Annotated in this window: 52 protein-coding genes, 1 tRNA gene and 1 pseudogene (2 of these 54 cut by a window edge); 28 read left to right on the top strand and 26 right to left on the bottom strand. The window is 57.4% G+C overall.

The window, feature by feature from the left end; translation table 11 throughout:
• Together GQR96_RS08800 and GQR96_RS08795 are read right to left on the bottom strand one after the other, a co-directional pair.
• Positions 1–1088 carry the 5' portion of an APC family permease gene (locus tag GQR96_RS08800; protein ID WP_004201476.1) on the bottom strand. It extends 304 nt beyond the left edge of the window, so only the first 1088 of its 1392 coding nucleotides appear in the window; it begins with the start codon at positions 1086–1088; its stop codon lies off the left edge, out of view.
• Positions 1089–1441: 353 nt separating this feature from the next.
• Positions 1442–2863, bottom strand: coding sequence for a glutamine synthetase family protein (locus GQR96_RS08795; protein WP_002898595.1), 1422 nt, complete (start codon positions 2861–2863; stop codon positions 1442–1444).
• 225 nt (positions 2864–3088) lie between these two features.
• Here GQR96_RS08795 and puuD point away from each other — a divergent pair, with 225 nt between their 5' ends.
• From puuD to GQR96_RS08775, 4 genes are all read left to right on the top strand, one after another.
• Positions 3089–3841, top strand: coding sequence for a gamma-glutamyl-gamma-aminobutyrate hydrolase (gene puuD, locus GQR96_RS08790; RefSeq protein WP_025999163.1), 753 nt, complete (start codon positions 3089–3091; stop codon positions 3839–3841).
• A gap of 25 nt (positions 3842–3866) precedes the next feature.
• Entirely contained in the window at positions 3867–4424 is a 558-nt protein-coding gene (gene puuR, locus GQR96_RS08785; RefSeq protein ID WP_002898590.1) for an HTH-type transcriptional regulator PuuR, read from the top strand.
• A gap of 321 nt (positions 4425–4745) precedes the next feature.
• Positions 4746–6233 carry an aldehyde dehydrogenase PuuC gene (puuC, locus tag GQR96_RS08780; protein ID WP_017899483.1) on the top strand — a complete coding sequence of 496 codons (1488 nt, stop codon included), beginning with the start codon at positions 4746–4748 and terminating at the stop codon, positions 6231–6233.
• A gap of 2 nt (positions 6234–6235) precedes the next feature.
• Positions 6236–7516, top strand: a complete 1281-nt coding sequence (locus tag GQR96_RS08775; RefSeq protein WP_004201473.1) for an NAD(P)/FAD-dependent oxidoreductase — start codon at positions 6236–6238, stop codon at positions 7514–7516.
• Here the strand turns inward: GQR96_RS08775 and GQR96_RS08770 are convergent.
• Entirely contained in the window at positions 7513–8475 is a 963-nt protein-coding gene (locus GQR96_RS08770; RefSeq protein ID WP_008805923.1) for a LysR substrate-binding domain-containing protein, read from the bottom strand. The two genes, GQR96_RS08775 and GQR96_RS08770, sit on opposite strands and share 4 nt — an antisense overlap.
• An 82-nt stretch (positions 8476–8557) precedes the next feature.
• Between GQR96_RS08770 and GQR96_RS08765 the strand changes: the two genes are divergently transcribed.
• From GQR96_RS08765 to GQR96_RS08745, 5 genes are all read left to right on the top strand, one after another.
• Positions 8558–9643: a tartrate dehydrogenase gene (locus tag GQR96_RS08765; RefSeq protein WP_017899481.1), complete on the top strand. Its 1086-nt coding sequence runs from the start codon at positions 8558–8560 to the stop codon at positions 9641–9643.
• Positions 9644–10165: 522 nt separating this feature from the next.
• Positions 10166–11773: a BCCT family transporter gene (locus GQR96_RS08760; protein WP_064794432.1), complete on the top strand. Its 1608-nt coding sequence runs from the start codon at positions 10166–10168 to the stop codon at positions 11771–11773.
• A 36-nt stretch (positions 11774–11809) separates the two neighbouring features.
• Positions 11810–12934, top strand: a complete 1125-nt coding sequence (gene yeaW, locus GQR96_RS08755; protein ID WP_004201468.1) for a carnitine monooxygenase, oxygenase subunit YeaW — start codon at positions 11810–11812, stop codon at positions 12932–12934.
• An 18-nt stretch (positions 12935–12952) separates the two neighbouring features.
• Positions 12953–14401 (top strand): NAD-dependent succinate-semialdehyde dehydrogenase, encoded by a 1449-nt coding sequence (locus GQR96_RS08750; protein WP_004201467.1) that lies wholly within the window; start codon positions 12953–12955, stop codon positions 14399–14401.
• A 56-nt stretch (positions 14402–14457) separates the two neighbouring features.
• Complete coding sequence (locus GQR96_RS08745; protein WP_049116023.1) at positions 14458–15423, top strand: PDR/VanB family oxidoreductase; 966 nt, start codon at positions 14458–14460, stop codon at positions 15421–15423.
• A gap of 37 nt (positions 15424–15460) precedes the next feature.
• Here GQR96_RS08745 and ptsP read toward each other — a convergent pair whose 3' ends face one another.
• Positions 15461–17962: a phosphoenolpyruvate--protein phosphotransferase gene (ptsP, locus tag GQR96_RS08740; RefSeq protein WP_004201465.1), complete on the bottom strand. Its 2502-nt coding sequence runs from the start codon at positions 17960–17962 to the stop codon at positions 15461–15463.
• A 309-nt stretch (positions 17963–18271) separates the two neighbouring features.
• Here ptsP and GQR96_RS08735 point away from each other — a divergent pair, with 309 nt between their 5' ends.
• The 5 genes from GQR96_RS08735 to GQR96_RS08715 are packed head-to-tail and all read left to right on the top strand — an operon-like array spanning position 18272 to position 23235.
• Positions 18272–19348 (top strand): PTS fructose transporter subunit EIIC, encoded by a 1077-nt coding sequence (locus GQR96_RS08735; RefSeq protein WP_004201464.1) that lies wholly within the window; start codon positions 18272–18274, stop codon positions 19346–19348.
• A gap of 20 nt (positions 19349–19368) precedes the next feature.
• On the top strand, positions 19369–19689 hold the full coding sequence (locus GQR96_RS08730) for a PTS fructose-like transporter subunit IIB (RefSeq protein ID WP_004201463.1): 321 nt from the start codon (positions 19369–19371) through the stop codon (positions 19687–19689).
• 50 nt (positions 19690–19739) lie between these two features.
• The gene (locus GQR96_RS08725; protein ID WP_048323621.1) at positions 19740–22037 is read left to right on the top strand and encodes a formate C-acetyltransferase; all 2298 of its coding nucleotides are present in this window, start codon (positions 19740–19742) and stop codon (positions 22035–22037) included.
• On the top strand, positions 22003–22878 hold the full coding sequence (locus GQR96_RS08720) for a [formate-C-acetyltransferase]-activating enzyme (RefSeq protein ID WP_004201461.1): 876 nt from the start codon (positions 22003–22005) through the stop codon (positions 22876–22878). The genes GQR96_RS08725 and GQR96_RS08720 overlap by 35 nt, the downstream gene beginning before the upstream one ends.
• A 15-nt stretch (positions 22879–22893) precedes the next feature.
• On the top strand, positions 22894–23235 hold the full coding sequence (locus GQR96_RS08715) for a PTS fructose-like transporter subunit IIB (protein WP_004201460.1): 342 nt from the start codon (positions 22894–22896) through the stop codon (positions 23233–23235).
• A gap of 13 nt (positions 23236–23248) precedes the next feature.
• Here the strand turns inward: GQR96_RS08715 and GQR96_RS08710 are convergent, their stop codons facing one another.
• Positions 23249–24016, bottom strand: coding sequence for a phytanoyl-CoA dioxygenase family protein (locus GQR96_RS08710; protein WP_064150356.1), 768 nt, complete (start codon positions 24014–24016; stop codon positions 23249–23251).
• A 261-nt stretch (positions 24017–24277) separates the two neighbouring features.
• Between GQR96_RS08710 and GQR96_RS08705 the strand changes: the two genes are divergently transcribed.
• Positions 24278–25111: a helix-turn-helix transcriptional regulator gene (locus GQR96_RS08705; RefSeq protein WP_023317878.1), complete on the top strand. Its 834-nt coding sequence runs from the start codon at positions 24278–24280 to the stop codon at positions 25109–25111.
• A gap of 17 nt (positions 25112–25128) precedes the next feature.
• On the opposite strand, the gene GQR96_RS08700 is transcribed toward GQR96_RS08705, so the two are convergent.
• From GQR96_RS08700 to GQR96_RS08685, 4 genes are all read right to left on the bottom strand, one after another.
• Positions 25129–26028, bottom strand: a complete 900-nt coding sequence (locus GQR96_RS08700; RefSeq protein ID WP_049092229.1) for a GGDEF domain-containing protein — start codon at positions 26026–26028, stop codon at positions 25129–25131.
• 244 nt (positions 26029–26272) lie between these two features.
• The gene (locus GQR96_RS08695; RefSeq protein WP_064150358.1) at positions 26273–27301 is read right to left on the bottom strand and encodes an ABC transporter ATP-binding protein; all 1029 of its coding nucleotides are present in this window, start codon (positions 27299–27301) and stop codon (positions 26273–26275) included.
• A 1-nt stretch (position 27302) separates the two neighbouring features.
• The gene (locus tag GQR96_RS08690) at positions 27303–28877 is read right to left on the bottom strand and encodes an ABC transporter permease (RefSeq protein ID WP_065904888.1); all 1575 of its coding nucleotides are present in this window, start codon (positions 28875–28877) and stop codon (positions 27303–27305) included.
• 21 nt (positions 28878–28898) lie between these two features.
• Positions 28899–29915 carry an iron ABC transporter substrate-binding protein gene (locus tag GQR96_RS08685; RefSeq protein ID WP_023317875.1) on the bottom strand — a complete coding sequence of 339 codons (1017 nt, stop codon included), beginning with the start codon at positions 29913–29915 and terminating at the stop codon, positions 28899–28901.
• Between the two features lie 400 nt (positions 29916–30315).
• Here GQR96_RS08685 and GQR96_RS08680 point away from each other — a divergent pair.
• Positions 30316–30930, top strand: a pseudogene (locus tag GQR96_RS08680) (CSS-motif domain-containing protein); the annotation flags it as partial.
• Positions 30931–31023: 93 nt separating this feature from the next.
• Entirely contained in the window at positions 31024–31851 is an 828-nt protein-coding gene (locus GQR96_RS08675) for an EAL domain-containing protein (RefSeq protein WP_170923573.1), read from the top strand.
• A gap of 43 nt (positions 31852–31894) precedes the next feature.
• Here the strand turns inward: GQR96_RS08675 and GQR96_RS08670 are convergent, their stop codons facing one another.
• From GQR96_RS08670 to GQR96_RS08655, 4 genes are all read right to left on the bottom strand, one after another.
• A complete protein-coding gene (locus GQR96_RS08670; RefSeq protein WP_048295782.1) occupies positions 31895–32236 on the bottom strand; it encodes an STAS domain-containing protein in 342 nt (113 codons plus the stop codon).
• Between the two features lie 64 nt (positions 32237–32300).
• Entirely contained in the window at positions 32301–34727 is a 2427-nt protein-coding gene (locus GQR96_RS08665) for a glycogen/starch/alpha-glucan phosphorylase (RefSeq protein WP_065904892.1), read from the bottom strand.
• Positions 34728–35028: 301 nt separating this feature from the next.
• Positions 35029–35116 (bottom strand) — tRNA-Ser (locus GQR96_RS08660).
• A 119-nt stretch (positions 35117–35235) separates the two neighbouring features.
• Positions 35236–36888 carry an ABC transporter substrate-binding protein gene (locus GQR96_RS08655; protein ID WP_048294450.1) on the bottom strand — a complete coding sequence of 551 codons (1653 nt, stop codon included), beginning with the start codon at positions 36886–36888 and terminating at the stop codon, positions 35236–35238.
• Between the two features lie 268 nt (positions 36889–37156).
• Here GQR96_RS08655 and yccA point away from each other — a divergent pair, with 268 nt between their 5' ends.
• Both yccA and tusE read left to right on the top strand, forming a co-directional pair.
• Positions 37157–37816 (top strand): FtsH protease modulator YccA, encoded by a 660-nt coding sequence (gene yccA, locus GQR96_RS08650; protein ID WP_002898458.1) that lies wholly within the window; start codon positions 37157–37159, stop codon positions 37814–37816.
• An 87-nt stretch (positions 37817–37903) separates the two neighbouring features.
• On the top strand, positions 37904–38233 hold the full coding sequence (gene tusE / locus GQR96_RS08645) for a sulfurtransferase TusE (protein ID WP_004201447.1): 330 nt from the start codon (positions 37904–37906) through the stop codon (positions 38231–38233).
• Here tusE and yccX read toward each other — a convergent pair.
• Genes yccX through GQR96_RS08630 form a run of 3 tightly spaced genes read right to left on the bottom strand, consistent with a single transcriptional unit; the run spans position 38230 to position 39920 of the window.
• Positions 38230–38511, bottom strand: a complete 282-nt coding sequence (gene yccX, locus GQR96_RS08640; protein WP_004201446.1) for an acylphosphatase — start codon at positions 38509–38511, stop codon at positions 38230–38232. The two genes, tusE and yccX, sit on opposite strands and share 4 nt — an antisense overlap.
• 48 nt (positions 38512–38559) lie before the next feature.
• Positions 38560–39348, bottom strand: a complete 789-nt coding sequence (locus GQR96_RS08635) for an AraC family transcriptional regulator (protein WP_004201445.1) — start codon at positions 39346–39348, stop codon at positions 38560–38562.
• Between the two features lie 17 nt (positions 39349–39365).
• Positions 39366–39920 (bottom strand): YbhB/YbcL family Raf kinase inhibitor-like protein, encoded by a 555-nt coding sequence (locus tag GQR96_RS08630; RefSeq protein ID WP_017899466.1) that lies wholly within the window; start codon positions 39918–39920, stop codon positions 39366–39368.
• 190 nt (positions 39921–40110) lie between these two features.
• Here GQR96_RS08630 and rlmI point away from each other — a divergent pair, with 190 nt between their 5' ends.
• Both rlmI and hspQ read left to right on the top strand, forming a co-directional pair.
• Complete coding sequence (gene rlmI / locus GQR96_RS08625; RefSeq protein ID WP_004201443.1) at positions 40111–41313, top strand: 23S rRNA (cytosine(1962)-C(5))-methyltransferase RlmI; 1203 nt, start codon at positions 40111–40113, stop codon at positions 41311–41313.
• A gap of 59 nt (positions 41314–41372) precedes the next feature.
• Positions 41373–41690: a heat shock protein HspQ gene (hspQ, locus tag GQR96_RS08620; RefSeq protein ID WP_002898441.1), complete on the top strand. Its 318-nt coding sequence runs from the start codon at positions 41373–41375 to the stop codon at positions 41688–41690.
• A 28-nt stretch (positions 41691–41718) separates the two neighbouring features.
• Here hspQ and GQR96_RS08615 read toward each other — a convergent pair whose 3' ends face one another.
• Positions 41719–42132: a CoA-binding protein gene (locus tag GQR96_RS08615; protein ID WP_004201441.1), complete on the bottom strand. Its 414-nt coding sequence runs from the start codon at positions 42130–42132 to the stop codon at positions 41719–41721.
• 154 nt (positions 42133–42286) lie between these two features.
• Between GQR96_RS08615 and mgsA the strand changes: the two genes are divergently transcribed.
• The gene (mgsA, locus tag GQR96_RS08610) at positions 42287–42745 is read left to right on the top strand and encodes a methylglyoxal synthase (RefSeq protein ID WP_064150366.1); all 459 of its coding nucleotides are present in this window, start codon (positions 42287–42289) and stop codon (positions 42743–42745) included.
• Positions 42746–42756: 11 nt separating this feature from the next.
• Here the strand turns inward: mgsA and helD are convergent, their stop codons facing one another.
• Entirely contained in the window at positions 42757–44811 is a 2055-nt protein-coding gene (gene helD / locus GQR96_RS08605; RefSeq protein WP_065904894.1) for a DNA helicase IV, read from the bottom strand.
• Positions 44812–44935: 124 nt separating this feature from the next.
• Between helD and GQR96_RS08600 the strand changes: the two genes are divergently transcribed.
• Both GQR96_RS08600 and yccS read left to right on the top strand, forming a co-directional pair.
• The gene (locus tag GQR96_RS08600; protein ID WP_004201437.1) at positions 44936–45382 is read left to right on the top strand and encodes a YccF domain-containing protein; all 447 of its coding nucleotides are present in this window, start codon (positions 44936–44938) and stop codon (positions 45380–45382) included.
• Positions 45383–45399: 17 nt separating this feature from the next.
• The gene (yccS, locus tag GQR96_RS08595; protein ID WP_065904896.1) at positions 45400–47535 is read left to right on the top strand and encodes a YccS family putative transporter; all 2136 of its coding nucleotides are present in this window, start codon (positions 45400–45402) and stop codon (positions 47533–47535) included.
• A 10-nt stretch (positions 47536–47545) separates the two neighbouring features.
• Here yccS and GQR96_RS08590 read toward each other — a convergent pair whose 3' ends face one another.
• Both GQR96_RS08590 and GQR96_RS08585 read right to left on the bottom strand, forming a co-directional pair.
• Positions 47546–48142, bottom strand: a complete 597-nt coding sequence (locus GQR96_RS08590) for a TfoX/Sxy family DNA transformation protein (protein ID WP_048323585.1) — start codon at positions 48140–48142, stop codon at positions 47546–47548.
• Positions 48143–48159: 17 nt separating this feature from the next.
• Entirely contained in the window at positions 48160–48465 is a 306-nt protein-coding gene (locus GQR96_RS08585; protein WP_158238036.1) for a hypothetical protein, read from the bottom strand.
• A gap of 25 nt (positions 48466–48490) precedes the next feature.
• On the opposite strand from GQR96_RS08585, the gene sulA reads away from it, so the two are divergent.
• Together sulA and ompA are read left to right on the top strand one after the other, a co-directional pair.
• The gene (sulA, locus tag GQR96_RS08580; RefSeq protein WP_017899460.1) at positions 48491–49000 is read left to right on the top strand and encodes an SOS-induced cell division inhibitor SulA; all 510 of its coding nucleotides are present in this window, start codon (positions 48491–48493) and stop codon (positions 48998–49000) included.
• 352 nt (positions 49001–49352) lie between these two features.
• Complete coding sequence (gene ompA, locus GQR96_RS08575; protein ID WP_044521956.1) at positions 49353–50423, top strand: porin OmpA; 1071 nt, start codon at positions 49353–49355, stop codon at positions 50421–50423.
• Positions 50424–50630: 207 nt separating this feature from the next.
• On the opposite strand, the gene matP is transcribed toward ompA, so the two are convergent.
• Entirely contained in the window at positions 50631–51083 is a 453-nt protein-coding gene (matP, locus tag GQR96_RS08570; protein ID WP_002898404.1) for a macrodomain Ter protein MatP, read from the bottom strand.
• Positions 51084–51268: 185 nt separating this feature from the next.
• Here matP and GQR96_RS08565 point away from each other — a divergent pair, with 185 nt between their 5' ends.
• On the top strand, positions 51269–53026 hold the full coding sequence (locus tag GQR96_RS08565; RefSeq protein ID WP_065904898.1) for an AAA family ATPase: 1758 nt from the start codon (positions 51269–51271) through the stop codon (positions 53024–53026).
• A 69-nt stretch (positions 53027–53095) separates the two neighbouring features.
• A complete protein-coding gene (fabA, locus tag GQR96_RS08560; protein WP_004201428.1) occupies positions 53096–53614 on the top strand; it encodes a bifunctional 3-hydroxydecanoyl-ACP dehydratase/trans-2-decenoyl-ACP isomerase in 519 nt (172 codons plus the stop codon).
• A 68-nt stretch (positions 53615–53682) separates the two neighbouring features.
• Here the strand turns inward: fabA and rmf are convergent, their stop codons facing one another.
• From rmf to GQR96_RS08535, 5 genes are all read right to left on the bottom strand, one after another.
• A complete protein-coding gene (gene rmf, locus GQR96_RS08555; RefSeq protein ID WP_002898396.1) occupies positions 53683–53850 on the bottom strand; it encodes a ribosome modulation factor in 168 nt (55 codons plus the stop codon).
• A 252-nt stretch (positions 53851–54102) separates the two neighbouring features.
• Positions 54103–54666, bottom strand: coding sequence for a membrane integrity-associated transporter subunit PqiC (gene pqiC / locus GQR96_RS08550; protein WP_004201425.1), 564 nt, complete (start codon positions 54664–54666; stop codon positions 54103–54105).
• The gene (gene pqiB / locus GQR96_RS08545) at positions 54666–56303 is read right to left on the bottom strand and encodes an intermembrane transport protein PqiB (RefSeq protein WP_023320078.1); all 1638 of its coding nucleotides are present in this window, start codon (positions 56301–56303) and stop codon (positions 54666–54668) included. The genes pqiC and pqiB overlap by 1 nt, the downstream gene beginning before the upstream one ends.
• The gene (gene pqiA / locus GQR96_RS08540) at positions 56293–57561 is read right to left on the bottom strand and encodes a membrane integrity-associated transporter subunit PqiA (RefSeq protein WP_004201422.1); all 1269 of its coding nucleotides are present in this window, start codon (positions 57559–57561) and stop codon (positions 56293–56295) included. Before pqiA ends, pqiB begins: the two co-directional genes overlap by 11 nt.
• A gap of 14 nt (positions 57562–57575) precedes the next feature.
• Positions 57576–57671, bottom strand: partial view of an ABC transporter ATP-binding protein gene (locus GQR96_RS08535; protein WP_004201421.1) — the end only. Its footprint extends 1812 nt past the window's final position; 96 of the gene's 1908 nt are visible here — the last part of the coding sequence; its start codon lies off the right edge, out of view; its stop codon occupies positions 57576–57578.

The following is a 57671-nucleotide window of genomic DNA, read 5'->3' as shown; positions in this document are numbered from 1 at the left end:
GTGGCGGTCACCAGGTCGAAGAACAGCGCCGACAGCGCGACGATACCCACCATAATCACGTTCAACGCCGGGGTGCGCCATTTCGGATGCACATAGCCGAAAATGCGCTCCGGGAAGACGTTATCGCGACCCATCACGTACAGCAGACGGGAGACGCTGGCATGGGACGCCAGGCCGGACGCCAGGGTGTTAACAAAGGTGGTGCAGAGGAATATTGACTGGAACAGCTTGCCGCCCACGTACAGCGCAATCTCCGGCAGCGCGGCGTCCGGGTCTTTAAAGCGATGAATATCCGGGAAAAACAGCTGCATAAAGAACGACGCGACGATGAAAATAATGCCGCCGTACATCGCGGTGAGAAAAATAGCCTTCGGGATCACCCGCGCGGCGTCAGGCGTCTCTTCCGACAGCGTGGTCACGGCGTCGAAGCCAAGAAACGAGAAGCAGACGATGGTCGCCCCGGTAATAATCGGGATCAGATGCGCATTCTGACTGATAAACGGCTGCAGCGACCAGACGGTCCCTACCCCCTCGCCTTTGTGCAGCCCCTGAACCACCAGAATGACGAATACCACCATAATCGAGATCTGCACCAGCACGAACAGGGTGTTGAAGTTCGCCACCAGATTAACGCTTTTCAGGTTTGCGGCGGTCAGAATGGCGACAAAGGTCACCACCCACACCCATGGCGGCACCTCAGGGAACAGCGCCGAGAGATAGATCTTCGCCAACAGGACGTTGATCATCGGCAGGAACAGATAATCCAGTAGCGAGGACCAGCCGACCATAAAGCCGACGTGCGGACTGATGGATTTTTGCGCGTAGGTGTAGGCGGAGCCGGCTTCCGGGAACTGGCGCACCAGTTTGCCGTAGCTGATGGCGGTGAACAGCACGCCAGCCAGCGCCAGCAAATAAGACGCCGGGACGTGGCCGTTGCTGATACCGGAGACGATGCCGAAGGTATCAAACACCGTCATCGGCGTCAGATAGGCCAGCCCCATCATCACCACTTGCCAGAGTTTGAGGGATTTACGCAGACGCGGTCTGCCCGCCTGAGCGGCGTTATGCGCAGGAAGATTAATAGCCATCGCCCATTCCCCCCTTGCGGATAACAGTTTGCGGACACAACGTTCGCGTGACAAACCTGCTTAGCAAGGGGATAAGGCATAAATAAAAGGGTAAGACGGACCGGTGAGCGGTTGCTGGCTGGCATCCAATGCGGCCTGAGCGGCCTCCCTCTCCCTGCGGATATTTGAACATCTGCATCATCTCATTTCCTCGTCACACACTGTGTCGTTAACTGAAGCCCCGTTGCCGCCTGCGCTCCTTAACGCGACATCCGGGAAATGGCTGGGCTCCCAGCAAAAAGGACGACCAGGCTCCGCTCAGGCCGTATGATGCTACTCATGACTCAACTCATGCGCCCCTTGCGGGGCGCCCATCAGGCGTTTTTCAACATCCACTCAATTTCAGTTTCTGTGATAAGACGCTCAAACTGCAGTAATTCATCATGCTTGCAGGCATGGAAAACGTGGCAGAAACGCTCGCCGAGACGCTCACGCAGGTGATCGTTCTGCATAAACTCCCACAGCGCATCGCTCTGGCGGATCGGGAACGGCAGACCCTCTTGTTCCAGGCCGTTACCTTCCACCTCTTCCTGCAAAGGCAGCTGAGGGTTATCCAGCCCGTGCAGAATGCCGGCGAAAATCGCCGCCATCACCAGATACGGGTTGGCGTCCGCCCCCGCCACGCGATACTCCACGCGGTGGTTCTGCCGCTCGCCGCATGGGATCCGCAGCGCCACGGTACGGTTGTTATGCCCCCAGGAAGCCTGCGTCGGGACATACATCCCCGGCTGGAAGCGGCGATACGAGTTCACGTTCGGCGCCAGCAGCGCCATCGAGGCCGGCATCAGATCGATCATCCCGGCCAGCGCGCGTTTAAGCAGCGCGGAGTCTTCCCCGTCGCCGTCCACCAGCACGTTTTCCCCTTTATTGTTCAGCATGCTGATGTGGATATGCATTCCGCTGCCCGCATGCTCTTCATAAGGCTTAGCCATAAAAGTGGCGTGCATCTTATGCTTCTCCGCCATTAAACGCACGAGACGTTTTAACGCCAGCGCATCATCGCAGGCGTCCAGCACGTTATCGGTATGGTGGAGGTTGATTTCAAACTGGCCCGGCGAGGCTTCGGCCACCGCGCCGTCGGCGGGGATCAGCTGCAGTTTCGCCAGCTCGTCGATGTCGTTGAGCACGTCGGCAAAGTGGTTCAGGTTATCGACCGAGTAGACCTGGCTTTGGGTGTTGCGATCGTCGGTGCCCGGCGCGCACGGCGGCTGCAGGTAGCCTTCGGCATCGCGTTTGCGGTCCAGTAAATAGAACTCCAGCTCTACCGCTACCACGGGGAACAGCCCGCGCTGGCGCAACTGCTGCCAGAGGCGGTTGAGTACGTTCCGCGGCTCAACGTCAAAGGGAGCGCCATCTTCATCAACCATGGTCAACTGTACCTGGGCTATCGACTGCGGATCGGCCGCTGAAGGCGTTAAGGTGCCGGGCACCGGAATGCAGCTGCGATCCGGCTCGCCCATCTCCTGGCCCAGACCGGCCTCTTCCACGACGTTGCCGAGAATATCCATCGCAAACACCGAAGCCGGGAAATAACAGCCTTTCTCCAGCTTGCTCAGGCCGGCAACCGGGATGCGCTTGCCGCGGAAGCAGCCGTTCAGGTCAGTGAGGAGGACATCAACATATTGGGTATCAGGGTAGGTTTCGAGGTAGCGCTTCACTTCTTTCGCGAACGCGCTGACCCGTCTCTCTTCCGTTTGCTGAACAAAATTCTCAACTTCTACGATATTGGTTTCCATGATTCACCGCCGTTGGTTTGGTTTCGGTCCTGCACTCAGACCGTTAAATATAATGTCCACCCCATCGACTGTGTATGCAAATAAATTGTTTGTCAAATGTTAAATTAAGTTTGCAAAGGGCTATTTCCACTGCTAGATTGAGAAAATATTGAACGATATGGCCGTTAAACCCGCTATAGCGGTCATAATTTAGTCCACTTTGTGAGGGCGATCATGGAAAATATAATGTACAAGCCAGTTATTGGCGTCGTGATGTGTAGAAACAGGCTTAAGGGTCACCAGACCCAAACCTTGCAAGAAAAGTACCTGAATGCAATTGTTAACGCCGGCGGACTGCCGATCGCCCTGCCACATGCGCTGGCAGAGCCGGATCTGCTGAACGCGTTAGTCGATAAACTGGATGGGATATACCTGCCAGGCAGCCCCAGTAACGTGCAGCCGCACCTTTATGGTGAAAACGGCGATGAGCCTGACGCCGACCCCGGGCGTGATCTTCTGAGCATGGCGCTGATTAACGCCGCACTCGAAAGGCGCATCCCCATTTTCGCCATCTGTCGTGGACTGCAGGAACTGGTTGTCGCCACCGGTGGGACTCTGTATCGTCGTCTGTTCGAGCAGCCTGAGCTGCTGGAGCATCGCGAAGATCCTGAACTGCCCGTCGAGCAGCAGTATGCGCCGTCCCATCAGGTTGAGGTTCAGGAAGGAGGATTGCTGTCGCAATTGATACCGGGCTGCAACACGTTTTGGGTAAACTCGCTACATGGGCAAGGGGCAAAAACCCTCAGTCCGCAGCTGCGCGTGGAGGCGCGAGCGCCGGATGGACTGGTGGAAGCGGTCAGCGTGAACGATCACCCTTTCGCGCTGGGCGTACAGTGGCATCCTGAATGGAACAGTAGCGAATACGCCCTGTCGCGTATGTTGTTTGATGGTTTTATCACCGCCTGTCAGGGCCATCATGCTGAAAAGCGGCGGCGCTGACCACTACCGTTAAGGAAATGCAAATATGAGCGATGACGGACTGGCGCCAGGGAAACGTCTGTCAGAGATCCGCCAACAGCTGGGTCTTTCGCAGCGTCGTGCCGCCGAACTGTCTGGGTTAACACATAGTGCCATCAGCACCATAGAGCAGGACAAAGTCAGTCCTGCCATCAGTACGCTGCAAAAGCTGCTGAAAGTCTATGGGCTGTCGCTCTCGGAATTCTTTTCTGAACCCGAAAAGCCGGACGAACCCCAGGTGGTCATTAATCAGGATGACCTTATCGAAATGGGCAGTCAGGGCGTTTCCATGAAGCTGGTTCATAACGGAAATCCGAACCGTACGCTGGCGATGATTTTTGAAACTTACCAGCCTGGAACCACGACCGGGGAGAGGATTAAGCATCAGGGTGAGGAGATAGGCACCATACTGGAGGGTGAGATTGTGCTGACGATTAACGGTCAGTCGTACCACCTGGTGGCTGGACAGAGCTATGCCATTAATACCGGCATCCCGCACAGCTTCAGCAACACCTCGGCAGGCATCTGCCGCATCATCAGTGCCCACACCCCCACCACATTCTGAATATTTAGCCTGAACGAGCTTCAGGCTTTCTTCAGACCTGCGGCGGCGGAAATTTTATTTTCGTCGCCGCGAAAAACTCGCAGTCATAACGTTGGTGCCGGAAGGGAATCTTATTTTCTGCTGGCCCTGAAATAATTAACGCCGTGAATGGCGACTCACCCCTGAATTATTCGGCATGCAGACAACCTGTCGAAATTTAGGGTGATAAAACGGTATTCAACTCCGGGGATACACTATGCCCTGCGCCTGGCGCAGCGCCCCCGTGCAGCCTGAAAACGCCGATGTGATTAATTTGCCGATAATGTTTTTTAAGGAGTCATGATGAATTTTCAGCACCTGGCTTACTGGCAGGAAAAAGCGAAAAGCCTGGCCATTGAAACACGATTATTTATTAACGGCGAATATTGCGCCGCGGTCGATAATACCACCTTTGAAACCATTGACCCTGCCGCGCAGCACACGTTAGCCCATGTCGCTCGCGGCAAAAAAGCCGACGTTGAGCTGGCGGTGAAGGCCGCGCGTCGGGTCTTTGATAACGGCGACTGGTCACAGGCCGCTCCCACGCAGCGTAAAGCGGTTCTCACACGCTTTGCCGACCTGATAGAGGCCCACTGCGAAGAGCTGGCGCTGCTGGAAACGCTGGATACCGGTAAGCCGATTCGCCACAGCCTGCGCGACGATATTCCCGGCGCCGCCCGCGCCATCCGCTGGTATGCCGAAGCGCTGGATAAAGTCTATGGCGAAGTGGCTCCTACCGGCAGCAACGAGCTGGCGATGATCGTCCGCGAACCGATTGGCGTCATCGCCGCGGTGGTGCCGTGGAACTTCCCGCTGCTGCTGGCCTGCTGGAAGCTCGGCCCGGCGCTGGCGGCGGGCAACAGCGTGATCCTTAAGCCCTCGGAAAAATCGCCGCTCACCGCGCTGCGCCTCGCCGGGCTGGCGAAAGAGGCGGGCCTGCCGGACGGCGTGCTGAACGTGGTCAGCGGCTTTGGTCACGAAGCCGGACAGGCGCTGGCCCTGCATCCAGACGTGGAGGTCCTTACCTTTACCGGCTCCACCCGCACCGGCAAGCAGCTGCTGAAAGACGCCGGCGACAGCAATATGAAGCGCGTGTGGCTGGAAGCGGGCGGCAAGAGCGCCAACATCGTCTTCGCCGACTGCCCTGATCTGCAAAAAGCGGTCAGCGCCACCGCCGGCGGCATCTTCTACAACCAGGGGCAGGTGTGCATCGCCGGCACTCGCCTGCTGCTGGAGGAGAGCATCGCCGACGAGTTCCTGGCACGACTGAAAACCGAAGCGCAACACTGGCAGCCGGGCAACCCGCTCGACCCAAACACCACCATGGGCATGCTGATTGACAACACCCATGCCGACAGCGTGCACAGTTTTATTCGCGGCGGCGAAAGCAAAAGCACGCTGTTCCTCGACGGGCGGAAAAATCCGTGGCCTGCCGCCGTCGGCCCGACCATTTTTGTTGACGTCGACCCGGCCTCCACCCTCAGCCGGGAAGAGATCTTCGGCCCGGTGCTGGTGGTGACTCGCTTCAAAAGCGAAGACGAGGCGCTGCGGCTTGCCAACGACAGCGACTACGGCCTCGGCGCTGCGGTATGGACCCGCGATCTCTCACGCGCCCACCGCATGAGCCGCCGCCTGAAGGCCGGTTCGGTCTTCGTCAACAACTATAACGATGGTGATATGACCGTCCCCTTCGGCGGTTACAAACAGAGCGGCAACGGACGCGATAAGTCGCTGCACGCGCTGGAAAAATTCACCGAACTGAAAACCATCTGGATTGCCCTGGAGTCTTAATCATGACCGAACATACCACCAGCTATTACGCCGCCAGCGCCAACAAATATGAACCCTTTCCGACGCTGGACGAATCGATAAGCTGCGACGTCTGCGTCGTCGGCGGCGGCTACACCGGACTCTCGTCTGCCCTGCATCTGGCCGAAATGGGCTACGACGTGGTGGTGCTGGAAGGGGCGCGCATCGGCTTCGGCGCCAGCGGCCGCAATGGCGGTCAGCTGGTTAACTCCTACAGCCGCGATATCGACGTGATTGAAAAAAACTACGGCCCGGATGCCGCTAAAATGCTCGGCAGCATGATGTTCGAAGGCGGCGATATTATTCGCGAACGTATCCAGCGCTACCAGATCCAGTGCGATTATCGCCCGGGCGGCCTGTTCGTGGCGATGAATCACAAACAGCTGGAGACGCTGGAAGAACAGAAAGCCAACTGGGAGCGCTACGGCAACACGCAGCTGGAGCTGCTGGACAGAGAGGCGATTCGTCGCGAAGTGGACAGCGACCGCTACGTCGGCGCCCTGCTCGACCACAGCGGCGGCCATATTCATCCGCTCAACCTCGCCATCGGCGAAGCGGACGCCATTCGCCTGAACGGCGGCCGGGTCTATGAGCAGTCGCCGGTCACCCGCATTCAGCACTCCACTCCGGCAGTGGTCAGCACCGCCCGCGGCCAGGTCACTGCCCGCTATGTGATCGTCGCCGGCAACGCCTATCTCGGCGACAAACTGGAGCCGGAGCTGGCGAAGCGCAGCATGCCTTGCGGCACCCAGGTGGTCACCACCGCTCCGCTGTCGGAGGAGGTCGCTCGCTCGCTGATCCCGAAAAACTACTGTGTGGAAGACTGTAACTATCTGTTGGATTACTACCGCCTCACCGGCGACAACCGCCTGCTGTATGGCGGCGGCGTGGTCTACGGCGCCCGCGACCCGGACGATGTGGAACGGCTGATTATGCCGAAGCTGCTGAAAACCTTCCCGCAGCTGAAAGGGGTGAAAATCGACTACCGCTGGACCGGCAACTTCCTGTTGACCCTCTCAAGGATGCCGCAGTTTGGTCGCCTCGATACCAACATCTACTACATGCAGGGCTACAGCGGGCATGGGGTCACCTGTACCCACCTCGCCGGACGGTTGATTTCGGAACTGCTGCGCGGTGACGCTGAGCGTTTCGACGCCTTTGCCAAACTGCCGCACTACCCGTTCCCGGGCGGCCGCAGCCTGCGCATTCCCTTCACCGCCATGGGCGCCGCCTACTACAGTCTGCGCGACCGCCTGGGGGTTTAATCGCCTCTGCCGACGGCGCTGGCCGTCGGCTCATGCTGCGGATAGTGCTGCTGAAAGTAGTGGCGCAGAAACTCCACAGTGGTGCGAATTTTAGCCGACGTCGCCAGCCGGGAAACATAGACTGCCCAGACGTTGGCAGGCTGAAAGAATTCCGGCAGCACATGCACCAGATGGCCGCTGGCGATATTCTCCCGGACGTCCCACCATGAACGTAACGCAATTCCTTGCCCGTCCAGACACCACTGATGCACAATTTCACCATGGTTGGACGACAGCGGCCCGGTCACCTTGATCGCATGCTGCCCCTCTTTGCTGTGCAACTGCCAGATGCCAAACGGATGATCGCGTTCTTTAATCACCAGGCAGGGTAAGGCGGCCAGATCGCTCAGCTGTTTCGGCGGTGGATGGCGGGCAAGGAATTGCGGCGAGGCGCAGAGCACGCGGTGGTTGGCCGCCAGCTGGCGGGCAATCAGATTCGGCGCGATATCATCGCCCACACGAATATCGAGATCCACCCCTTCATTGACTAAATCCACCAGCCGGTCCTGGACATCGAAACGCAGTTCCAGCTGCGGGTACTGAAGGGCCAGCGCCGACAGCGCCGGGGCCACCACCCGGCGGCCAAAGCCGAAGCTACTGATAATACGCAGCGTTCCCTGCGGCACCTGGCGCACGTCGGAAAGCTCGTCCATCATCTCATCGACATCCTGCAAAATGCGCTGCGCCCATTCGTAGATCCGCTCCCCCTCCTCGGTAATGGTGACCCGGCGGGTGGTCCGGTGCAACAACACCACATTCAGGGTTTGCTCCAGCAGCGAAACCCGCTTGCTGACGAACGCCGGTGATACGCCAAGCTCTTCGGCGGCGGCGGCGAACCCGGCCCGGCGAGCGACCAGCATAAAGACGCGTAAATCATTTAGCAGCGGCAGATTATTCATGATCTGTGTTTTATGTTTCACCAGTTAGCGTGATTAATTATGAACCAGTCAATTATAGGATAGGCAGGTGGTCAAACATCATCGCTAAAAAGTGAGAACCGGAATGAAAAAAAACTATCGTATTGCCGCCATCCCGGGTGACGGAATTGGCAAAGAAGTTCTGCCTGAAGGGATTCGCGTGCTGCAAGCCGCCGCACAGCGTTGGGATCTGTCATTGAGCTTCGAGCAGATGGAGTGGGCAAGCTGCGAATATTATGCCCATCACGGCAAGATGATGCCGGACGACTGGCGCGAGCAGCTGCAGGGCTTCGATGCCATCTACTTCGGCGCCGTCGGCTGGCCGGATACCGTTCCCGACCACATTTCGCTGTGGGGGTCGCTGCTGAAGTTCCGCCGTGAGTTTGACCAATACGTCAACCTGCGTCCGGTGCGTCTGTTCCCCGGCGTCCCCTGCCCGCTGGCGGGCAAAAAGGCCGGCGATATCGATTTTTACGTGGTGCGCGAAAATACCGAAGGCGAATATTCCGCCCTCGGCGGGCGCGCCAATGAAGGCACCGAGCATGAAGTGGTGATTCAGGAGTCGGTCTTTACCCGCCGCGGCGTGGACCGGATCCTGCGCTACGCCTTCGAACTGGCGCAAAGCCGCCCACGCAAAACGCTGACCTCCGCAACCAAATCCAACGGTCTGGCGATCAGCATGCCCTACTGGGATGAGCGGGTGGAAGAGATGGCCAAAAACTATCCGGATATTCGCTGGGACAAGCAGCATATCGATATCCTGTGCGCCCGCTTCGTGCTGCAGCCGGAGCGTTTTGACGTGGTCGTCGGCTCCAATCTGTTCGGTGATATTCTCTCCGATCTCGGCCCGGCTTGTACCGGCACCATCGGTATTGCGCCATCGGCGAATCTCAACCCGGAGCGCACCTTCCCGTCGCTGTTCGAACCGGTTCACGGGTCGGCGCCGGATATCTATGGTAAAAATATCGCCAACCCGATCGCCACCATATGGGCCGGGGCGATGATGCTCGATTTTCTCGGCAACGGCGATGAGCGCTATCACGCCGCGCACAACGGCATTCTGGCGGCGATTGAGCAGGTGATTGCCAGCGGGCCGAAAACCCCGGATATGAAAGGCAGCGCGTCAACGCAACAGGTCAGCGACGCTATCTGCAAAGCCATTTTGGCGTAATTACCCAAGCCGCTCCCCGGTCGCGCGGCGCTTACCGGGGCTACAAAAGGCACAATAATGTAAAAACACGGCCCTCAGCCCGCATCCCTGCGGGCTGCCCCGACCTGCCGGGAACGTCTCAGCGATGTTGAGGCCACCAACACCGGCAGTTTCAGCAACAATGGTGAATAAATTAAAGGCAGGCCGCACGGACCGTAGCCCGGGTAAGGCGCAGCCGCTACCCGGGAAGACCTGCGCCAACTTCCCTCTCTTTTCGCTATGCAGAATCCCCCACGATTGACAAGTGGACCGCATCACAGCGGCAAACTTTATTAATTCCTGAAAAGACAGAACCTGCGCCAATTCACCTTTTATTATTTCCGTTCCGTGTTTTATTGCTTCACGAAACGGCCAATTGTTTAATTCATGTAACGAAGAAATAATCCGATTGTTAATAGCTTTTGCTACGAACCTTGACCCTACAGCGTGATAACAACGACAGGCTAAAGCCACCGACGGGCAATCATGCCCAGGAGATCACCCATGTTGAGCAACGTAAAGAAAAAAGATGTGCCGCTGATTGCCATCAGCCTGGCGGCCATTGTTTTCATCGCCGCTACATTAAGTCTCTTCCCGCAGCAAACCGCGCAGGCGGCTGATTCGATTTTTAACGGCGTGACCCGCCTGCTGGGTTCCACGGTACAGGTACTGGTGCTGCTGGCGCTGGGACTGGTGCTCTATCTGGCGACCAGCAAATACGGCAATATCCGTCTCGGCGAAGGTAAAGTCGAATACAGTACCCTCTCATGGCTGTTTATGTTTATCTGCGCCGGGCTCGGCTCCTCCACGCTGTACTGGGGCGTCGCCGAATGGGCTTATTACTACCAGACCCCGGGCCTGAACATTGCCCCGCAATCGCCGAAAGCGCTGGAATACAGCATCCCTTATTCTTTCTTCCACTGGGGGGTTAGCGCCTGGGCGACCTACACTCTCGCCTCGCTGATCATGGCCTATCACTTCCACGTGCGGAAAAATAAAGGCCTCAGCCTCTCCGGGATCATTTCAGCGATCACCGGAGTGAGTCCGCAGGGCTTCTGGGGCCGTCTGGTCGATCTGATGTTCCTGATCGCTACCGTCGGCGCGTTAACCATTTCGCTGGTGGTCACTGCCGCCACCTTCACCCGCGGCCTGTCAGCGCTGACCGGGCTGCCGGATAACTTCACCGTGCAGGCGTTTGTGATCCTGCTCTCCGGCGGTATTTTCTGCATGAGTTCGTGGATTGGCATCAACAACGGCCTGCAGCGCCTGAGCAAAATGGTCGGCTGGGGGGCATTTCTGCTGCCGTTGGTGGTATTACTGGTTGGCCCAACCGAATTCATCACCAATAACATCATTAACGCCGTCGGCCTGACGACTCAGAACTTCCTGCAGATGAGCCTGTTTACCGATCCCCTCGGCGACGGCGCCTTTACCCGCAACTGGACCGTCTTCTACTGGCTGTGGTGGATCTCCTATACCCCGGGCGTGGCGATGTTCGTCACCCGCGTCTCCCGCGGGCGCAAAATCAAAGAGGTGATATGGGGACTGCTCCTTGGTAGCACCGCCGGCTGCTGGTTCTTCTTTGGGGTGATGGAAAGCTACGCCATGCACCAGTTCGTTAACGGCGTGATTAACGTACCGCAGGTGATGCAGACTCTTGGCGGCGAAACCGCCGTCCAGCAGGTCCTGATGTCGCTGCCGGCAGGTAAGCTGTTCCTCGCCGCCTATCTGTTCGTGATGATTGTTTTCCTCGCCTCGCATATGGATGCGGTGGCCTACACCATGGCGGCGACCAGCACCCGCAACCTGCGCGAAGGCGACGATCCGGATCGCGGCATGCGCCTGTTCTGGTGCGTGGTAATTACCCTCATCCCGCTATCGATTCTGTTTACCGGCGCTTCGCTTGAGACCATGAAAACCACCGTGGTGCTGACCGCCCTACCATTCCTGGCCATTTTACTGATTAAAACCGGCGGCTTCGTGCGCTGGCTAAAACAGGACTACGCCCACGTGCCGGCCAATCAGATAGAAACCCATACGCCCGAGCCAATGATTAAAGCCGAGACGCTACCGGTTGGCACGGTACTCAAAGGCGACGGCCAGTCGCTGTAAAACCTCTTACTGACAATAATCACAAGGTGACCTTACATGAGCAATTTGAGCCCTGACTTTACTCTGCCGATTAACTTTTGCGCCAATCCGCAGGATGCCTGGACCATTCCGGCCCGTTTTTATACCGACAGCCAGGCGTTTGAACACGAGAAAGAGCGCATCTTCGCCAATAGCTGGATTTGCGTCGCCCACGGCAGCGAGGTCGCCCGGCCGAACGACTACATCACCCGGGAGATCATTGGCGAAAATATCGTTATCGTCCGCGGCCGCGACAACATTCTGCGCGCTTTCTATAACGTCTGCCCGCACCGCGGCCACCAGCTGCTGAGCGGTGAAGGTAAAGCCAAAAACGTGATTACCTGCCCCTATCACGCCTGGGCCTTCAAGCTTGACGGCAATCTCGCCCACGCCCGCAACTGCGAAAACGTGGCGAATTTCGATAGCGAAAAGGCGCAGCTGGTGCCGGTTCGCCTGGAAGAGTATGCCGGCTTTGTGTTTATCAATATGAACCCGCAAGCAGAGAGCGTGGAAACGCAGCTGCCGGGCCTGCAGGACAAAGTGTTGGAAGCCTGCCCGGACGTGCATGATCTGAAACTGGCGGCGCGCTTTACCACTCTCACCCCGGCGAACTGGAAAAATATCGTCGATAACTATCTGGAATGTTACCACTGCGGCCCGGCGCACCCGGGCTTCTCGGATTCCGTACAGGTTGACCGTTACTGGCACACCATGCACGGCAAATGGACGCTGCAGTATGGCTTCGCCAAGCCGTCCGAGCAGTCGTTTAAATTCGAAGAAGGTACCGACGCCGCGTTCCACGGTTTCTGGCTGTGGCCGTGCACCATGTTCAACGTGACGCCGATCAAGGGCATGATGACCGTGATCTATGAATTCCCGGTGGATGAAGAGACCACTCTGCAGAATTACGACATCTATTTCACCAACGAAGAGCTGACTGACGATCAGAAAGCGCTGATTGAGTGGTATCGCGACGTGTTCCGCCCGGAAGATTTACGCCTGGTGGAAAGCGTGCAGAAGGGGCTGAAGTCCCGCGGCTATCGCGGCCAGGGGCGCATTATGGCGGATAACAGCGGCAGCGGTATCTCCGAGCACGGTATCGCGCATTTCCACAATCTGGTGGCCCAGGTGTTCCAGCCGTAATCGTTGAAGGAGTTGGCTATGTCCGTGTTTCACTCAGATCTGTTTCGCCAGCAGGCGCTGATTGCCGGAAGCTGGCGCGACGCCGCCGACGGCACGACGCTTGCCGTCAGCAACCCTTCCACCGGCGCGACGCTCGGCCAGATCCCCAATATGGGTCGGGCGGAAGCGCAGCAGGCGGTGGATGCTGCCGCTGCCGCGCTGCCGGCATGGCGCGCGCTTACCGCCGCCCAGCGCGCCGCGTTATTGAAGAACTGGCACCGCCTGATCCTCGAAAACAAGACCGCGCTGGCGCAGATAATGACCGCCGAGCAGGGCAAGCCGCTGGCGGAAGCGGAAGGCGAAATCGCCTATGCCGCCTCATTTATCGAGTGGTTTGCCGAACAAGGGAAACGTGCCAACGGCGAGATAATCCCCTCCCCCGGCGCCGATAAACGCCTGATGGTGATCCGCCAGGGAGTGGGGGTCTGCGCGGCGATCACCCCGTGGAACTTCCCGGCGGCGATGATCACCCGTAAGGCCGGCCCGGCGCTGGCCGCGGGTTGTACGATGGTGATAAAGCCCGCCAACGAAACGCCGTTTACCGCGCTGGCGATGGCGGAACTGGCGAATCAGGCCGGGATCCCGCAGGGCGTTATTAACGTTGTCACCGGACAGTCGCGTGAGATTGGCGCGGTGTTCACCGGCGATGAACGGGTGCGTAAGCTCTCCTTTACCGGCTCGACCGAAGTTGGCCGCGTGCTGATGCGCCAGTGCGCGGAATCCATCAAAAAGCTCTCATTAGAGCTCGGGGGTAACGCGCCGTTTATCGTCTTTGATGACGCCGATATCGATAAAGCGGTCGAGGGAGCGCTGATCGCCAAGTTCCGCAACGCCGGGCAAACCTGCGTCTGCGTCAATCGCTTCTATATTCATCGCGCCGTCTACGACCAATTCTGCGATAAATTCGTCGCCCGCGTCGCCGCCCTGAAAGTGGGCGATGGCAGCGAGTCCGATGTCCAGATTGGCCCGCTGATCAACGCCGACGCCGGGCGCAAAGTCCAGTCCCTGCTCGACGACGCCCTGAGCCGCGGCGCCACGCTGTTAACCGGCGGTAAAGCGCACCCACTGGGCGGTAATTTTTTCACCCCTACGGTGATCGGCGACGTACAACCGGGGTCACTGCTGCTGCAGGAAGAGATTTTCGGCCCGGTGGCGGCGCTGGTGAAATTTGACGATGAGCAGCAGGTCATCGAGCAAGCGAATAACACCATCTACGGTCTCGCCTCCTATTTTTACAGCAACGATGCCGCCCGTATCTGGCGCGTCTCCGAGCAGCTGGAATACGGCATGGTCGGCATCAATACCGGACTGATTTCCAACGAAGTCGCGCCATTTGGCGGGGTGAAACAGTCGGGTCTTGGCCGCGAAGGCTCGGAACACGGAATCGAAGATTACCTGGAGATGAAGTATCTCTGCCAGGGGTTATAAATGTATTCTCCCGGCGGCGGCTCTGGCCACGCCGGGATTTTTGATGGAGTTCAGCGATGTCTGATTATCAAATGTTTGAGACGATCGTTCGCGATGTTGAACAGATCACCGCCCAGGTGAAGCGTTTTACGCTGGTGTCGTTGACCGGCGCCCCGCTGCCGGGATTCAGCGGCGGTAGCCATATTATCGTCCAGATGCAGGATGGCGAGCAGCGCTACAGCAATGCTTATTCGCTGATGAGCTCGCCGCTGGATACCACCAGCTGGCAGATTGCGGTGCGTCTTGAGTCGCCTTCCAAAGGCGGCTCGCGCTTTATGCACCAGCAGGTGCGCCCGGGCGATACCCTGACGGTGTCCACGCCCAACAACCTGTTCGCCATCGAACCACAGGCGCGAAAACATCTGCTGATCGCCGGCGGTATCGGCATTACGCCATTCTTGTCGCATATTCCGGAACTGGAACAACAGCAGGCCGACTGGCAGCTGCACTACTGTTTCCACGACGCCGACAATAATGCTTTCGTCGATGCGCTCAGCGCCGCGCCGTGGCGCGATCGGGTCAATATTCATGTATCAGCGCTCGGCAGCCGTCTCGACCTGCCGCGCCTGTTCGCCGACCTCGAGCCCGGAACCCACGTGTATACCTGCGGCCCGGCGGCGCTTAACGAGGCGGTGAAAGCCGCCGCCGAACGCCATCAGGTGCCCGCCAGTCAGCTGCACTTTGAGCAGTTTATCGTTGAGGATAAAGGCGGAGAGGCGTTTACCCTGGTGCTGGCGCGTTCCGGCCGCGAATTTACCGTACCGCAGGACATGACCATTTTGCAGGTTATTGAGAATAACAAAGCGGCGAAGGTGGAATGTCTGTGCCGCGAAGGGGTCTGCGGCACCTGCGAAACGATGATTCTGGAAGGGGAAGCGGACCACCGCGATCAGTATTACAGCGAGGAAGAGAAAGCCAGCCAACAGAGTATGCTGATCTGCTGCTCGCGCGCCAAAGGCGGCCGGTTAGTGCTGGATTTATAGCTCGCTCTCCGGCCAGCGCCGCTGGCCGGAAAACCGATCATAGCTCCAGCTCGCGGCGCAGCAGGTCGGCAATATCCTCGCTGCTCTCTGCGGATACCAGAGCTTGACGGAACTCCGCGTGCATAATGCGCCGCGCCAGCCGCGAGAAGATGCGCATATGCTGGTCGCCCGCCGAGTGCTTGTTTAGCGTCAGCATAATCACAAACTGCGCCTCTTCATCGCCCCACATCACCGGCTGCGCCAGCCGGGCGACGCTGATGGTCGACTGCTCAATATGCTCGGATTTACTGTGCGGTATGGCGAAGCTAAAGCCAAGCCCGGTGGAGAACACCGCCTCACGGGCCCACAGGTCAGCCTCCAGCTTGCGTGGGTAGCGGCAGCGACCGGCCAGCAGCAGGTTATCCGTCATCCCCTTCAGCACTTCTTCCTTACTACGCCAGTCGCTGTTGAGCGTAATGCACTCGGCGCTCACCAGCGGCACCTCCTGCTGGCGCATACGGAACTGGGCCAGCAGATGCTCCACCTCCAGCGAGGTACGGCACTGCATCGCCTGATTCAGCAGCTGACGGCAGGCGCGGCTGTCCAGCTGCGCCAGACGTGCTTTGGTCGCCGGGATCGCCGGCGCGCTCATACTCAGTTCATCCAGACCGAGACCGACCAGCAGCGGCAGCACCGAACCTTTGGCCCCCAGCTCGCCGCACAAGCCGATCCATTTCCCCTGCCGGTGCGCCGCCTGCACGGCATAGTCCAGCGCACGCAGGAAGGCCGGGTTGAGACTGTTGTAATGGCGCGTCACTTTCGCGTTATCGCGGTCGACCGCCAGCAGATACTGCGTTAAGTCATTGCTGCCGATGCTAAAGAAGTCCACCTCTTCGCAGCACTGATCGATGATGAACATCACCGACGGCACCTCCAGCATGATGCCCAGCGGGATTTTTTCATCAAACGGGATCTGTTCAACGCGCAGCGACTGTTTGGCCTCCGCCAGCCGCTCTTTCACCCACAGGATCTCTTCCATGGAGGAAATCATCGGGATCATGATCTTCAGCGCGCCGTGCGCCGAGGCACGTAGAATCGCCCGCAGCTGAGTATGAAACAGCGCCTGGTACTCTTCATAGATGCGCACCGCGCGGTAGCCGAGGAAGGGGTTATTTTCCGCAGGAATGTTGAGATAGGCCACCGGCTTATCACCGCCGATATCCATAGTCCGCACAATAATGCTGCGCCCGGCGGCAGGCTCCAGCGCCTGACAGAAGATGTTGTAAAGCTCATCTTCCGATGGCGCGCCGGGCCGGTCCATATACAGCATCTCTGTGCGGAACAGGCCAACCGACTGCGCGCCATTGTTGAATGCCGCCACCGCCTCTACCGAATGGGCGATGTTCGCCGCGATCTCGACGCGGATACCGTCTTCCGTCTGCCCTGGCTTATCCAGCCATACCTGCTGCTGTTGCTGGATCTGCGCCTGAACCCACGCCTCCTGCTGATAGTAGCGCGCCACCGCCGGACTCGGATCCACCACCAGCAGTCCGGCGGTGCCGTCGATCTGCACCTGGGTACCCTCCCACGGCAACAGTGCGTCGAGGTCAACCCCCACCAGGGTCGGAATATTGAACGAGCGGGCGAGGATCACGGTGTGCGACGTGGTGCCGCCGCCGCGCAGCAGCAGCCCTTTGAGATGCGCTTTATCCAGTTCGAGAAACTGGCTGGGGGTCAGCTCGTCGGCAAGGCAAATGGTGGCCTCCCGCAGCTGGCCCGGGGGCGGAAAGCGGGCTTCGCCATAGATATGTTGCAACAGCTGGAAGCAGACATCGCGCACATCGAGCACCCGCTCCTGTAGATAAGTGTTGCCGGAGTCGCGGAACCGTGCGCAGAAGTGGTCGCTGGTGGCGACAATCGCCTGCGCGCAGCTGAGGCCGGTAAGAATGCCGTCGAGCAGGTGCTGGCGCAGCGAGGCATCCGTCGCCAGCGAGCGGTGGGCATCGAGGATTGCGCTGGCGGTACCGTCATTGTCCAGCAGCCGCAGCTCAATGTCTTTTACCAGCAGGCGCAGGCCATTATCCAGCGCCGCCTGCTCCTGTTCGGGAGCGACGGCGCCCGGCAGTTCCCCCAGCGCATGCAGATCGCGGGATTTCAGGTGTATTAGCCTGCCCCCCGCGCTGCCGGCGCACACCGGATGGGCATGAAACAGCGTCGGGTTCAGCCGTGAAAGCGACTCTGGCACCGGCTGGATCTCCAGCGTATGCGCAGCGGGCAGCGGCGCGTCACAGTGAGGAAACTCATCGCGCATAAAGGCCGTTAACGCGGCGAATGCCTCAGCTTCATCTTCGCCGTGAATGACCAGCTGGCAGGCGTCGCCCTTCAGGGTATTGCTGCCGATGATCGCCAGCGCGCTCTTGGCATTTCCGCTGGTCTCGCGGCGCAGATTGCGCCACTCAATCGCCGATGAAAAACGGTTACACAGCGTTTCGACCAGACTGGCCGGACGCGCATGCACGCCGTTTGGCAAATCACATGTAAACTCAATGACCAGAGCCATCGCCTTCCTCCTGAGCAATCCATTATTTACCCAAAAGGTAATGAATGAAGGGGCCGGGGACTAGGTGATAAAACTGGCAATTACTGGACTATTGTACACACGATACTTTTTTATGCCCGCCATCACAATTCCATCCATTTAGCGCTCATCCTTCCTGCCATCATTAAGATTTGAGGTGGATCGCAATTCCTTTCTAACATTACAAATGTCCAGTAAATGCACTTTTTCTCTACTGTTTTATGCGGCGCCCTTTTTCTAATGTTGAGCCATCAATACTGTCACGGGCCCTACAGCGCTCAGGAGCAAACAATGAACGAACTGGTGCAAATACTAAAAAATACCCGCCAGCATCTGATGACCGGCGTGTCACACATGATCCCCTTTGTGGTCTCCGGTGGGATCCTGCTGGCGGTGTCCGTCATGTTGTATGGCAAAGGCGCAGTTCCCGATGCCGCCACCGATCCCAACCTGAAGAAGCTGTTTGACATCGGCGTCGCCGGGCTGACGCTGATGGTCCCTTTTCTCGCCGCCTACATCGGGTACTCCATCGCCGACCGCGCCGCGCTGGCGCCCTGCGCCATCGGCGCCTGGGTGGGCAACAGCTTCGGCGCCGGCTTCTTCGGCGCGCTGATCGCCGGCATGATCGGCGGCCTGGTGGTCTACTACCTGAAAAAAATACCGGTCCACAAGGTGCTGCGCTCGGTGATGCCGATTTTCATTATTCCCATCATCGGCACCTTTATTACCGCCGGGATCATGATGTGGGGGCTCGGCGAACCGGTGGGCGCGCTAACCGCTAACCTGACCGGCTGGCTGCAGGGTATGCGTGAAGGCAGCATCGTGGTGCTGGCCATCATTATGGGCCTGATGCTGGCCTTTGATATGGGCGGCCCGGTGAACAAAGTGGCCTACGCCTTCATGTTGATCTGCGTCTCGCAGGGGATCTACAGCGTGGTGGCTATCGCCGCCGTCGGCATCGCCGTGCCGCCGCTGGGGATGGGGTTGGCGACGCTGATCGGCCGTAAATATTTCACCGCCGAAGAGCGGGAAACCGGCAAAGCGGCGCTGGTGATGGGCTGCGTCGGGGTCACTGAAGGGGCGATTCCCTTTGCCGCTGCCGACCCGCTGCGCGTTATTCCGGCCAATATGATTGGCGCTGCCAGCGGCTGCGTCACCGCGGCGCTGTTGGGGGCCCAGTGTTACGCCGGCTGGGGCGGGCTCATCGTGCTGCCGGTGGTCCAGGGCAAACTTGGCTTTATCGCCGCGCTGTTGGTCGGTGCCTGCGTCAGCGCCGCCTGCGTCATTGTGCTGAAAGCGCTGGCTAAAAAGAAATCGTCTGACGCTAAAGCCGACGACGAATTAGATCTTGATTTCGAAATTAACTAACAGACTGGAAGGAACAGATTATGACCCACATTATCGCTGTCACCGCCTGCCCGTCGGGCGTGGCTCACACCTACATGGCCGCCGAGTCGCTGGAAAGCGCCGCCAAAGCCAAAGGCTGGCAGGTTAAAGTCGAAACCCAGGGCTCAATCGGCATTGAAAACGAACTGACCGCCGAAGAGATCGCCGCCGCCGATATGGTCATCCTGACCAAAGATATCGGTATCAAATTCGAAGAGCGTTTTGCCGGGAAAACTATCGTGCGCGTCAATATCAGCGATGCGGTCAAGCGCGCCGACGCCATCATGAACAAGATAGACAGCCATCTTTCTCAGCGTACCTGAAGCCTTACAAGGGGCGCCCTCGCGCCCTTCGCCACCACATGGAGTTTGTCATGACGAATCGTACTCAACGCCTGAAAGCCAGCCTGTTCGCCCAGCCGCGCGAAATCTCCCTGGAGCGCGCTCTGCTGTATACCGCCAGTCATCAGCAAACGGAGGGCGAACCGGTGATTATTCGCCGGGCGAAGGCCACCGCCTGGATCCTCGATAAGGTAGACATTTCGATTCGTGATGATGAACTGATTGCCGGCAACCGGACCATCAAACCGCGGGCAGGCATTATGTCGCCGGAGATGGATCCCTACTGGCTGCTCAACGAACTCGACGCCTTTCCGACCCGGCCGCAGGACCGCTTCGCGATAAGCGAAGAAGATAAGCAAATATACCGCGAAACGCTGTTCCCCTACTGGGAAAAGCGCTCAATGAAGGATTTTATCAACGGCCAGATGACCGACGAGGTCAAGGCCGCCGTCAGCACCCAGATATTCAGCGTGAACCAGACCGATAAGGGCCAGGGCCATATCATCATCGACTATCCGCGTCTGCTCAATCATGGCCTCGGGGCGCTGGTGGCGGAGCTAAAAGCCCACTGCGAGCAGCAACCCGGGAACCACTTTTATCAGGCGGTGCTGATCCTGCTGGAAGCCTCCCGGCGCCATATTCTGCGCTACGCCGCGCTGGCCGAGGAGATGGCTGGGCACTGTCAGGACCCGCAGCGTCAGCAGGAGCTGTTAACCATCGCCGCTATTTCGCGCCACAACGCGGAGCACCGGCCAACGGACTTCCCCCAGGCCTGCCAGCTGTTCTGGTTTATGAACATCATTCTGCAGTACGAATCCAACGCCAGCTCAATTTCACTTGGGCGTTTTGATCAGTATATGCTGCCGTTTTATCAGGCGTCGCTGAATCAGGGTCAGGATCCGGCGTATCTCAGGGAGCTCCTGGAGTCGCTGTGGGTGAAATGCAACGATATCGTGCTGCTGCGCTCCTCGAGCAGCGCGCGCTATTTCGCTGGTTTTCCCACCGGCTACACAGCTCTGCTCGGCGGACTGACGGAAACCGGACGCAGCGCGGTCAACGCGCTGTCGTTTTTATGCCTCGATGCCTATCAGAACGTGCAATTGCCGCAGCCGAATCTTGGCGTGCGGGTCAACGAGCTGATTGACCGCCCGTTCCTGCGTAAAACCGCTGAAACCATCCGCCTGGGCACCGGCATTCCACAGATTTTCAACGACGAGGTGGTGGTCCCCGCCTTCCTCAATCGCGGCGTGTCGCTGGAAGACGCCCGCGACTACGCGGTGGTCGGCTGCGTCGAGTTGTCGATCCCTGGCCGCACCTACGGCCTGCATGATATCGCCATGTTCAACTTGCTGAAGGTTATGGAACTGGTCCTGCAGGAAAATGAAGGGCAACCGGAGGTCAGCTGGGAAGGACTTATCAGTCAGATCCGTGACAAAATTCGTTATTACATCAAGCTGATGGTCGAGGGCAGCAATATCTGCGATATCGGCCATCGCGACTGGGCGCCGGTCCCCCTGCTCTCCTCGTTCATTGAAGATTGCGTCCGGCACGGCAAAGATATCACCGCCGGCGGCGCGCGCTATAACTTTTCCGGCGTCCAGGGCATCGGGATCGCCAACCTGAGCGATTCACTGCACGCCCTGAAGGGGATGGTTTTCGATCAGCAGCGTCTCAGTTTTGACCAACTGATGGCGGTCCTGAAAGCCAACTTCCGCACGCCGGAGGGAGAAAAGATCCGCGCCCGGTTGATTAACCGTTTTGAGAAGTACGGTAACGACATCGACGAAGTCGATAATATTAGCGCCGATCTGCTGCGCTTTTACTGCAAAGAGGTGGAGCAGTACCTGAACCCGCGCGGCGGCCATTTTACTCCCGGCTCCTATACCGTCTCGGCGCATGTGCCGCTGGGCTCGGTAGTGGGGGCTACCCCGGACGGGCGGCTGGCCGGCGAACAACTGGCGGACGGCGGCCTGTCGCCGATGGTCGGTCAGGATGCTCAGGGGCCGACGGCGGTGCTGAAATCGGTCAGCAAGCTGGATAACTATCTGCTGTCGAACGGTACGCTGCTTAACGTCAAATTCACCCCGGCAACGCTGGCCGGCGACGGCGGGCTGAACAAGCTGGCAGACTTTTTACAGGCTTTCTGCAAGCTCAAGCTGCAGCATATTCAGTTTAACGTGGTCAATGCCGACACCCTGCGTGAAGCGCAGCAGCGGCCGCAGGACTTTGCCGGCCTGGTGGTGCGCGTCGCGGGCTACAGCGCCTTCTTTGTTGAGCTGTCGAAGGAGATTCAGGATGACATCATCCGCCGCACCGCGCATCAGCTGTGAGGTGATGGAGACGCGCGCCGATCGGGCGCGTATTTTTAACCTGCAGCGCTACTCGCTCAACGATGGCCAGGGGATCCGCACGGTGGTCTTTTTCAAAGGCTGCCCCCACACCTGCCCGTGGTGCGCCAACCCGGAGTCAATGTCGCCGAAGATCCAGACCCTGCGCCGGCAGAGCAAATGTCTGGGCTGCGCCCGCTGTCTGCAGGACGTCGCCGAGTGTCCCTCCGGGGCATGGGAGCAGATCGGTCGCGACGTGACGCTGGAGAACCTCCTTCAGGAGGTGCTCAAAGATGAAGTCTTCTTCCGCGCCTCCGGCGGCGGTGTCACCCTCTCCGGCGGGGAGGTGCTCATGCAGGCCGGGTTTGCCGCCCGTTTTCTTCAGCGCCTGCGCCAGTGGGGGATCCGCACCGCCATCGAGACCGCCGGCGACGGCGCCTTTGACCGTTTGCTGCCGGTGGCTGAATCCAGCGACGAAGTGCTGTTTGATTTTAAAATCATGGATCCTGAGCTGGCGCGGTCGCTGCTGCGAATGAATCAGCCGCGGGTACTGGACAATTTTCGCCAGCTGGCGACAAGAAACATCAATCTGATCCCGCGGGTGCCGCTGATCCCGGGTTACACCATGAGCGTGGATAATTTTCGCCAGATACTGGCGTTTCTCGCGCCGTTCGCGCTAAAAGAAATGCACCTGTTGCCGTTTCATCAATATGGCGAGCCAAAATACCGTCTGCTGGGCAAACCCTGGACGCTGGCCAGCGTGAAAGCGCCTGGCGAAGCGGACATTCAACCTTATCGGATAATGGCCGAAGCGGCCGGATTCCACGTCACTATCGGCGGTTAACGCCAGGAGGATGTTATGGACTTCAATATTGTCGCCGTCACCGCCTGCGTCAGCGGGGTGGCGCACACCTATATGGCTGCCGAACGACTGGAAAAGGTCGGTCATCATGAAAAATGGCACCTGAAGGTGGAAACCCAGGGCGCGCTCGGCGTTGAAAATCGCATTACCGCAGAAGATATCGCCCGCGCCGAAGTGGTGCTGCTGGTGACGGATATCGAAATTGACGACGCCCAGCGCTTTAGCGGCCTGCGGACGATTAAAACCAGCATCAAGAGCTTCCTGCTGCAGCCGCAGCAGATCGTCGAGGCCGTGAAAAGCATCATGAAAAAGCCGGTCGTCTATGTAGAACTTCCCTGACCGGCGACGAGTCTTACTCTACATCCAGCAGCCACTTTTGCGCTGGCGTCAGGCGGCTTGCCGTTTCCGGCGTCAGCCAGCGCCGCTGGTCCTGCTGCGGCGTATCCGCGCGATCGATATATAACCCATGCAGCACGCGTCGTCGGCTACCCTCACGATTACGGGTACCGCCGTGCCAGGCGTGGGCGTTGTAGATCATCACGCTGCCGGCCGGCGCAGCAAACACAATCTCGTCTGGGTGGGCCTGTTCCGGGTCGTCCAAGACTTCTTCCGGCAACTCCGGCCGCAGGTGGGTTCCAGGGATAATCCGCGGCGCGCCGTTAGCGGCGCTTAAATCGTCTATTGCCCAGATGGTATTCACCAGGTGGACTTTGGGAAAATCCGGGCGCGGCTTTTTCCAGTCGGCGTGCAGCGGCTGGTGACCGCCGTTATACAGCGCCTCACGCGCATTAAGGCTGGAGACTTTAAAATCACCGTTGAAGATATAGCGGCAGGCGGAGAGGATCAGCGGGTGGGACCAGACTTTCTCCCAGATAACCCCCTTATTCACCAGGTTGGCGATCCGCGTCGCAGTCGCTTCCTGATGGTGTTCCATCGCCAGATTGTCGCCTTCACGCTCAACCAGGGTATCAATTAGCCGGCGCATTTCGCTCAGCCACTGGGCGTCAACGACGTTATGCACGACGGTGTAGCCGAGGGTGTCGAGTTCATGTTTCATTTGCGCACTAAGCACCTGACTGGCGCCTAACGCATCGAGAAAACTAGCCGATGGTGAGTTCATTTTGCGTTCCTTTTTAACGTTTCGATAACACAAACAAACTCTACTGGTCCATCCGCGGCATGACAGGAGGCGAGCGCTACGAAAAACTGGACATACGTACGCGAGCCACCGAAGTGTGATGGGCATCAACAATCGCCTCTCCGGCGATGCATGCGCGGCGCCTGGCAGGGAATTCGCTGCGCAAATTGACGAAACAAACGCTGTCTGGGGATAAAAAATAGATTACCATCAACAGGATAATGCGCATGCTGAGGGCAAAGAATGATTGAAGATCTGCCAGATATTCTGCATCGGTTAATCAGTCAAAAAGATCATTTACAGGTGAGATTTCCTGAGCCGGATATCTCCGTCCCTGCCCTCGCCCTCAACGTGCCGTTTCCGCGTCTGGAAATAGTGCTGGAGGGCCAGCTCAGTGAACAGGGGCTGCCACTGGCCGCCTCGACGTTAACCACTTTACAGGTGCTGTACGTGCAGGCGGGAAAATGGACGCTGCCGCAGTGGACCGGCCCGGCCACCACCCTGAGTATTCTGTTTGGTCGACAGAAGCTGGGGTTCAGTATTCAGCGCTGGGACGGGAAAAGCCTGCACACGGAAAAGCAAAGCGTTGCCCGCCTTGGACCGCGCGTGGGCTCTTACCTGTTGCTGAGCCTGAACGAAGTCAGCCTGCAGCCCGATCCGCTGACCGCGCGGTTGGTGGTCGCCGCGCTGCTGAGTCACTGTCGCGAACAGCTGGTTGGGCTGGAAATGCGCGTCAGTCGCAGCCGGGATCTGTTTCTCGCCGTTCAGGACTACCTCGAGGAAAATCTTAGCCTGCCGCTGACGCGGGAATCGGTGGCCAGACGTTTTCACATCACGCCCAACTATCTTTCGCATATTTTTCAGAAATCAGGCTCGGTGGGATTTAACGAATATCTGACCCGGGTGCGTCTGGAAAAGGCAAAACAGCTGCTGCGCGGCTACGACCTGAAGGTGAAAGAGATCGCCCATAACTGCGGCTTTGTCGACAGCAACTATTTTTGCCGGGTCTTCAAACGCTACACCGAGCGTTCGCCGTCAGAGTATCGGCGACACTGCCGCAGCGCGCAGCAGACCTAACCTGCCGTGTCGGAATATTACGCCCACTCCACGCGCCCACGCCCGTTGTGCTTGGCCTTGTACAGTGCCTCGTCGACTTTGCGGATAAACGTCTCCTGCGCTTCGCCCGGCCGCCAGGTTCCCACGCCAATGCTGATCGACAGCGGCGCCTGATGATTGATCAGGATGGTGCGGGCATTGTCGAGGATCGACTGCGCCAGGACGTGCAGCTCAGGCTCCGACAGGCCATCGACGATAATGGCAAACTCTTCCCCACCAATACGCGCCGGCAGGACCTGCTCGCTGGTCAGTTTCGCCAGCTGTTTCCCCAGGGAAAATAACACTTCATCCCCCACCAGGTGGCCCCAGGTATCATTGATTTTCTTGAAAAAATCGATATCCAGAATCATGAGCCCCAGCGCATGCCCGGACTTTTCGCGAATGGTATCGATGAAAAAACGGCGATTGGGCAACTGAGTGAGCTCGTCCTTCAGTGATTGCGAGCGCGCATCAACGTACAATAGGTTGATGCGCTCAATAATTTTGTAGACGCCCACCACGGTCAGCAGCATCCCGGAGAGGCGCAGCAGATCTTCGCAGTAATAACCCATCCAGCGCGGCTGAACCACTATCTCATCCATCACATCGAACGTGCCGCCAGCAATCCACAGCAGCAGCCCATAGCGCACCCAGTTGACGGCGATATGGCTCATCCGCACCTTTGCTGAGCTCCACAGCATAAACACCAGAAACAGCAGCGCCAGCAAATCGATATAGAGCCCGGGGTTGGCCAGGATCTCACGCCACGTGCCGATCGGCGGCGACACCAGCGCACAGCCGACAGCGACGGCGACGATGACCAGCAGCGCAGGCAGCAGCGTACCCCGCGCCAAAGCGGACGGAATGGAGCGATTCGCAGGAGTATGGCATTCAGGCATAACGATGTCTCACGGTAACAACAGGGCCGATCGCGGGACAGGATAGCAGTTAAGCGCAGCGGGACGAATGAAAAAGCGACGCGCCGACAAAACGGCGGTGAGGTAGACTGACCCCGCGGAATTGTTCCAACGTACTACCACTCCATGGCGACGAGGTCAGTGGCGCGGATACTATCGGCTAAATCCGTGAGTTGATTAGCTTTCCGTGCGGCGCCACCGTTATCCGGCGGCGCCTGCTCAGAGATTAGCCGCTGAACACGCGCGCCTTGCCGCTGACCGTCAGTCGCACCGTCGCGCCTGGCTGCCACGCCGGCTGGCTTACGGTTCGCAGGACAATCGGCCGATCGTGCCCGGACATCGACAGCGTCAGCGTGGAGAGCTGGCCGGAGAAATCAACATCGCGGATGGTGGCGGTACTTTCCTGTGGTCCGCTCACGCTGACGCTCAGCTGCTCCGGACGCAACATCACCTTACCTTCACCAGCAGGATGCGCTGCGTCTGTCGCCAGGTCGCCCAGCACGCAGCTGGCCCGCCCGGGGCTCAGCCGTGCGGGGAGGATCAGGGCATCGCCGAGAAACAGCGCCGTCTCTTCGTCCACCGGCTGCGAGTAAACCGCCAGCGGGGTACCCACCTGGGCGAAACGTCCCTGGCGCATCACCGCCACCTGTGTGGCGAACGACAGCGCTTCGGTCTGGTCATGAGTCACCAGAATCGAGGCGATGCCGGTCTCCGCCAGCAGATCGGCGGTCGCTTTGCGTGTGCTGGCGCGCAGCCCGGTGTCCAGGGCAGAAAAGGGCTCATCGAGCAGCATCAGCGCCGGCTGCTGGGCCAGGGCGCGAGCCAGGGCCACACGCTGCTGCTGGCCGCCGGAGATCTCATGCGGCCAGTGGCGCGCCAGGCTATGGTCAAGGGCGACCATCTCCATCAGTGCGCCCACCCGGCGACGTTTTTCCTCGCGGCTGGCGTCCAGCCCCCAGGCGATATTGTCCGCGACATTGAGGTGAGGAAATAGCGCCCCCTCCTGCGGAACGTAGCCGATCCGTCGCTGGTGGGCAGGAACAAACACGCCCTCGGCAAACAGAGGCGCGCCGTGCATCACGATGCGTCCGCTGTCGGGCGTTTCGAAACCGGCAAGGATGCGCAGCAGCGTGGTTTTTCCCGAACCCGACGGACCCACAATTGCCGTCCGGCTACCCGGAGCCACCTGAAGATGAATATTATCGAGGACCTGCGCATCGGCGAAGGATTTCGAAACAGAAGACAATTCCAGCATGTTACAACCCTGCCATTTTTTTCGACTGCATATAGAGAACCGCCGTCAGCGGCAGCGAAATGATGATCATCAACAGCGCGTAGGGCGCCGCCGCCACATAGTCGATCTCGCTGGTTAACGCCCAGAAGCCGGTCGACAACGTGCGGGTGCCTAACGGCGAGAGCAGCAGCGTGGCGGTAAGCTCATTGCTGACGCCAAGGAACACCAGCGCGGCGCCGGCGGCCGCCCCCGGGGCGGCAAGTCGCATGGTGATACTCCACAGGGCGCGGGCCGGGCTGCGTCCGAGACTGCGGGCGACGTTTTCCAGCTCCACCGGCGCCTGGGCGATACCGGCGCGCAGGTTAATCAGCGCCCGCGGCATAAACATTAACAAATAGGCCAGAAACAGCGTCACTTCGGTCTGGTACACCGGACGGGCATAGTGGATGGTGACGGTGACCAGCGCCAGCGCGGTCACAATGCCGGGCAGCGAGCTGGTGATGTAATTACACCCCTCCAGCAGGCGGAACAGCGGACGCGGATAGCGCACGCCGAGCCAGGCGATGGGGATCGCGCAGACCGTCGTCAGCAGCGCCCCGCCCGCCCCCAGCAACAGAGTCTGGCGCAGGGAATGCCACAGATCGGCATGTAGCCAGTTATCGATACCGCCCAGCCACAGCCAGCGCCCCAGGACCAGCAACGGCACCCCCATCGCCAGCAGCACCAGCAGCAGAAACAGCAGCTGCGCGCCGAAGGCGGCCCCTTTACCCAGCACCAGGCGCTTCTGCTCGCGCGCCGCCCCGGCGCCGATACGCGCATAGCGCGCTTTACCACGCGAAGCGCTCTCCAGCAGCAGGATCGCCAGACAGCACAGAGCCAGCACGCCCGCCAGCATATTGGCGGCCGGACCGCTGAAGGTCGACTGGAACTGATCGTAAATGGCGGTAGTGAAAGTATCGAAGCGGATCATCACATACAGACCATATTCCGCCAGCAGATGCAGGGCCACCAGCAGCGCACCGCCGCAGACGGCCAGCCGCAGCTGCGGAAGCACCACCCGGAAAAACACTTTCCACGGCGGCGTGCCCAGCGACGCGGCGACATCCTCAAGGGTGGGATCGAGTCGGCGCAGCACGGCCGCCACCGGCATATAGATAAACGGATAGTAGGCCAGCACCGAGAGAAACACCCCAGCGCCCAGGCCATGCAGCGAGGGTACAGCGCTGATCCAGGCGTAGCTCTGGACAAAGGCCGGAATGGCCAGCGGGGCCACCGCCAGCGCCGACCACAGCTGCCGCCCGGCAAGCGCGGTACGTTCCGCCAGCCAGGCCAGCGTCACGCCAAGCACAATGCTGATGGGGACAGTCAGCACCGTCAGCCACAGGGTATTGCTGAGCAGTTCGCCTACCCGCGGGCGAAAGACCAGCGCTTTGATTGTCGGCCAGCCGGTATCGAATCCGACCGCCACCACAAACCCTAACGGCAACAGCGCCAGCAATGAAAACAGGAGCGCTAAGGCAACCATCGGAAATGCAGGACGCCTGCGCTCAGGCAGGCGTCCTGTTTTCTTTCCGAGCGACAGACTCAGAACAGACATAGCAACATCACTTCCTCAGGATCAGAGCAGGCCAGCCTGCGTCATCAGTTCAATGACCTTTTTACTGTTCAGCGAGGAAGGTTCCACCTTCGGGGCATCCAGATCTTTCAGCGGGGTCAGTTTCGGGTTAGAGGCCGCGTCTACCCCCACCGCATATTCGAAGGCGTTATTGGTGCGCAGCGCATCCTGTCCCTGCTTACCGGTGATCCATTTAATAAAGGCCTGCGCCTGTGCTTTATGTTTGCTGGAGGCCAGCACGCCGCCGCCGGAAATGCTGACGAAGGCCCCCGGATCCTGGTGTTTGAAGTAATACAGTTGGGTGTTTTTGCTGTTCTCGCCGGTTTTTGACTGGTCAACGAAGCGATAGTAATGATAGATCACTCCGCCGTCGATCTGCCCGGCGTTGACCGCTTTCATCACCGTGCTGTTGCCTTTATAGGCGACAAAGTTGGTTTTCATCGCCTTCAGCCAGTCGAGGGTCGCCTGCTCACCCTTCAGCGCCAGCATCGCGCTGACGATAGCCTGGAAATCAGCCCCCGATGGCGAAGCCGCCCAGCGGCCCTTCCACTCCGGTTTTGCCAGATCCATCAGCGAGTGCGGCAGCTGCGCCTCGCTGATTTTTGCCGGGTTATAGACGAACACGGTGCTACGCGCGGCGATGCCAATCCAGCGACCGTGCTGAGGGCGATATTGTGCCGGAACCTGCTGCAGGGTGGCCGCATCCAGCGGGGCAAAAAGTTTGGCGTTATCAACCAGCACCATCGACGGTGAGTTCTCGGTCAGAAACACATCAGCTGGCGACGCGGCGCCTTCCTGAACCAGCTGATTACCCAGCTCGCTGTCATCGCCATTGCGCAGCGTGACTTTAATACCAGTCTCTTTCGTAAATCCATCCACCCACGACTTCACCAGATTTTCGTGTTGGGCGTTGTAGACCACAATCCCGTCCTGACCGTCAGCCGCCATCCCCTGCGGCGCCAGAAACAGAGAAGCGGCAACCAGCGCTGCCGTACAGAGGGGCGATAAGCGAGATTTCATGAACGCATCCTTAATGAACCAGGGAAATTAATGGTAAATAGCCTGAGCGGAGAGGATTAAATCACAGCAAAAAAAGAATGATAATGAAAACAATTATCATAAACTTAAAAAAGCAAAAAATAGCGCAAGCACGCCACTACGGACTGGAAAATGCTAATAACCAGCCGGCCCAGAAAAATATATTAAGAAAACATTAATTTTTTATTTTTATTACCGGCAGAAGAGGTACGTAGCGTCAACGCGATATAACCGGCCTTTGTCGGCAGGTATTGTGATAGCGATCATATTTTTATGATGCACCGTCATCGCGGAAGTTATCTCCCTTCTACGATCATAGAAAAGCCTTTACTGCCAGAGAGATGGTTCACTTTATGCACAAACACCATTGCATGCCCAACAAATGAAAGAGATAAAGCGACGAAACGCATGGATTGCCTTTTCCCTGGCGCTGGTGGTATTTCTGGCTGGCGTGTTCGTAATAAACTGGCAACTGTGGCATTCCGATCAGGCCTCGCATGTCGCCACCGCCCGTCAGGCGGCAAAGAAAATCGCCGTTATTCTGGATGAGGCCCGCGCAGCAACGATGACGGCGATGAACGTTAGCCGCGGCGGTTGCTCCGTGCAGGGCCAGTTTCAGCTCGGGACCGAGGCCGCCCTGCAGCCGCATCTGCGCACAATTGTGCTGGTAAAACAGGGCCAGGTGTGGTGCTCGTCGCTGCCGGGCAATCGGGTACTGATGCTCCATCCTGAGTCTTTACCCGATGAGCCACTGCAGCTGCTGCCCGCCAGAATGATGGTGAATAAGCGGCCAGTGCTGATCTATCACACTCGTTCGGCGCAGGTAAGAGTCATTGTCAGCATCAGCGATATCCATTTGCGCGATGCCTTGTATAGCGATGAGGATAACGGCGGGCTGGCGCTTTTGGTTCACAATCAAATGATTGCCAGATATGGCGATGTGAAGCCACTCAACGCTGGTCCGAACCAGGATATTTTTAGCTCACCAGACTATCCATTTCATATTGCCTATCCTGAGTCGCCTTTTTTTAGCCCCGGCCGCTTATTTCATAATGGGTCCGGGCTGCTGATTTTTATTTTCTCTGTTTCGTTGCTGTTTTATTTTCTGTTGCGCAAATACCTCAATGTCTATACCTCAGAAGAGGAGAGGCTGCGCTACGCCATCGCTCAGGGCGCTATCGTTCCCTACTATCAACCGCTGGTGAACGGCAAAACCGGAGAGATCTATGGCGTGGAAATCCTCGCCCGCTGGCCAAACACCACGGCGCAGTGGCGTTCGCCCGCTGAATTTATTCCGCTGGCCGAGCGTACTGGGTTGATTATCCCACTCACTTGTAGCCTGATGGCGCAGGTCGCCGCCCAGATGAGGCCGATCTTCAGTAAGCTGCCGGACGGGTTTCATATCGGCGTCAATATCAGCGCATCACATATCAACGCTCCGTCGTTTATCGATGACTGCCTGCACTTTCAGCGCGGCTTTGAGGGCACAGCGGTGAAGCTGATGCTGGAGATCACCGAACAGGAGCCGCTGTTGCTCAACGAGGCGGTTGTCGACAAGCTCAACGCGTTACACTCCCGCGGGTTTTCCATCGCGCTGGACGACTTTGGCACCGGCTATTCCGGGCTTTCCTATCTGCATGAGCTGGTTTTCGACTATATCAAAATCGATCAGAGCTTTGTCGGCCGGGTGACTGACGAGGCGCCGTCAAGCAAACTGCTGGACTGCGTGATAGAGATGGCGCGGACGTTGTCACTGCGCATCATTGCCGAGGGGGTCGAAACTCAGGCTCAGCTAGAGTATCTCAATCGCCAGAATATTCATCTGTTGCAGGGCTACTTTTTCTGGAAGCCGATGCCCTACGTCGCGCTGGTGATGCTTCTGCTGAGCAAACCAAAGGCGCGGATTATCGAAGAATGAACGGGCGATCGATAATCCGCGGCCTTCCAGGCCTGCCTGAGCGTCATTTCGCAGTCAACAGGTTCAGTGCATCCTGACGAGTCTCTTTAATCGAAAAGACGCGATCCATGCGGGTGAGCTTGAACAGGTTTTGGATTGTCCCATTGACCGAGCAGAGCACCAGCTCTCCCTGCCCACTGACGCTCTTGAGAATGGATACCAGGGCGCCCAGGCAGCTACTGTCTATGAAATCGACGTGGCTCAGGTCCAGCACCAGGTTTTTCGTCTGACCGTCAAGGGCCACAAGAACCTGCTGCTTAAACGCTGATGCGACGGAAGCATCCAGCCGGCGAACCAGGGGCACAATGACCTTGACGCCCTGCTCAGTATGTAATTCAACGTTCATGTTCATCCTCAATGTTGGCTGATAACCGTCGACGCGTCCCTGCTCTGTTCGGCATGTGCTCTCTTTAGCACCTGATACCCCAAATATCCCTGGCGTAGCCGCGGATGGTTCGGTCGCTGGAAAATTCCCCCATCCGGCAAATATTGAGCAAGGCCCGGCGGTGCCACTGATCCGGCTGTTCAAAATCGGCCATTGCCTGCCGTTGCACCAGACAATAACTGTCGAAATCCAGCAGATGGCAGTAATGATCGGCCCCTGTCAGCATCTGATGCAGCGGCGCAAACAGCTCGCGATCGGCTGAAAACAGCCCGGACACCAGGCTATCGACAACACGCGCGATAGCCGGGTTGTCATGATAGCACCCATGATGCCGCCCAAGGCGTCGGCTCTCTTCAATCTCTTCCGCCACCGCGCCAAACAGATAAAAATTCTCGCTCCCCACCGCCTCGCGGATTTCGATGTTCGCCCCATCATAGGTGCCAATAGTTAACGCCCCGTTCATGGCAAACTTCATATTGCTGGTGCCGGACGCCTCGGTGCCGGCGGTGGAAATTTGCTCAGAGAGATCCGTGGCGGGAATGATTTTCTCCGCCAGCGAGACTTTATAATCTTCGAGGAATACCACTTTAAGCTGCCCGGCAACCTGCGGGTCACTGTTAATTTTTCGGGCAACGGTATTAATCAACTGAATAATCAGCTTTGCCATCCGATAGCCTGGCGCCGCTTTACCCGCAAACAGATGCACCTTTGGCGCGATAGTACGCCCGTTCTCTTTGATATCCAGATACAGCGCGATCACGTGCAGAATATTGAGCAACTGGCGCTTGTATTCATGAATACGTTTGACCTGACAGTCAAACATCGCCAGCGGATCCAGCGCGATGCCGTAGCGTTGAGCCACCAGCTCGCTGAGTGCGGTTTTATTGGCAAATTTTATGGCCCGGATACGCTCAATCACGGCTGGCTCGCTGGCCAGATCCTCCAGGCGGGAAAGCAGGGGTAAATCAGTTGGCCACCCTTCCCCGAGTTGTTGCTGTAAAAATTCTGCCAGGCCCGGGTTAGCCTGCTGCACCCAACGACGCGGCGTGACACCGTTGGTCTGATTAATGAATTTCTCCGGGGTCATAAAATAGAAGTCGGGCACCAACTGTTTTTTGACCAGTTCCGAATGCAGCCACGCTACTCCGTTGACGCGGTGGCTACCGACAATGGCCAGATTAGCCATGCGAATTTGCTTATCGTGATGCTCGTCAATTAAAGACAGTGAAGATAACAGATGAGGTTTATCCGGCCAGCGCCGGGCCACCTCTTCAAGGAAACGATGGTTAATCTCAAAGATAATCTGCAAATGACGCGGCAGTAGTTTCTCAAACAACGACACCGGCCAGGTCTCCAGCGCTTCCGGCATCAGCGTATGATTGGTATAGGCGCAGGTATTTTGCGTTATCTCCCACGCCTGCTCCCATGGCAGTCGGTATTCATCGACCAGGATCCGCATCAGCTCCACCACCGCTAATGCCGGATGGGTGTCATTAAGCTGTATAGCCACATGCTGCGCTAGCAAAGTAATGTCGTCATTAACCTCGGCATAGTCACGAAAAATATCCCGTAGCGTACAGGCCACCAAAAAATACTCCTGCGTCAGACGCAGCTCTTTTCCGGTCAGGACCTCATCGGAAGGATAGAGTATTTTTGAAATATTCTCCGAGGCGATTTTCTCACTTACTGCCTTAATATAATCCCCGCGATTAAAAATATGGATATTAAAGGAGTCAGAGGCCACCGCGCTGTAAAGGCGCAGCGTGTTAGTTGATGTATCCCGGTAGCCGGAAACAAAATAATCATGGGGAATACCGATGATGGTTTTCCAACCGAGCCACATCGGATTGTAGTTGCCATCAATATCTTCGCTGTGCTCAATATATCCCCCCAGCGGGATCAGAATTTGCTGAGCGTGATGCTCCACCAGCCATGGGGAATGCATGGAGTGCCAGTCATCAGGATGCTCGACCTGCTGATCGTTTTGAAAGGACTGGCGAAAAAGCCCATATTCGTATTTGATGCCATGCCCGGATGCAGCAATATCAAGGGTGGCCATCGAGTCGATAAAGCAAGCGGCTAAACGGCCTAACCCGCCGTTACCCAGCGCGGCGTCAGGCTCCTCGTCAAGGATCAGTTCAAGATCAAACCCCAGGTCATTGACCACCAGGCGCATCTCGTCCAGTAAATTCATATTCACCAGGTTATTACGCAGCGACTGGCCGAGTAAAAATTCCATCGACAGGTAGTAAACGCGCTTTTTTCGCTCTTCGCGCTGCCGCGCCTGGCTCGTCAGAAAATGGTCCTGCTGAAAATGACGAATGGCTAGCGCCACCGCGTTAAAAATATCGCCATTTGTCGCTTTATTTAAGCTAACACACAGCGTGTATTTTAATTTCTGTTCAACCAACGCCCGTAATGCTTTGATATCTTGCGGGTTAATGACAGGCATGCTGACCTCACTGGTCTCTGTTTCTGCGAAAGCACCATGGCAGGTAAATCATCGTTTTCCAAGTATAGACGAAGATATTTTGCACCAGGTTTTTTATTCCTGAGCACCATTTCCGTTTATAATGTGAGACTGAATAATTAAAATAACAACAATTTGAAATGGATTAATCGTCACATTTTCACCAGCGATAACGCTGCAGGCAGGGTGGGTTTGCGCAGTCGTGACGTGAAGATGACGCGCCGTCAGAACGGCCAGGGGAAAAGTAAAAAGGGGTTACCTTTCGGTAACCCCTTCTTTTATATGGCGGAAGCGCAGAGATTCGAACTCTGGAACCCTTTCGGGTCGCCGGTTTTCAAGACCGGTGCCTTCAACCGCTCGGCCACACTTCCGGTGTGAGGCGCACTATAAACACCTCGGCGGATGCTGTAAAGCACCATTTTGTTCAACTGCCTTAAAAACAAACAATTTTGTGTTATTCGTCTGAATTTCAGGCAGTTCGCGCAGAAAATCAGCGCCCGTCGCCGCTAGCGGATGGGTGTTTTTTAATGTACATGTCTTTGGTGTAGTAATACCCCAGCTTATCCGGCGTGAAGCCTCCCACCCAGGGTTTCACTAAATGGGTACGCACATAGTGATAGACCGGAATGGCGGGAACATCCTGCGCCAGCAGATCTTCCGCCTGTTGATAGTATTTGCCCCGGCTCGCCACGTCGGAGGCTTTCGCCGCATTGCGCAGCGCCTCATCGTAAGTCGGGTTGCTGTACTGACTGGTGTTCTCGCTATCCCCGGTACGGAAAGTGTTGAGGAAGGTGGCGGCATCGTCGTAGTCGGCGGTCCAGGCATAGCGGACAGCGTCAAAGTTATGCGTATGCATGGTATCCAGCATCGTCTTCCACTCCTGGTTCTGCAGCTTCACCTCGACGCCGAGGTTTTTCTTCCACATAGAGCTGGCGGCGATGGCGATACGCTGGTGCGACTCATAGGTGTTATACAGCAGGGTAAAGACCAATGGGTGACTGTCATCATACCCCGCCTGCGCCAGCAGTTTTTTCGCCTCGGCAATCCGCTTCTCGCGCGGCCAGCTGGCGTAATCCGGGTTGTGCAGCGTCACACCGCCGATATCCGGCTGGCTGATCACCCAGGCCGGGCGCTGCCCCTGGCCAAGTACTTTTCCGGCAATGATATCTTTATCAAGCGCCATATTCAGCGCGCGACGCACTCGGGCGTCGTTAAACGGCGGCCGGGTAGTATTGAATTCGTAGTAATAGGTCGCCAGCTGCGGCGAAACGTCCAGCTGGTCGCCCATGGTTTTCTGCAACTGCGCAAACTGATTGATCGGCACCGTATAAACAATATCGATCTCCCCCGCTTTGTAGCGGTTGACATCGGCAGCCTCGGAAGAGATGGGCAGGTAAGTCACTTTATTAATAACGGTGTGCGCATTATCCCAGTACTTCGCATTACGTTCAGCCACCAACCGCTCATTCACCACCCATTGGGTCAGCTTATACGGGCCGCTGGTAACGATATGCTCTGGGCGGGTCCATTTATCGGCAAAACGCTCCACCAGCACTTTGTCGATCGGTACCAGCGAAGGGTGCGCCAGCATCGCCAGGAAGGCGGCATTCGGCTGGTTCAGAGTGACCTGCAGCGTGGTGTCGTCCAGCGCTTTCACCCCCAGCGTCTCCGGTCCCTTTTGCCCCAGGGCAATTTCACGGGCGTTGGCGATATGCATATTGCCGGGATAGCTCGCATAGGGGGAGGCGGTGGTTGGCGAGACCAGCCGTTGCCAGCTCCAGACGATATCCTGCGCCGTGATGGCCGTGCCGTCGGACCAGGTCAGACCAGGGCGTAAATGGAAGGTCCATAACAGGTTGTCCTTGTTTTCCCAGCGTTCCGCCAGTCGGGGCTGGATCGCCCCCGCAGGCGTCACGCTGACCAGCCCTTCAAAGAGATCGCTAATGATGTTGAATTCAATGTCGCTCTCGACTTTATGCGGATCGAGTGAGGCAGGTTCACTGCCGTTATTTCTGACCAGTTCCTGCTTTTCTGCCAGCTGAGTCCCCGGCGGTACCTGCGCCGCCTGCGCCCCGCCGAACATTGCTATCATACTTACGGCCAGGAGCGTTCGCGTGATGTGATTGTTTTTATGTAATGTCATTTCCCTTTGCCTTTAACGTACGGAGTTATTCCCCCTTCCACACTTAGTCGCAGAATTTCAATAAAGCAATATTTTTCAGCAACCTATAAGATTTCGATCGGCTCACCGAAGCGAAACGCGAAAACATATCGCTTTTTCCAATCCATGTAGAATTTTATGCTAGTCAAACGCGGCAAAAACTAAGTAAAGATGGGTAAAAGCATTAGGGCTTCACGCTTGTTTTTCTTATTCTTTATCCCTAATTACATCTGTCATAAGAGAGTGACTCATGGATCGCATAATTACATCATCGCGTGACCGTTCCTCGCTGCTCAGCACGCACAAGGTTCTGCGTAACACTTACTTCCTGCTCAGCCTGACGCTGGCGTTTTCCGCCATCACCGCTACCGCCAGCACGGTGCTGATGCTGCCTTCCCCGGGGCTGATTTTGACCCTCGTGGGGATGTACGGTCTGATGTTCCTGACCTATAAAACGGCGAATAAGCCCACCGGGATTATTTCCGCCTTCGCTTTCACCGGCTTTCTCGGCTATATCCTTGGGCCGATGCTGAACGCGTACCTTTCTGCCGGCATGGGCGATTTAATCGGCCTGGCGCTGGGCGGTACGGCGCTGGTCTTCTTCTGCTGCTCGGCCTACGTGCTGACGACGCGCAAAGACATGTCTTTCCTCGGCGGTATGCTGATGGCCGGCGTCGTGGTGGTGCTGATTGGTATGGTCGCTAACCTGTTCCTGCAGCTGCCGGCGCTGCACCTGGCGATTAGCGCGGTGTTCATCCTGATCTCTTCGGGCGCCATCCTGTTCGAGACCAGCAACATCATCCGCGGTGGTGAAACCAACTACATTCGCGCCACGGTCAGCCTGTATGTCTCGCTGTACAACATCTTTGTCAGCCTGCTGAGCATCCTGGGCTTCGCCAGCCGGGACTAACCGCTCCCCTGCTACCAGAGGCCTCGCTTATGCGGGGCCTTTTTTTTTGCTACACTGCGGCCAGTTTCAGGCGGTATGTGAAAAATTATGTTTATTTTTGAAGGCAACGAAATTGAGACGGATAGCGAAGGCTATCTGAAGGATACTACCCAGTGGAGCGAGGCGATGGCCGACGTTATCGCCGCGCAGGAAGGGATAACGCTCGCCGTTGAGCACTGGGAAGTGGTGCGCTTTGTGCGCGAGTTTTACCTTGAATTCAACACCTCACCGGCGATCCGCATGCTGGTCAAGGCGATGGCCAACAAGTTTGGTGAAGAGAAAGGCAACAGCCGCTATCTCTATCGCCTGTTCCCGAAAGGCCCCGCCAAACAGGCGACCAAAATCGCCGGGCTGCCGAAGCCGGTGAAGTGCATCTAATAGAGGATCGCGAATTTGTCCCAGCTGCGGGTGGGTTGATGGGGTTCAGTCAACACTCGGTCAACCCGCGCGCTGCGCGGCCCGCCGGCTTTCAGCCAGGCGATGAGTTTCTCCACCTGCTCCGCCTCGCCGCAGGCAAGGACTTCTACGCCGCCGTCGTCCAGATTACGGGCATAGCCGGTCAACCCCAGCTGCAGCGCTTCCCGCTGCGTGGAATAGCGAAACCCTACGCCCTGAACGGAACCGTATACCCATGCCATGGTGCAGATACTGGCCATTAACCTCTCCTTTTGACTTACCCTTTACGCTGAGGATAGCAAATTCGCTCAGCGTACGTGCTTTGGTAGTAAACCATAGTGCTGGCGAAAGCGCGCGGTAAAGCGCGATCCCGACTGATATCCGCTGTTCTGCGCGATTTCGCCTATTGGCCGCGAGGTGGTCTGCAGCTGTCCCAGGGCGTGGGCCATCCGCACCTCCTCGACGATCTGGCGAAAACTCTGCGATTCCTGCTGCAGACGACGGCGCAGCGTGGACTCTCCGAGAAAGAGCATTTTCGCCACCCGCGACACGCTCCATGCCTGCGCCGGCGATAGCATGACCAGCTGCCGAACCTGCGCCGACAGATCCTGCTGCCGCTCGACGAGCAGCGGGCCGGCATACCCCGCCTCGTGGAGCGCCAGCAGCAGGCCCATGGTCTGGTGCTGCTGCAAAGCAGTGGATAATCCTTCCCGCACCGCCTGCAGAACGCTTTGCCACATAAAAGCCAGCTCACTGGTCACCGGGGCGCAGAGCGAAGTCAGACGCCCCGGTGGTTTTTCGCTGAGATAGCGGGTCTTAAACGCCGTCAGCAGCTCAGGCGTCAGCGACAGCAGATCGGAGCAAAAGAGGCCGTTGTCCGGCTGGTTAATCACTTCCAGCTCAACGTCAGCCGGCAACACAATCAGCTGTTGCGGTGTCGCCAGCACACGGCTCTCCCCTTGCACAATCACTTTGCTGCCGCGTTTCACCCGACAGAGCGCCGGGGAAAACAGACGCACGCGGTGCAGCCTGCACAGCCGTCGGGTGGTAATCTCCGCGGCGGTCAGGGCGTTATGCTGAAAATGGATACTCTCCATCAGACCGACCTTTTGTTTTAGCGCCCGGCCGTCGCCGTCAATTGCGCGCTGGCGAGAGCATGGCTGTGTAACAGATACCCGACCAGCGCCCCGCTGGCCTCGGCATTCACCGGCAGCGTGGGGACATCCAGCGCCCACACCGTAAAACGGTAGCGGTGCGGTTTATCTCCCGCCGGCGGGCAGGCGCCGCCGAAGCCGGCATAGCCAAAATCATTGCGCCCCTGCACCGCTCCGTCCGGCAGTGTAGCGCTGTTTTTATCTCCCGCACCAGCGGGTAACGAAAAGACGCTGCTGGCGATATTGACCACCGTCCAGTGCCACCAGCCGCTGCCGGTAGGCGCATCAGGATCCCGGACGGTGACCGCGAAGCTGCGCGTCCCCGCCGGGGCATTTTTCCATGCCAGCTGCGGAGAGACATTGCCTCCGGTACAGCCGAAACCGGCAAACCAGTGCTGCTGGGCCAGCGCTTGCCCGTCATGCATATCATCGCTGCTTACGCTAAACGGCGCTGCCATCGCGCCACTGCTCACTGCCGCGACCATCGCCACGGTCATCCGCATTCCTGTTTTCATCGTCTTCTCCTCCTGGGGGTGAGAAGACAGGGTATGACAGCCCATGCACGGTGAATGTGCCGATGCGCCTGCGTTTTGTGCCGAAACGCTCACCTGCGCCTGCCGGAGGAAAGATGCTTGCGTGCGCCAGGTGTGCTAATCTACGCGCCATTTTTCGGTGCCGACATTCCCGTTGCTTAAAGGTAGCTCCATGACAGATTCCCTATTCCCCCGCTTAGTGTTAGCCAAAGGACGCGAGAAATCCCTGCTGCGTCGCCATCCGTGGATTTTCTCCGGCGGCGTCGCCCGTATGGAAGGTAAAGCCCGCAGCGGTGAAACCATCGATATCGTTGACCATCAGGGAAAATGGCTGGCCCGCGGCGCTTACTCGCCCTCGTCACAGATCCGTGCCCGCGTGTGGACATTCGACCGCAACGAAGCCATCGATAACGCCTTCTTTGAACGCCGCCTGCAGCATGCGCAAACCTGGCGTGCCTGGCTGGCCGAGCGCGATGGCCTCGACAGCTACCGTCTGATCGCCGGCGAGTCTGATGGGCTGCCGGGCGTGACGATCGACCGCTTTGGCAACTTTTTCGTGCTGCAGCTCCTCAGCGCAGGCGCCGAATACCAGCGCGCCGCCATTATCAGCGCCCTGCAGACCCTGTTCCCGGACTGCGCCATTTACGACCGCAGCGATGTCGCGGTGCGTAAAAAAGAGGGTCTGGAGCTGGCCCAGGGGCCGGTGGTGGGAGAACTGCCGCCAGCGCTGCTGCCGATTACCGAGCACGGTATGAAGCTGTTGGTTGATATTCAGGGCGGGCACAAAACCGGCTACTACCTCGACCAGCGCGACAGTCGCCTGGCGACCCGTCGCTACGTGGCGGACAAACGGGTGTTGAACTGCTTCTCCTACACCGGCGGCTTTGCGGTGTCGGCGCTGATGGGCGGCTGCCGCAAGGTCACCAGCGTGGATACCTCGCAGGAGGCGCTCGACGTTGCGCGCCAGAACGTGGAGCTCAACGGACTGGATCTGTCCAAAGCGGAGTTTGTGCGCGACGACGTATTCAAACTGCTGCGTAAGTACCGGGATCAGGGAGAGAAATTCGACGTCATCGTGATGGATCCGCCGAAGTTCGTGGAAAACAAAAGCCAGTTGATGGGTGCATGCCGCGGCTATAAAGACATCAATATGCTGGCGATCCAGCTGCTGAACCCCGGGGGCGTGCTGCTGACCTTCTCCTGTTCCGGCCTGATGACCACCGATTTATTTCAGAAAATCATCGCAGATGCCGCAATTGATGCCGGGCGTGATGTACAATTTATAGAACAGTTCCGTCAGGCTGCCGACCACCCGGTGATCGCAACCTACCCGGAAGGGCTGTATCTGAAGGGGTTTGCCTGTCGCGTCATGTAACTTGAAAAACGAAACATGAGCCTCATATAGGGAGTATTCATGTTTCCCAGGAGGTGCCTATGATAGCCAGCAAATTCGGTATCGGCCAACAGGTCCGCCATACGCTCTTGGGCTACCTGGGCGTCATCGTCGATGTCGATCCCGAGTACTCGCTCGCGGAGCCGGAAGAGGATGAAATTGCCGCCAATGACGAACTGCGTGCGGCGCCCTGGTACCATGTAGTGATGGAAGATGATGACGGTCAGCCGATCCACACCTATCTGGCAGAAGCGCAGCTGAGCAGCGAAACCCGCGACGAACACCCGGAACAGCCGTCCCTTGACGAGCTGGCCAAAACGATTCGCCAGCAGCTGCAGGCTCCGCGCCTTCGCAACTAAACAAAACCCCGCCTGGCGGGGTTTTTTGTTATTTTGCTAATCCCAGTCTCGGCAGCTCTATGGCCGGGCAGCGATCCATCACCACGTTTAACCCGGCTTCTCTGGCCAGCACTGCGGCCTGCTCATTGATCACTCCCAGCTGCAGCCACAGCGTTTTCGCGCCGATAGCAATCGCCTCCTGCGCCACGCCCCATGCCGCTTCTGAATTACGGAAGACATCAACCATGTCGACCTTTTCCGGAACATCGGCAAGCGTTCCATATCCCTGCTGCCCCAGCAGCGTCTTGCCCGCCACCTTCGGCGAAACCGGGATAACGTGATACCCCTGATCCAGCAGATACTTCATGACCCGGTAGCTCGGACGGTCAGGTTTGTCGCTGGCTCCGACCAGCGCAATCGTCCGTGTCGAGGTCAGGATGTCAGCAATATCATTCTCTTTCATGGTTTCCTCCTGCTATTTCACCTAAGTGTATGCTAATCCGCAGCAGGGGGCCATCCAGGCTAACCCACAGATCCAGCAAAATTTTCATCCGCGATGCTTGCAGCGACAGCCACATTCAGTAATCTGTCAACAGGTCAAAATGTGGAATGAAAATATGGAACTGACAACACGTACCCTGCCCGCGCAAAAACATATCGCGCTGGTGGCTCACGATCACTGCAAAGATATGCTGATGAAATGGGTTGCTCGCCATCAGGCGCTGCTGGTGCAACATGTTTTGTACGCCACCGGCACTACCGGCAACCTGGTCTCCCGGGCTACCGGGCTGGAGGTCAATGCCATGCTGAGCGGCCCGATGGGCGGCGACCAGCAGGTGGGCGCTCTCATTTCAGAAGGCAAAATCGACGTACTGATCTTCTTCTGGGATCCGCTGAACGCGGTTCCTCACGACCCGGATGTCAAAGCATTGCTGCGCCTGGCTACGGTCTGGAACATTCCGGTCGCCACTAACGTCTCCACCGCTGACTTTATTATCCAGTCGCCGCACTTCGCTCAACCGCTCGATATTCTGATCCCGGATTATCCACGCTATCTTGCCGAGCGCCTGAAATAATCGAGCCGCGATTACGGCTTCCTGGCCACAGGCACATCCAGCGCCTGCAGGATCTCAACAAACGGCGACGGTTGCGCCTTGTTAAATAACAGCCACACCCGGTGACGGGCACGGGTTATGGCCACGTACAGCAGTCGACGCTCCTCCGCATCCGGAAAATCTTCCGGCTGCGGCAGGAGCGCCTCCTCGATGATCGACTCGCGCGCCGGGGCCGGAAACGCATCCACACCCTCCTGCAGTCCCAGCACAATGACATAGTCGGCCTGCTGACCTTTACTGGCATGAATGGTCATAAAATCAAGCTGCAGGTGCGGCCAACGCGTCGCCGCCTTATCGAGCGCCTCGGGCTTAAGATGGTGATAGCGGGCAAGCAGCAGGATCCGCTGCTCGGGCTTAACGTAACCGCTCAGCTTATCCAGAAGATCGTCCAGCTTATCGTCGGCTAACAGCGTGACGGCCTTTTTATCTCCCGCCGTCAGGCTGTTCAGCGGTTTGCTTAACTGATGCGGATTCTGCTGGATAAAACCATTGGCTATTTCGCCGATACGCCCGTTAAAACGATAGGTGGTATCCAGCGCACAGCAGTCCGCTTCGCCAAAGTAATGGTTGAACGCGGTGGTCAGGGAGAGCTGCGCCCCGCTGAACCGATAAATCGCCTGCCAGTCATCGCCAACGGCAAAGAGCGTAGTTTGGCTATTTTGCCGGCGTAGCGCGGCCAGCAGCAAGGCTCGCTGCGGCGAAATATCCTGAAATTCATCCACCAGAATGTGTTTCCACGGGCTGACAAAGCGGCCTTTATCGAGAATATTGACCGCCTGATGGATCAGGCCGGAAAAATCGACCGCATTCTCCGCCTTCAGCGCCGCCTTCCACTCTTTCAGTAGCGGCGACATCAGCTTCACCCGTTTACTGAACAGATCGCGTACCGTTTCCGGCGCGCCGGCGATCATCTCCGCCTGGGAGCCGCCGTGCATGCGCATCAGGCTGATCCAGCGGTCAAGCCGGCTGGCCATCCGCCGCTGCACTTTTTTATCCTGCCAGAAGTCCCCCTCCGGCAGTTGCCAGCCCATCTCCTCTTCCAGCCACAGACGCCAGCCTTTCGCCTGCGCTTTTTTCTCCTGGCACTGCTTTTGCCAGCTTTTCAGCAGCAATGCGTGGCGGGCCGCAGTATCGCTTTCCAGCTTACTGATGGTGGGCACTTTTTTGCTGCCCTGCTGGATAATATGCAGCGCCAGCGAGTGGAAGGTGCGAGCAGTAATATCGTCTGAAGCCAGACGCTCGCGGATCCGCTCATCCATCTCCTGCGCCGCCTGGCGGCCGAACGCCAGCAGCAGAATTTGCTCTGCCGCCGCTTCTCCCCGCGCCAGCAGCCAGCCCGCTCGCGCCACCAGCACCGAAGTTTTACCACTGCCCGCTCCCGCCAGCACCAGCAGGGAGCGCTCGCCGTTCACCACCGCCCGCGCCTGCGACGGGTTGAGCGGGGAGGATTCCACGCCGTCAAAAAAGCCGCGATACTGCTCCAGCATCGCCTCGGTAAAGGCCTGGTTATGGGCCTGACGCGCCGCTTCAATATCCCCTAACCAGCGCTGACACTCCCGCCACAGTTCCCGGCAGTTATCAAAGGCGTCAAGCCGGCTGGTGGGCATCGGCAGCCCGGTTAACGCATGGCGAATATTATCCTGAACGTTCGCTACCTGCTGACGCGTCAGCCACTTACCTTCTGCCCGGGTGCGTTCGATGGCTGCCAGCTGCTGCTTCAGCACCCCGGCGGCGATATCGCTCATTTCCGTGCTCCACTGCTGCCAGAGCGTATGTAAATGGTGATAAAAGCGCTGCGTTTCGCTCCATTCGGTACCGTGCAAACGCACGACTTTATCGTCCGGCAGCACAAACTCCAGTTCGCCCCAGACCAGACCGCGCTTACAATGCACTGACAATAACTGATTGAAAGGGATAAGATACTCATGACGATCGCCGGAAACCTTTACCCCGGCGTTCAGTAACTGCACCCTGTCATAAGGATGCTGAGCCATGCGTTTGCCCAATGTTGTCGCTTTAAGTTCCATATAATGTCGATTTTCAATCAGGGTGGATTGTTTTTCAGTTTAACCGCCCCGGACCAGGTGCTCCAGCGCAAAAAAACGTTACAATTGTCAGGTCTTCTTATCCACAGGGCAAAACCGAGGGTTTATGCGTACCATTCTGAATATTCTGAACTTTATTCTTGGCGGTTTCGCCACCACTTTAGGCTGGCTGCTCGCCACCCTGGTCAGCATTATGCTGATCGTCACGCTGCCGCTGACTCGTTCCTGCTGGGAAATCACTCGCCTTTCGTTATTCCCCTACGGTAACGAGGCGATTCATGTTGATGAGCTCGAGCCTGGTCGACAAAACAGTCTGCTGAACGCCGGCGGCACCATCCTGAACATTTTGTGGTTTATTTTTTTCGGCTGGTGGTTGTGCCTGATGCATATTTTCAGCGGCATCGCCCAGTGCCTGACTATCATAGGCATCCCGGTGGGGATCGCTAATTTTAAAATCGCCGCCATCGCCCTCTGGCCAGTGGGACGCCGGGTCGTCTCTGTGGAAACCGCGCGCGCCGCGCGTGAAGCCAATGCGCGTCGTCGCTTTCAGTAACCGAACGGAACACGGACATGATTAGCCCCCTGCTACGCCGCTACACCTGGAACAGCGCCTGGCTTTATAACGTACGCATTTTTATCGCGCTCTGCGGCACGACGCTGTTTCCCTGGTGGATCGGCGAAGTCAAACTCACCATCCCCCTCACCCTCGGCGTCGTAGCCGCGGCGCTGACCGACCTTGACGACCGTCTGGCGGGCCGTCTGCGCAACCTCGCCATTACTCTGGTTTGCTTTTTCATCGCCTCCGCCTCTGTGGAGCTGCTGTTTCCGTGGCCGCCGCTGTTTGCCCTTGGTCTGACCGTGTCTACCATCGGCTTTATTTTGCTCGGCGGCCTCGGCCAGCGCTATGCGACCATTGCCTTCGGCGCCCTGCTTATCGCCATCTACACCATGCTTGGCGTTACGCTGTACGATCACTGGTATCTGCAGCCGTTGTTCCTGCTGGCGGGTGCCGTGTGGTACAACCTGCTGACGCTGTCCGGCCACCTGATCTTTCCGATTCGTCCACTGCAGGACAACCTGGCGCGTAGCTATGAGCAACTGGCCCGCTATCTGGAGCTCAAATCACGGCTGTTTGATCCAGACCTTGAGGATGAGAGCCAGGCGCCGCTGTACGATCTGGCCCTCGCCAACGGCCAGCTGGTGGCGACCCTTAACCAAACCAAGGTTTCACTGTTGACCCGTCTACGAGGCGACCGTGGGCAGCGCGGTACTCGTCGCACGCTGCAGTATTACTTTGTGGCCCAGGATATTCATGAACGCGCCAGCTCATCGCATATCCAATATCAGACTCTGCGCGATCAATTCCGCTACAGCGATGTGATGTTCCGTTTCCAGCGCATGCTGTCGATGCAGGCGCAGGCCTGTCAGAAACTCTCGCGGGCGATTCTGCTGCGCGAACCCTATCAGCATGATGCCCATTTCGAACGGGCGTTTATGCATCTCGATGCAGCACTCGAGCGCGTGCGCGCCGGCGGCGCATCCGACGAGCAGCTCAACGCCCTCGGCTATTTACTCAATAACCTGCGCGCCATTGATGCGCAGCTGGCCACGATTGAATCGGTGCAAACCACCGCGCCCGCCGGGAGTAATACCGAGACGCTGCTGGCCGACGACAGGCTCGGCGGGCTGAACGATATCTGGCTGCGCCTGCAGCGCAATATGTCGCCAGAGTCAGCCCTCTTTCGCCACGCGGTGCGTATGTCGCTGGTGCTTTGCGCCGGCTACGCTTTTATCCAGTTTACCGGGCTTCAGCACGGCTACTGGATCCTGCTGACCAGCTTGTTCGTCTGTCAGCCGAACTATAACGCCACCCGCCATCGCCTGGCGTTGCGGATCATCGGCACCCTGGTCGGGGTGGCGATCGGCCTGCCGGTCCTCCTGCTGGTACCGTCGGTTGAAGGACAGCTGCTGCTGATCGTTCTCACCGGCGTGCTGTTCTTTGCCTTCCGTAACGTGCAGTACGCCCATGCCACGATGTTTATTACGCTGCTGGTGCTGCTGTGCTTTAACCTGCTTGGCGAAGGTTTTGAAGTCGCCCTGCCGCGCATCATTGATACGCTGATCGGCTGCGCCATCGCCTGGGCGGCGGTGAGCTTCATCTGGCCGGACTGGAAATTCCGCAACCTGCCACGGGTGTTGGATCGCGCGATGAACGCGAACTGCCGTTATCTGGATGCCATCCTGGAGCAGTACCACCAGGGCCGCGACAACCGGCTGGCCTACCGTGTCGCACGCCGTGACGCCTACAACCGCGATGCTGAGCTGGCTTCCGTCGTCTCGAACTTGTCGACGGAACCACGGGCGGATGCCGCCCAGCGCGAGACCGCCTTTCGCCTGCTGTGTCTCAATCATACCTTCACCAGCTACATCTCCGCCCTCGGCGCGCATCGGGAAAAACTGTCCACGCCGGACATCCTCGCCCTGCTGGATGATGCGGTCTGCTATGTGGATGATGCCTTACATCATACCCCAGCGGATGAACAGCGAGTGCAGAAGGCGTTGGCCAGCCTGCAAGACCGGATCCACCATCTGGAGCCGCGCGCGGACAGTAAAGAGCCCCTTGTGTTACAACAGATTGGCCTGCTGCTGGCGCTGTTGCCTGAAATCTGCCGCCTGCAGCAGCTGGTACACGCTCAAACGGAATAACCGTTGTCCACTAGCGGGCAGCCGCCCATTCCAGAAGCTCCTGACGCCGTGGCGTCGGGAGCGCGGCGGCATGGACGCCAACGATAGCCCCCTCCAGCGCCAGCAAGACGTTGTGTGATAGGGAAGCATTGTTCTCACGCAGCTTTAGCCAGGCCTGGCGGGCGCCCACCTGCCGTAGTGCTAACACGTCTGGTATGCCCGAGTGAATCAGCTGCAATTCCATATGAAAGCTGATATTAGGTAAATCCTTCAGGCGTGCCGACGACCGGCGGCGACATTTTTCACGCTGGGCGCTCTGCCACGACATCAGCGATAAGCGGAAAAGCTGTTTCTCATCGCGCCACAAGGCATCGTCAATTTGATAATACTTTAGCGGCACGATGCGCCCATGTCGGCGCAGCATCAATAAAGGATTATGGTGTTCTACCCGATAGGCAGCGCTCTGCTCGCAGGCTTTCAGATAAATATTTCCCTCTGCCACCATCGCAAACACGGTATCTTCGATAGCCAGGCTGTAGCCGCCAAACAGGGGGCGAGAGTGAAGTTGACCCAGCGGTGAGACGCAGGCCTGAAATTGCGGGAGCCGCGGACATACAAGTTTTTTCATGATCATTCCTTTGTGAATCATGTAATTAAACTTAAGTTGTTAACGGATCCGCTAAGAGAAAACATAAGGGACTTCCCTGACAGCAGCAAGATGATTTTTGCCTGCTTTTCCACCAGAGTGCGGTTTTGCGAGACGCTTTCAGAAAATTGCAGCTGTTGCTGCAACTGGAAGACAGGAGAGAAAGGATTAGCCGGCGTTAAGGATAGTGTTGAGGTCAGCCGCAAAGCCGGATAGTCAGGGTGGCTGAAAGTGATTAAATTTCCATCAGTAAAATGACAAATTGCGGTTGATCTTTTCCCCTGGTGGATATACTGTATATGCATACAGTAACTACAGGCGGGATAGACTATGTTTACTTCAGCTCACGCAAACCGTTCAGCACAGGCTTCTGCTCCGGCAGGCCACTACGCTCATCGTTCTGGCGAACAGGCCGCCAATGGGCTGATCAGTGAAATTGTCTATCGTGAAGATCAACCCATGATGACACAGTTGTTGTTGCTACCTTTATTACAGCAGCTGGGTCAACAGTCTCGCTGGCAGCTGTGGCTTACGCCGCAACAAAAGCTTAGCCGCGAGTGGGTTCAGTCTGCCGGTCTGCCGCTGTCTAAAGTCATGCAAATTAGCCAGCTCTCTCCTTGCCATACCGTAGACTCTATGATCCGCGCCCTGCGCACCGGTAATTATAGTGTGGTTATCTGCTGGCTGGCGGAGGAGTTAACCGCTGACGAACATGAGCGTCTGGTCAATGCCGCCCAGGAAGGCTGCGCGATGGGGTTCATCATGCGCCCGGTCCGAAATCAGGGCACGCTCGGCAGACAACTCAGCGGGCTAAAAATTCACTCAAATTTGTATCATTGAGTGAAATTAGGATTATTCCTGGAATTTTTTTTACCGGTAGTAATGGCACAGCGTTTTTTAAGGTCTTTTTCGCGGAATGCCTGCCACACGGGCATTTGTGCCTTTTTTTCGTGTACGAAAATCAACCATATTTGTTAAATATTGTGTACACAACCCTTTTTTTTCATATGCCTGACAGAGTTCACACTTGTAAGTTTCGAACTAAGTTGTAGACTTTACATCGCCAGGGGTGATCGGCTTACGCTGCATGTATCAGCATAGTTAACAACAAGTCACGCCCCCGGTGAAGGATTTAACCGTGAGGTCTTTTGTAACTTCATGGCGAATTTTGGATGATAATGAGGCGCAAAAAATGAAAAAGACAGCTATCGCGATTGCAGTGGCACTGGCTGGCTTCGCTACCGTAGCGCAGGCCGCTCCGAAAGATAACACCTGGTATGCAGGTGGTAAACTGGGTTGGTCCCAGTATCACGACACCGGTTTCTACGGTAACGGTTTCCAGGGCAACAATGGTCCGACCCGTAACGATCAGCTCGGTGCTGGTGCGTTCGGTGGTTACCAGGTTAACCCGTACCTCGGTTTCGAAATGGGTTACGACTGGCTGGGCCGTATGGCATATAAAGGCAGCGTTGACAACGGTGCTTTCAAAGCTCAGGGCGTTCAGCTGACCGCTAAACTGGGTTACCCGATCACTGACGATCTGGACATCTACACCCGTCTGGGCGGCATGGTTTGGCGCGCTGACTCCAAAGGCAACTACGCTTCTACCGGCGTTTCCCGTAGCGAACACGACACTGGCGTTTCCCCAGTATTTGCTGGCGGCGTAGAGTGGGCTGTTACTCGTGACATCGCTACCCGTCTGGAATACCAGTGGGTTAACAACATCGGCGACGCGGGCACTGTGGGTACCCGTCCTGATAACGGCATGCTGAGCCTGGGCGTTTCCTACCGTTTCGGTCAGGAAGATGCTGCTCCGGTTGTAGCTCCGGCTCCGGCTCCGGCTCCGGAAGTGGCTACCAAGCACTTCACCCTGAAGTCTGACGTACTGTTCAACTTCAACAAAGCAACCCTGAAACCGGAAGGTCAGCAGGCTCTGGATCAGCTGTACACCCAGCTGAGCAACATGGATCCGAAAGACGGTTCCGCTGTTGTTCTGGGCTACACCGACCGCATCGGTTCCGAAGCTTACAACCAGCAGCTGTCTGAGAAACGTGCTCAGTCCGTTGTTGACTACCTGGTTGCTAAAGGTATCCCGGCTGGCAAAATCTCCGCTCGCGGCATGGGTGAATCCAACCCGGTTACTGGCAACACCTGTGACAACGTGAAAGCTCGCGCTGCCCTGATCGACTGCCTGGCTCCGGATCGTCGTGTAGAGATCGAAGTTAAAGGCTACAAAGAAGTTGTAACTCAGCCTGCGGCTTAAGTTATCACTGATGAAAAAACCCGCTTCGGCGGGTTTTTTTATGTCTTCTCGCTCGCTTTAGCGGCTGAAGGCTGAAGCTGAAGCTGAAGCTGATAGCTGATAGCTGATAGCTGATAGCTGATAGCTGAAGACCGTGAGCGATGGATTGTGCATTGTCGACCGTGCGCTGCGACCTGCGCCTTAGCAACCGCTGATCGGGCATGCCGGTTACTCTTTACCCAGCAGTACCTGCAGATCGTGCTTCAGGCTCGACATTTTACTGGCATATTTCTCTTTATGCTCAGCATCCTCAATCAGCTGGACAATGGTTTCGGACAAGGTTTTCCCCCGCCGCTGCGCCAGACCGGCAAGGCGCTGCCAGACGACAAACTCAAGGTCGATCGACTTCTTACGCGTATGCTGATGCTCGGCGTTAAAATGGCGTTTCCGTCGCGCGCGGATAGTCTGCTTCATGCGGTTCATCAGCGCCGGATTCATATGCTGCTCAATCCAGGCATGCACCAGCACAGGTTCATTCTCGAGCGTCAGCAAGTCATCTACCGCAGCTTGCGCAGCGCTGGCCTCAATGTAGCGGGTAATCAGCTCACCTTCCCGGTGCTTCTTTACCAGATATTTCCATTTCCAGCCGCTTTCAAGATTTTCCAGTTGTTGATATTTCATTGCGATCTCAATGTGACCGTGTAACTCATTTCAGGATATCAGTTTTTTCCTGATGTGCTGAATATAAATCATTATTCGTGATGTGGATGGCCGGGTAATCATCGGGGTACTCATAATCCTCCGTGTGCTCTGACGCGGCATCAGGTATAATTGCGCGCTTTACATCTAACTAAAAAACAGCGACTTTGACCATTACGAAACTGACCCGAACCGACCTTGCGCCTGATCTGGAACCTTACCAGGCGCTGTTTGCTCAAGCGGAACTCTCTCATCCGGCCCCCTCCCTCTCGGGCGATCTGCAGCCGCGTTTGTTCTATGCGCTTGAGCAGCTGCTGTGCACCCCGGCAGTCTCCTCCTTCATGCTGGTGAAAGCCCCTGAGGAGCCGGAATATCTGCAATGGCTGGCGGCTGAAACTCGTACGCTGCACGAACCTGCCGCACCGCTTCACGGAGTCCGCTATGAGGTTAACGGCGCTCACGTGACGCTCGCGCCGGCGCAACGCGCTGAAGATAATTTTGCCAGTACCGCTCCGGTCGTGGCGGCCGATTGGCTGGAGGCGGAACAGCTGTTTGGCTGCGTACGCCAGTTTAACGGTGAAATCACACTTCAGCCTGGCCTGGTCCATCAGGCCAACGGCGGCGTGCTGGTGCTTTCACTACGCACACTACTGGCACAACCGCTACTGTGGGTGCGCCTGAAAAATATGGTGACCCGTCAACGCTTTGACTGGCTCTCGATCGATGAATCACGGCCGCTGCCGGTCAGAATCCCTTCCATGCCGCTGAGCCTGAAAGTCATGCTGGTGGGCGAACGCGAATCTCTGGCCGATTTCCAGGAAATGGAGCCAGAGCTCTCTGCCCAGGCCATCTATAGTGAGTATGAAGACACCCTGCAGTTTGCAGACGCCGATACGCTGAAGGCCTGGTGCCAGTGGGTATGGCAAAATGCACAGCAACTGGAATTACCGGGCCCGGCGAGCGATGCCTGGCCACTGCTGATCGATGAAGGAACGCGCTACACCGGCGACCAGGAGACCCTGCCGCTCAGCCCGCTATGGATAGCCCGCCAGCTGCGTGAGTCTGCCGCCTTCTGCGAAGGCGAAGAGATTACCGGCGAAGCGATGCAGACGATGCTGGCGCGCCGTGAGTGGCGTGAGGGCTACCTGGCGGAGCGTATGCAGGAGGAAATCCTGCAGGAACAGATCCTGATTGAAACCGAAGGCGAATGCGTCGGGCAGATTAACGCCCTCTCGGTCATTGAATTCCCCGGTCATCCACGCGCCTTCGGCGAACCTTCGCGCATCAGCTGCGTCGTGCACATTGGCGACGGCGAGTTTATCGACGTCGAGCGTAAAGCCGAGCTGGGCGGCAACATTCATGCGAAAGGCATGATGATCATGCAGGCTTTTCTGATGTCCGAGCTGGAGCTGGAGCAACAACTCCCCTTCTCCGCTTCGCTGACCTTTGAGCAGTCCTACAGTGAAGTGGATGGCGACAGTGCCTCCATGGCTGAACTCTGCGCCTTAATCAGCGCGCTGGCCAACGTGCCGATTAATCAAAGCATCGCGATCACCGGCTCTGTCGACCAGTTTGGTCGTGTGCAGCCGGTCGGTGGTCTGAACGAGAAAATTGAAGGCTTCTTCACTATTTGCCAGCAGCGCGGTTTAACCGGCAAACAGGGAGTGATTATCCCTGCCGCCAACGTTCGTCATCTCAGCCTGAGCCACGAACTACGTCAGGCCGTTGCCGACAACCAGTTTGCTATCTGGGCAATAGACGATATTAGCGAAGCGCTGCCGATGTTGACCCAGCTGATGTGGGACGGTGAAGGACAGACGCTGCGACAAACCATTCAGGAGCGGATAGCGCAGGCGACCCAGCAGGAGACTCGCCATCGTTTTCCGTGGCCGCTACGCTGGTTAGGTGGGACAAGTTCTAACTGATCGGACTTGTTCAGCTTACACGTGTTAGCTATCCTGCGTCCCGAACTTAAAATAAGGCTTACTGAAAACATGGTAGATAAACGCGAATCCTATACAAAAGAAGATCTTCTTGCCTCTGGTCGTGGTGAACTGTTCGGCGCGAAAGGCCCGCAGTTGCCGGCGCCAAACATGCTGATGATGGACCGCGTCATCAAAATGACCGAAACCGGTGGTAACTATGACAAAGGTTATGTTGAGGCCGAACTCGACATCAACCCGGACCTGTGGTTCTTCGGTTGCCACTTTATCGGCGATCCGGTGATGCCGGGCTGCCTGGGCTTGGATGCCATGTGGCAGCTGGTGGGTTTCTATCTCGGCTGGCTCGGTGGCGAAGGCAAAGGCCGCGCGCTGGGCGTTGGCGAAGTGAAATTCACGGGTCAGGTTCTGCCGACCGCGAAAAAAGTGACCTACCGCATCCACTTCAAGCGCATCGTTAACCGTCGTCTGATTATGGGCCTTGCGGATGGTGAAGTGCTGGTTGACGATCGCCTGATCTACACCGCAAGCGATCTGAAAGTGGGTCTGTTCCAGGATACTTCCGCTTTCTGATAACGTTCAGCAGCGATTAAAAGGCGAAGCCCCCGCTATGCGGAGGCTTCTTTTTTAAAGAGACAGTGTCAGGCCGTTAGTACCCTGTCCTCCATGGCTTCTCGCCAGCCTCCCAGCCACCATGAGCGTTGATTCAGGCTCTGGTATGGACACATTTCTTTCGATCTTCCTGCGATACCCGCCTGATATCCGCGTTGATGTGCCCGTTCCAGGCGATCTCGTTTTTGTCTCTTCATGCCTCGTTTCCCTCATTCTTTGATCTGGTGGAAAAGAAAACAGTGGTCGCAAATTATGCAGCCACGGGTTACGAATACCGCGAAATGAAGGCAACGTCAATGCGCAAAATTCACGCCATTGTCATATTTGTGACCTATATAAGAGTTCATTTTTTGTTCACCTGACACACCGGCCGGTAACGAACTGACCTGACAAAAAAAAGCCGTGCGGCTCAGATGAACCGCACGGCAGATCAGCGTGATGAATTTTACTTATGGCAGACGGTTAAGCTCGCTGGCAATGGCCGCCGCCTCCTGGCTCCACGCCTGCGCCAGGGTCTTGACCATCGCGTCATAACCATCCTGATCCTGCTTAAGCACGATGTTGAACGGGCGCTTGATCAGCTGTCCCTGATGCTTCAGCAGCCACTCACCGCTGACGATAACCCGCCCGTCGTAGCGTCCGTGAAAGCCATTGACCGCGACGTTGAGCGTATCCTGCTCGCTACCCAGCGGCTGGGATGACACCACCCAGCCCGGCAGCTGTTGGCTCAGGTTCGCCACCAGCGTGGTGCGCAGCTGCTGGTCCAGTGGGCTGGCCCACAGATTATTATTGGCGATCACATACTGCACGTCGGTGGTCTGATAGACCACCCCGTTACCCGCCAGGTAATCCGGGATGCTGACCTGCTCAACCCACAGCAGACGCGCCCCCTGGCTGGCGGCGCTCTGTGCGCCGCCCTGCGCCACCGGCAGCTGGTAATACGTTTTGCTTTCGCCGCCGCTACTGCACGCCGTCAGCACGCATACGGCTGCCGCCAGTAACCATTTTTTCATTATTTCGCTCCCTTCGGCTGTGGGTCTTTTTTATCCTTCGCCTCAAATACCAGCGCATTGCTCTTATCATTGAGCGTTTTCAGGACCGGCTGCAATTCACGCAGCACCTGATCCAGACGCTGCATATCGGCCACCATCTTATTGTAGGCCGCGGAGCCCGGCTGGAAGCCCTGCATGCTGCGGTTCAGCTCGCGCAGCGTCGTCTGCATATCCGCAGGCAACTGCTGCATCGACTGGCTGGAGGTGATCTTATTCAGACTATCCAGCGTGGTCTGCACGTGCTGCATGGTCTTCTCGCTCTGCGCCAGGGTGCTGGTCGCCTGCTCCAGCAACGGATTGAGCGGCAGGTTATTAATCTTATCCAGCGCATCCATCAGACGCTGCTGGATCTGCGCCAGACCACCGCTGATGGTCGGGATAATCGGATAGCCGTTAAACTCCTGAATTTTCCCGCGCGGCGGCGCCTTCGGATAGAAGTCGAGATCGATATACAGCGCGCCGGTCACCAGGTTACCGGTTTTCAGCGAGCCGCGCAGTCCGCGGTTGATCAGATCGTCAATATGGGCACGAATATTCGGATCGCCGCCCAGCTGGTTAATCAGACGTTGCGGTTCAACCCGCACTTCCACCGGAATGCGATAATCGTCGTTCAAACGCTGCTTCAGACCGGGAATGAAGAACGGCACTTTGCCGACGGTTCCCAGACGGATGCCGCGGAACTCTACCGGCGCGCCCGGCTGCAGGCCGCGAACCGAGTCTTTGAAGAACATGACATAATCGATATGCTCGGTAAAGACCGAATCCTGGATGCTCTTCTGATCGTCAAATAAATGGTATTCCGTTTTATTTGCCACCGGCTCGCCGAGATCCAATCCTTCAGGAATATCGAAGCTCACGCCGCCGCCAAACAGCGTCGACAGCGAACCCATCTCGACGCGCATCCCCGCCGAAGTCAAATCTACAGCGATGCCGCTGTCCTTCCAGAAGCGGACATTGGTGGTCACCAGGCGGTCATTGGGCGCATTGATAAACAACTGATAAGTGATACGACGTTTCTGGGTGTCGAAGGTGCTGGTTTCCACCGACCCCACGCGATAGCCGCGGAACAGCACCGGATCGCCCGGCGACAGCTGCCCCGCCTTGCTGCTTTCCAGCAGAATACGGATCCCCTTGGCATCCGGCGAGGCCAGCGGCGGAGAATCCAGTAGCGGATACCGCGCTGGCACCGAACCTTTCGTCCCAGGCTGCAGTTCAATATAGGCTCCGGACAACAATGTCCCAAGACCGCTGATCCCCTCGCGCCCTACCTGCGGTTTCACCACCCAGAAGACGGAATCGTTGTGCAGTAATTTCTGCATCCCTGAGTTGAGGCGGGCTTTGATTTCCACGTGGGTTAAATCGTCGGTCAGCGTCGCGCTCTCCACTACCCCAACGTCCACGCTGCGGCTCTTGATGCGGGTTTTTCCCCCTTCAATCCCTTCCGCGTTGGTGGTGATCAGCGTGACCTCAGGGCCCTGATGGCTGTAATGATAGAACAGGATCCACGCCCCGATCAGCGCAGTGACGATAGGAAAGATCCACACCGGTGACCAGTTCTTCACCTTCTGCACTTTCGCTTCTCCGCTCTTATTTTCCATGTTGTTGTATTTCCTCATGGCTTGAATCTGGCTCACGATCCCACAGTAAACGGGGATCAAACGTCATGGCTGAAAACATGGTCATCACCACCACCAGGGCAAACATCACCGCGCCGATAGCGGGATAGATATTCATCAACCCTCCCATGCGCACCAGCGCAGAGAGTACGGCGATGACAAAAACATCAATCATTGACCAGCGGCCAACAAACTCCACCACTTCATAGATCAGATGCATGCGTTCCGAATCGCGCTCACCGTTGCCATTGGCGTTCCAGCACAGCCAGGCAATAGCGATCATCTTCAGCGTCGGCACCATAATACTGGCGATAAAGATCACCAGCGCCACCGGATAAGAACCTTCGCTCCACAGTAAAACGACCCCAGCCATAATGGTCGACGGCATTTTATCGCCCAACAGATCGGTGATCATGATCGGCATAATATTGGCAGGAAGATAAAGGATAAATGAGGTCACCAGCAGCGCCAGCGTCCACTGCAGGCTGTTTTTACGCCGCGCCGTTCCTTTACTGTGACAGCGCGGGCAGATCGTCAGATCGGCCGGCAACACCGCCGTGCAGCACGCGCAGGAGCGCAGCCCCTGGCGGATACCGGCCACACCGACCTTCAGCGGTTGGGTAATGGCCGGCATGGGGGCGATATCATCCCACAGCCAGCGGCGGTCGACGCACTGAAAAGTACGTAACTGCAGCAGGCAAAACATACACCACGGCACAAAACTCAGACCGATGCCGATATCGCCGTAGGCCATCAGCTTGACGAAGCTCACCAGCACGCCGGCAAGAAAGATCTCCGCCATGCCCCAGGTTTTCAGGTGGAACAGAATACGCGCAAGGAACGCCTTGAGACCGGCGGGCATTCTGACCCGATTGACCAGCAGCAGAATGGTGACCAGGCAAAACGCCGGTACCAGCTGCACAAAGAGTAAAAAGAAAGTGCCGAGGCTGGCGTAATCCTCGGTAAATAACACATTGGGAATTTCCAGTAGCTCTATTTCGCTGCTGATCCCGCCCACTTTCATATAGATGAACGGAAACAGGTTGGCCAACAGCAGCATAAACAGCGCAACCAGCGCATACGCCGTGGGACGCTGGCGAGGCGCGTCCCACGTGGTGGTTAATGTTGTACCACAGCGCGGACAAGCGGCTTTCTGGCGATGCTCAAGCTGCGGCAAAGCCACCAGCAAATCACATTGGGGACATAAAATATGTCGCGCAGCATGATGATGATCGCACATGACAACTCCTCGGCTCAGGCGCCGTTCTTTAATCCTTCGAGATATTCCCAGCGTTCAAAGGCCGCTTCCAGCGCCTGTTCCGCTTCGGCCAGCTTTGCCAGCACCTGCTG

This window comes from Klebsiella sp. PCX, from assembly GCF_021869705.1.
Taxonomy (GTDB): Bacteria; Pseudomonadota; Gammaproteobacteria; order Enterobacterales; family Enterobacteriaceae; genus Klebsiella; species Klebsiella quasipneumoniae.
Note: the sequence above shows the minus strand (reverse complement) of the source record. Positions and strands in the feature narration are given on the sequence as shown.

Coding starts and splice junctions, on each gene's coding strand:
- rmf (WP_002898396.1), bottom strand. CDS start 53,850: ATGAAGAGACAAAAACGAGATCGCCTGGAACGGGCACATCAACGCGGA.
- GQR96_RS08585 (WP_158238036.1), bottom strand. CDS start 48,465: ATGCATATACAGTATATCCACCAGGGGAAAAGATCAACCGCAATTTGT.
- yeaW (WP_004201468.1), top strand. CDS start 11,810: ATGAGCAATTTGAGCCCTGACTTTACTCTGCCGATTAACTTTTGCGCC.
- GQR96_RS08715 (WP_004201460.1), top strand. CDS start 22,894: ATGGACTTCAATATTGTCGCCGTCACCGCCTGCGTCAGCGGGGTGGCG.
- GQR96_RS08760 (WP_064794432.1), top strand. CDS start 10,166: ATGTTGAGCAACGTAAAGAAAAAAGATGTGCCGCTGATTGCCATCAGC.
- GQR96_RS08655 (WP_048294450.1), bottom strand. CDS start 36,888: ATGACATTACATAAAAACAATCACATCACGCGAACGCTCCTGGCCGTA.
- GQR96_RS08705 (WP_023317878.1), top strand. CDS start 24,278: ATGATTGAAGATCTGCCAGATATTCTGCATCGGTTAATCAGTCAAAAA.
- tusE (WP_004201447.1), top strand. CDS start 37,904: ATGTTTATTTTTGAAGGCAACGAAATTGAGACGGATAGCGAAGGCTAT.
- GQR96_RS08635 (WP_004201445.1), bottom strand. CDS start 39,348: ATGGAGAGTATCCATTTTCAGCATAACGCCCTGACCGCCGCGGAGATT.
- GQR96_RS08775 (WP_004201473.1), top strand. CDS start 6,236: ATGACCGAACATACCACCAGCTATTACGCCGCCAGCGCCAACAAATAT.
- puuR (WP_002898590.1), top strand. CDS start 3,867: ATGAGCGATGACGGACTGGCGCCAGGGAAACGTCTGTCAGAGATCCGC.
- ompA (WP_044521956.1), top strand. CDS start 49,353: ATGAAAAAGACAGCTATCGCGATTGCAGTGGCACTGGCTGGCTTCGCT.
- yccS (WP_065904896.1), top strand. CDS start 45,400: ATGATTAGCCCCCTGCTACGCCGCTACACCTGGAACAGCGCCTGGCTT.
- pqiB (WP_023320078.1), bottom strand. CDS start 56,303: ATGGAAAATAAGAGCGGAGAAGCGAAAGTGCAGAAGGTGAAGAACTGG.
- GQR96_RS08690 (WP_065904888.1), bottom strand. CDS start 28,877: ATGTCTGTTCTGAGTCTGTCGCTCGGAAAGAAAACAGGACGCCTGCCT.
- puuC (WP_017899483.1), top strand. CDS start 4,746: ATGAATTTTCAGCACCTGGCTTACTGGCAGGAAAAAGCGAAAAGCCTG.
- GQR96_RS08600 (WP_004201437.1), top strand. CDS start 44,936: ATGCGTACCATTCTGAATATTCTGAACTTTATTCTTGGCGGTTTCGCC.
- GQR96_RS08795 (WP_002898595.1), bottom strand. CDS start 2,863: ATGGAAACCAATATCGTAGAAGTTGAGAATTTTGTTCAGCAAACGGAA.
- helD (WP_065904894.1), bottom strand. CDS start 44,811: ATGGAACTTAAAGCGACAACATTGGGCAAACGCATGGCTCAGCATCCT.
- GQR96_RS08695 (WP_064150358.1), bottom strand. CDS start 27,301: ATGCTGGAATTGTCTTCTGTTTCGAAATCCTTCGCCGATGCGCAGGTC.
- GQR96_RS08745 (WP_049116023.1), top strand. CDS start 14,458: ATGTCTGATTATCAAATGTTTGAGACGATCGTTCGCGATGTTGAACAG.
- GQR96_RS08590 (WP_048323585.1), bottom strand. CDS start 48,142: ATGAAAAAACTTGTATGTCCGCGGCTCCCGCAATTTCAGGCCTGCGTC.
- GQR96_RS08670 (WP_048295782.1), bottom strand. CDS start 32,236: ATGAACGTTGAATTACATACTGAGCAGGGCGTCAAGGTCATTGTGCCC.
- GQR96_RS08630 (WP_017899466.1), bottom strand. CDS start 39,920: ATGAAAACAGGAATGCGGATGACCGTGGCGATGGTCGCGGCAGTGAGC.
- GQR96_RS08700 (WP_049092229.1), bottom strand. CDS start 26,028: ATGCCTGAATGCCATACTCCTGCGAATCGCTCCATTCCGTCCGCTTTG.
- hspQ (WP_002898441.1), top strand. CDS start 41,373: ATGATAGCCAGCAAATTCGGTATCGGCCAACAGGTCCGCCATACGCTC.
- pqiA (WP_004201422.1), bottom strand. CDS start 57,561: ATGTGCGATCATCATCATGCTGCGCGACATATTTTATGTCCCCAATGT.
- GQR96_RS08765 (WP_017899481.1), top strand. CDS start 8,558: ATGAAAAAAAACTATCGTATTGCCGCCATCCCGGGTGACGGAATTGGC.
- yccX (WP_004201446.1), bottom strand. CDS start 38,511: ATGGCCAGTATCTGCACCATGGCATGGGTATACGGTTCCGTTCAGGGC.
- pqiC (WP_004201425.1), bottom strand. CDS start 54,666: ATGAAAAAATGGTTACTGGCGGCAGCCGTATGCGTGCTGACGGCGTGC.
- GQR96_RS08735 (WP_004201464.1), top strand. CDS start 18,272: ATGAACGAACTGGTGCAAATACTAAAAAATACCCGCCAGCATCTGATG.
- yccA (WP_002898458.1), top strand. CDS start 37,157: ATGGATCGCATAATTACATCATCGCGTGACCGTTCCTCGCTGCTCAGC.
- GQR96_RS08725 (WP_048323621.1), top strand. CDS start 19,740: ATGACGAATCGTACTCAACGCCTGAAAGCCAGCCTGTTCGCCCAGCCG.
- fabA (WP_004201428.1), top strand. CDS start 53,096: ATGGTAGATAAACGCGAATCCTATACAAAAGAAGATCTTCTTGCCTCT.
- rlmI (WP_004201443.1), top strand. CDS start 40,111: ATGACAGATTCCCTATTCCCCCGCTTAGTGTTAGCCAAAGGACGCGAG.
- GQR96_RS08615 (WP_004201441.1), bottom strand. CDS start 42,132: ATGAAAGAGAATGATATTGCTGACATCCTGACCTCGACACGGACGATT.
- GQR96_RS08750 (WP_004201467.1), top strand. CDS start 12,953: ATGTCCGTGTTTCACTCAGATCTGTTTCGCCAGCAGGCGCTGATTGCC.
- GQR96_RS08720 (WP_004201461.1), top strand. CDS start 22,003: ATGACATCATCCGCCGCACCGCGCATCAGCTGTGAGGTGATGGAGACG.
- GQR96_RS08685 (WP_023317875.1), bottom strand. CDS start 29,915: ATGAAATCTCGCTTATCGCCCCTCTGTACGGCAGCGCTGGTTGCCGCT.
- GQR96_RS08710 (WP_064150356.1), bottom strand. CDS start 24,016: ATGAACTCACCATCGGCTAGTTTTCTCGATGCGTTAGGCGCCAGTCAG.
- puuD (WP_025999163.1), top strand. CDS start 3,089: ATGTACAAGCCAGTTATTGGCGTCGTGATGTGTAGAAACAGGCTTAAG.
- mgsA (WP_064150366.1), top strand. CDS start 42,287: ATGGAACTGACAACACGTACCCTGCCCGCGCAAAAACATATCGCGCTG.
- sulA (WP_017899460.1), top strand. CDS start 48,491: ATGTTTACTTCAGCTCACGCAAACCGTTCAGCACAGGCTTCTGCTCCG.
- matP (WP_002898404.1), bottom strand. CDS start 51,083: ATGAAATATCAACAACTGGAAAATCTTGAAAGCGGCTGGAAATGGAAA.
- GQR96_RS08665 (WP_065904892.1), bottom strand. CDS start 34,727: ATGCCTGTCATTAACCCGCAAGATATCAAAGCATTACGGGCGTTGGTT.
- GQR96_RS08730 (WP_004201463.1), top strand. CDS start 19,369: ATGACCCACATTATCGCTGTCACCGCCTGCCCGTCGGGCGTGGCTCAC.
- ptsP (WP_004201465.1), bottom strand. CDS start 17,962: ATGGCTCTGGTCATTGAGTTTACATGTGATTTGCCAAACGGCGTGCAT.